The sequence below is a fragment of the Streptomyces sp. NPDC096311 genome (genome assembly GCF_044763085.1).
Lineage (GTDB): Bacteria > Actinomycetota > Actinomycetes > Streptomycetales > Streptomycetaceae > Streptomyces.
In genome coordinates, this window is sequence record NZ_JBIWFN010000011.1 from 250,330 (window position 1) to 308,000 (window position 57,671).

Sequence of the window (57,671 nt, forward strand, 5' to 3'; positions counted from 1 at the left end):
CCCCGGCGGCCCGCCGCCCCGGCGGGCCCCCCCCCCCCCCCCCCCCGGCGGCGGGCGCCCCCCCCCCCCCCCCCCCCCCCCCCCCCGGGCGCCACGTTTCTGCTGAACTCCCCGAAGGGGTCAGCCCTCGTCGTGGGAGACGGCGCGGCGCGCGTCCGCGTCCAGCACGCCCCAGCTGATCAGCTGCTCGGTGAGGACCGAGGGCGACTGGTCGTAGATGACGGCGAGGGTGCGCAGGTCGTCCTGGCGGATCGACAGCACCTTGCCGTTGTAGTCACCGCGCTGGGACTGGATCGTCGCGGCGTAGCGCTGCAGCGGACCCGCCTTCTCGGCCGGCACGTGGGCCAGCCGCTCCAGGTCGAGGACGAGCTTCGGCGGCGGCTCGGCGGCTCCGCCAGGAGTGGTGCCGGGCAGCAGCTCCTGCACGGGAACCCCGTAGAAATCCGCCAGTTCGGCGAGGCGCTGCACGGTGACGGCGCGGTCGCCGCGCTCGTACGACCCGACCACGACCGCCTTCCAGCGTCCCTGTGACTTCTCCTCGACTCCGTGGAGAGAAAGGCCCTGCTGGGTGCGGATGGCCCGGAGCTTGGCCCCGAGCTGTTTGGCGTATTCGCTGGACATATAGCTCCCCGGACGCTGTATCAACGTGCGGCTCCGCCGCGCGGCTGGTGACTCTGGTGACTCACTGTGAGGTTACGCAGCGTTACTCTCCCCCGTCAAGCCGAATGGTCCGGACCGACCCTCGCACGGGAGTCACCGGCGGTGGCCCACAGGGTGGTGATCAGGTGCGTTGCCGGGCTGGTACCGTGGATGGCGCAAATCCGACGTCCTTTAATGATCCGTCCCGTGAGGCGGAGAAGGAGGTCCGTTTCGTATGGACACCGAGCAGGACAAGCAGCAGTACGAAGCCGATGCGCGGCCCGTTCTGGAAGCCCCCGACATCGCGCGGGTGCTGACCCGCATCGCCCACGAGATCGTCGAACGCGCCAGGGGTGCCGACGACGTGGTGCTCCTCGGCATTCCGACCCGGGGTGTCTTCCTGGCCCGCAGACTGGCCGACAAGCTCGAAGAGATCACCGCTCGCAAGATCCCGGTCGGCTCGCTCGACATCACCATGTACCGCGACGACCTGCGCATGCACCCGCCGCGTGCGCTGGCCCGCACCGAGATCCCCGGTGACGGCATCGACGGCCGCCTGGTCGTCCTCGTCGACGACGTGCTCTTCTCCGGCCGCACCATCCGCGCCGCGCTCGACGCGCTGAACGACATCGGCCGGCCGCGCGCCGTGCAGCTCGCGGTCCTCGTCGACCGCGGCCACCGCGAACTGCCCATCCGCGCCGACTACGTCGGCAAGAACCTCCCCACGTCGTTGCGGGAGACGGTCAAGGTCCAGCTCGCCGAGGAGGACGGTCGCGACACCGTGCTGCTCGGTGCGAAGCGGACCTCCCCGGACGCACAGCAGTAGCACTCCGGAGTACGTCACCGCCGTACGCCCCCGAGTGCGCTCCGCGCGCGCCCGCCTGCCCGAATTCTCCTGAACTGCCTTACGGAGCCTGACAGATGCAGCGTCATCTCATCTCGGCCGCCGACCTCACCCGCGACGACGCCGTCCTGATCCTCGACACCGCCGAGGAGATGGCCCGGGTCGCCGACCGGCCGATCAAAAAGCTGCCGACCCTGCGCGGCCGCACCGTCGTCAACCTCTTCTTCGAGGACTCGACCCGGACCCGGATCTCCTTCGAGGCCGCCGAGAAGCGCCTCTCCGCGGACGTCATCAACTTCACCGCCAAGGGTTCCTCGGTGTCCAAGGGGGAGTCCCTGAAGGACACCGCCCAGACCCTCGAAGCCATGGGCGTCGACGCCGTCGTCATCCGGCACGGCGCCTCCGGAGCCCCGTACCGGCTCGCCACCTCCGGCTGGATCGACGCCGCCGTCATCAACGCGGGTGACGGCACCCACCAGCACCCCACGCAGGCCCTGCTCGACGCCTTCACCATGCGCCGCCGCCTGGTCGGCCGCGACGCCGGGATAGGGCAGGACCTGGCCGGCAAGCGCATCACGATCGTCGGCGACATCCTGCACAGCCGGGTCGCCCGCTCCAACGTCGACCTGCTGCACACCCTCGGCGCCGAGGTCACCCTCGTCGCCCCGCCCACCCTGGTGCCGGTCGGCGTGGGGTCCTGGCCCTGCGAGATCTCCTACGACCTCGACAGCACCCTCTCCAAGTCCGACGCGGTGATGATGCTGCGCGTCCAGCGCGAGCGGATGAACGCGGCGTTCTTCCCGACCGAGCGCGAGTACTCGCGGCGCTACGGCCTCGACGGCGACCGCATGGCGAAGATGCCCGAGCACGCCATCGTGATGCACCCCGGCCCGATGGTCCGCGGCATGGAGATCACCGCCGAGGTCGCCGACTCCGACCGTTGCACCGTCGTCGAGCAGGTCGCGAACGGCGTCTCGATCCGCATGGCCGTGCTCTACCTGCTGCTGGGCGGCAACGAGCCCGCCGTCACCCACACCCGTACCGAGGAGAAGTAAGAACATGAGCAAGATCCTGATCCGTGGTGCGAAGGTGCTCGGGGGCGAGCCGCAGGACGTACTGATCGACGGCGCCGTGATCGAGGCGGTCGGTACCGGTCTCCCGGACGAGGGCGCCGAGGTCGTCGAGGCCGACGGCAAGGTCCTCCTGCCGGGCCTCGTCGACCTGCACACCCATCTGCGGGAGCCCGGTCGTGAGGACTCCGAGACCGTCCTGACCGGTACGCGAGCGGCGGCGAGCGGCGGCTACACCGCCGTCTTCGCCATGGCCAACACCTTCCCCGTCGCCGACACCGCCGGTGTGGTCGAGCAGGTCTACCGGCTCGGCCAGGAGCACGGCTACTGCGATGTGCAGCCCATCGGCGCCGTCACGGTCGGCCTGGAGGGCAAGAAGCTCGCCGAGCTGGGCGCGATGCACGAGTCCGCGGCCGGCGTCACGGTCTTCTCGGACGACGGCAAGTGCGTGGACGACGCGGTGATCATGCGCCGGGCCCTGGAGTATGTGAAGGCCTTCGGAGGTGTGGTCGCACAGCACGCGCAGGAGCCCCGCCTCACCGAGGGCGCCCAGATGAACGAGGGCGTCGTCTCCGCCGAGCTGGGACTCGGGGGCTGGCCCGCGGTGGCCGAAGAATCGATCATCGCCCGGGATGTCCTGCTCGCCGAGCACGTCGGCTCGCGCGTCCACATCTGCCACCTGTCGACCGCCGGCAGCGTCGAGATCGTGCGCTGGGCCAAGTCCCGCGGCATCGACGTCACCGCCGAGGTCACCCCGCACCACCTCCTGCTCACCGACGAGCTGGTCCGCACGTACAACCCGGTCTACAAGGTCAACCCGCCGCTGCGCACCGAGCGCGACGTGACGGCGCTGCGCGAGGCGCTCGCCGACGGCACCATCGACATCGTCGCCACCGACCACGCGCCGCACCCGCACGAGGACAAGGACTGCGAGTGGGCCGCCGCCGCCATGGGCATGGTGGGCCTCGAGACCGCGCTCTCCGTCGTCCAGCAGACGATGGTGGAGACCGGGCTGCTCGACTGGGCCGGCGTCGCCGACCGCATGTCCTTCAAGCCCGCCCGGATCGGGCAGGCCGCGGGCCACGGCCGTCCCGTCTCGGCAGGTGAGCCCGCCAACCTCACGCTCGTCGACACGGCATACCGTGGGTCCGTGGACCCCGCGGGCTTCGCCTCGCGCAGCCGCAACACCCCCTACGAGGGCCGTGAGCTGCCGGGCCGGGTCACGCACACCTGGCTGCGGGGCAAGGCCACCCTCGTCGACGGGAAGCTCGCGTGACATCTCTCATCCCGATGGCCGCCTCCTTGGCTGCCGAACAGAAGTCGGCCGAAGTCACCGACTGGGCCGCCCGGATCGGCTGGCTCGTCGGCCTCGTCCTGTTCGTCGCCCTCGTCTACTGGCTGATGCGCGAGGGCTGGAGGTGGCGCGGCACCCTTCAGAGTGACCTGTCTGAGCTGCCCACCGCGCCGGAAGACCCCGGCCCGGTGAAACTGAGCATGAGCGGCCGCTACCACGGCTCCACCACCGCCGGGCAGTGGCTGGACCGCATCGTGGCACACGGCCTGGGCACCCGAAGCCGGGTCGAGCTCACGCTGACGGACGCGGGACTGGACGTCGTACGCCCCGGCGCCAGCGACTTCTTCATCCCGGCCGAGGCGCTGCGCGAGGCCCTGCTCGGCAAGGGCATCGCCGGGAAGGTCCTCAGTGAGGGCGGTCTGCTCGTCGTCACCTGGGCGCACGGCGACAAGCTGATCGACTCCGGTTTCCGCTCGGACCGCGCGGCCGAGCACACGGAGTGGGTCGACACCCTGAACAACATGATCAACAAGAGCACCAAGACGGAAGGCGCACGATGACGACCTCCAACCAGGGAGCCGCCTCGCAGAGGCACAAGGCAGCTCCCGCCGTACTCGTCCTGGAGGACGGCCGGACCTTCCGTGGCCGCGCCTACGGGGCCGCGGGGGTGACCTTCGGCGAGGCCGTGTTCTCCACCGGGATGACCGGCTATCAGGAGACCCTCACCGACCCGTCGTACCACCGTCAGGTCGTCGTCATGACCGCCCCGCACGTCGGCAACACCGGCGTCAACGACGAGGACCCCGAGTCGAAGCGGATCTGGGTCGCCGGCTACGTCGTCCGCGACCCCGCGCGCGTGCCCTCCAACTGGCGCGCCCGGCGCTCGCTGGACGAGGAACTGCGCAGCCAGGGTGTCGTCGGCATCAGCGGTATCGACACCCGCGCCCTCACCCGTCACCTGCGTGAGCGCGGCGCCATGCGCGTCGGCATCTTCTCCGGCAACGCGCTGCCCGACGAGGGCACGATGCTCGCCGAGGTGCGCCAGGCGCCCGAGATGAAGGGCGCGAACCTCGCCGCCGAGGTCGCGACCAAGGAGACGTACGTCGTCCCCGCCATCGGCGAGAAGAAGTTCACCGTCGCCGCCGTCGACCTGGGCATCAAGGGCATGACCCCGCACCGCATGGCCGAGCGCGGCATCGAGGTGCACGTGCTGCCCGCCGCGGCCACGGCCGAGGACGTGTACGCCGTGAACCCCGACGGGGTCTTCTTCTCCAACGGCCCCGGTGACCCGGCCACCGCCGACGGTCCCGTCGCCGTCATGCGGGAGGTCCTCGCCCGCAGGACCCCGCTCTTCGGCATCTGCTTCGGCAACCAGATCCTGGGCCGCGCCCTCGGCTTCGGGACGTACAAGCTGAAGTACGGCCACCGTGGCATCAACCAGCCGGTCCAGGACCGTACGACCGGCAAGGTCGAGGTCACCGCGCACAACCACGGCTTCGCCGTCGACGCGCCGCTCGACAAGGTCTCCGAGACCCCCTACGGCCGCGCCGAGGTCTCCCACGTCTGCCTGAACGACCAGGTCGTCGAGGGGCTCCACCTCCTCGACCAGCCGGCCTTCAGCGTCCAGTACCACCCCGAAGCGGCAGCCGGCCCGCACGACGCCGCCTACCTGTTCGACCGCTTCGTTTCCCTGATGGAGGGCCAGCGTGCCTAAGCGCACCGATATCCAGTCCGTCCTGGTCATCGGCTCCGGCCCGATCGTCATCGGTCAGGCCGCCGAGTTCGACTACTCCGGCACCCAGGCGTGCCGCATCCTGCGCGCCGAGGGCCTGAGGGTCATCCTGGTCAACTCCAACCCGGCGACGATCATGACGGACCCGGAGATCGCCGACGCCACCTACGTCGAGCCGATCACCCCCGAGTTCGTCGAGAAGATCATCGCCAAGGAGCGCCCCGACGTCCTGCTGCCGACCCTCGGCGGCCAGACGGCCCTCAACACCGCGATCTCCATGCACGAGCAGGGTGTGCTGGAGAAGTACGGTGTCGAGCTCATCGGCGCCAACGTCGAGGCGATCAACAAGGGTGAGGACCGCGACCTCTTCAAGGGCGTCGTCGAGGCCGTACGCGAGAAGATCGGCCACGGCGAGTCCGCCCGGTCGGTGATCTGCCACTCCATGGAGGACGTCCTCAAGGGCGTCGACACGCTCGGGGGCTACCCCGTCGTCGTGCGTCCCTCCTTCACCATGGGCGGCGCCGGCTCCGGCTTCGCGCACGACGAGGAGGAACTGCGCCGCATCGCCGGCCAGGGCCTCACGCTGTCCCCGACCACCGAGGTGCTCCTGGAGGAGTCCATCCTCGGCTGGAAGGAGTACGAGCTGGAGCTGATGCGCGACAAGAACGACAACGTCGTGGTCGTCTGCTCCATCGAGAACTTCGACCCCATGGGCGTCCATACCGGCGACTCCATCACCGTCGCCCCGGCCATGACGCTGACCGACCGCGAGTACCAGCGGCTGCGCGACGTCGGCATCGCGATCATCCGCGAGGTCGGCGTCGACACCGGCGGCTGCAACATCCAGTTCGCGGTCAACCCCGACGACGGCCGCATCATCGTCATCGAGATGAACCCGCGCGTGTCGCGCTCCTCGGCCCTCGCCTCCAAGGCGACCGGCTTCCCGATCGCCAAGATCGCGGCCAAGCTCGCCGTCGGCTACACGCTCGACGAGATCCCGAACGACATCACGGAGAAGACCCCGGCCTCCTTCGAGCCGACGCTCGACTACGTGGTCGTGAAGGCCCCGCGCTTCGCCTTCGAGAAGTTCCCGTCCGCCGACTCCACCCTGACGACCACCATGAAGTCGGTCGGCGAGGCCATGGCGATCGGCCGCAACTTCACCGAGGCGCTGCAGAAGGCGCTGCGGTCGCTGGAGAAGAAGGGCAGCCAGTTCACGTTCGTCGGCGAGCCCGGTGACAAGACGCTTCTCCTGGAAGAGGCCGTGCGGCCCACCGACGGCCGGATCAACTCCGTCATGCAGGCGATCCGCGCGGGCGCCACGCCCGAGGAGGTCTTCGAGTCGACGAAGATCGACCCGTGGTTCGTCGACCAGCTCTTCCTGATCAAGGAGATCGCGGACGAGCTGGCCGCCGCCGACAAGCTCGACCCCGAGCTGCTCGCCGAGGCCAAGCGGCACGGCTTCTCCGACGCCCAGATCGCCGAGATCCGCGGGCTGCGCGAGGACGTGGTGCGCGAGGTGCGGCACGCGCTGGGCGTGCGCCCGGTGTACAAGACGGTCGACACCTGCGCCGCCGAGTTCGCGGCGAAGACGCCGTACTTCTACTCCTCCTACGACGAGGAGACCGAGGTCGCGCCGCGCGAGAAGCCCGCGGTGATCATCCTGGGCTCCGGTCCGAACCGCATCGGCCAGGGCATCGAGTTCGACTACTCCTGCGTCCACGCCTCCTTCGCGCTCAGCGACGCGGGCTACGAGACCGTGATGGTCAACTGCAACCCCGAGACCGTCTCCACGGACTACGACACCTCCGACCGTCTCTACTTCGAGCCGCTGACGCTCGAGGACGTGCTGGAGATCGTCCACGCGGAGTCGCTGGCTGGTCCGATCGCCGGTGTGATCGTCCAGCTCGGCGGCCAGACCCCGCTGGGCCTGGCCCAGGCACTCAAGGACAACGGAGTGCCGGTCGTCGGCACGTCCCCCGAGGCGATCCACGCCGCCGAGGACCGCGGCGCCTTCGGACGCGTCCTCGCGGAGGCCGGTCTCCCGGCCCCCAAGCACGGCACCGCCACCACCTTCGCCGAGGCCAAGGCCATCGCGGACGAGATCGGCTATCCGGTCCTCGTACGGCCGTCGTACGTCCTCGGCGGGCGCGGTATGGAGATCGTGTACGACGAGACCCGGCTGTCGTCCTACATCGCCGAGTCGACCGAGATCAGCCCCTCCCGGCCGGTCCTCGTCGACCGCTTCCTCGACGACGCGATCGAGATCGACGTGGACGCGCTGTACGACGGCGAGGAGCTGTACCTCGGCGGCGTGATGGAGCACATCGAGGAGGCCGGCATCCACTCCGGCGACTCGGCGTGCGCGCTGCCCCCGATCACGCTGGGCGGCTTCGACATCAAGCGGCTGCGCGCCTCCACCGAGGCCATCGCGAAGGGTGTCGGCGTCCGTGGCCTGATCAACATCCAGTTCGCGATGGCGGGCGACATCCTCTACGTCCTCGAAGCCAACCCGCGAGCCTCCCGCACGGTCCCCTTCACCTCGAAGGCGACCGCGGTGCCGCTGGCGAAGGCCGCCGCCCGGATCTCGCTGGGCGCGACCGTCGCCGAGCTGCGGGCGGAGGGGCTGCTCCCCGGGCACGGTGACGGCGGCGAGCTGCCGTTCGACGCGCCGATCTCCGTCAAGGAGGCCGTCATGCCGTGGTCGCGCTTCCGCGACATCCACGGACGCGGCGTCGACACCGTCCTCGGCCCGGAGATGCGCTCCACCGGTGAGGTCATGGGCATCGACTCCGTCTTCGGCACGGCGTACGCCAAGTCGCAGGCGGGTGCCTACGGTCCGCTGCCGACCAAGGGGCGCGCCTTCATCTCGGTCGCCAACCGCGACAAGCGCTCGATGATCTTCCCGGCGCGCGAGCTGGTCGCGCACGGCTTCGAGCTGCTGGCCACCTCCGGCACGGCCGAGGTGCTCAAGCGCAACGGCATCAACGCGACGGTGGTGCGCAAGCAGTCCGAGGGCACGGGACCGAACGGCGAGCGGACCATCGTCCAGCTGATCCACGACGGCGAGGTCGACCTCATCGTCAACACGCCGTACGGCACCGGTGGCCGCCTCGACGGCTACGAGATCCGTACGGCCGCGGTGGCACGCTCCGTGCCGTGCCTGACGACCGTCCAGGCACTCGCCGCCGCCGTCCAGGGCATCGACGCGCTCAACCACGGCGACGTGGGCGTGCGCTCGCTCCAGGAACACGCCGAGCATCTGACAGCGGCCCGCGACTAGCAGCCCTGAGGGGGACACCGGAAACGGTGTCCCCCTCTTCATGAGGCTCATGAGGCTTCACGAAGACGCTTCACGAAGACACTGAGAGCTTCAAGAGGACACTGAGACATGTACAAGCTTTTCTTCCGGCTGGTCTTCAAGCGGATGGACCCCGAGCAGGCCCACCATCTCGCCTTCCGCTGGATCCGGCTCGCCGCTCGTATCCCCGTGCTGCGTACGTTCGTCGCCGCCGCGCTCGCGCCCCGCCACAAGGAGCTGCGGACCGAGGCGTTCGGCCTGCGGATGCACGGTCCCTTCGGGCTCGCGGCGGGCTTCGACAAGAACGCCGTCGCGATCGACGGGATGTCGATGCTCGGCTTCGACCACATCGAGATCGGCACGGTCACGGGGGAGCCGCAGCCGGGCAACCCCAAGAAGCGGCTGTTCCGCCTTGTGCCGGACCGGGCGCTGATCAACCGCATGGGGTTCAACAACGAGGGCTCCGCGGCCGTCAGCGAGCGCCTGGGGGCCCGTACGCCCGTCTTCAGTACCGTCGTGGGCGTCAACATCGGCAAGACCAAGGTCGTCCCCGAGGAGGAGGCCGTCGGCGACTACGTGAAGTCGACCGAGCGGCTCGCCCGGCACGCGGACTACCTCGTGGTGAACGTGAGTTCGCCGAACACGCCCGGCCTGCGCAACCTCCAGGCCACCGAGGCACTGCGACCGCTGCTGAGCGCCGTCCGCGAGGCCGCCGACCGCGCGGTCACCGACCGGCGCGTGCCGCTGCTCGTCAAGATCGCGCCCGACCTCGCGGACGAGGACGTCGACGCGGTCGCCGACCTCGCCGTCGAGCTCGGACTGGACGGGATCATCGCCACGAACACCACCATCGCGCGCGAAGGACTCGGTCTGAAGTCCGAATCCTCGCTCGTCAAGGAGACCGGCGGACTCTCGGGCGCGCCGCTGAAGGCACGATCCCTGGAGGTGCTGCGCCGCCTCTACGCGCGCGTGGGCGACCGGATCACCCTGGTGGGCGTCGGTGGCATCGAGAACGCCGAGGACGCCTGGCAGCGCATCCTGGCCGGCGCCACGCTGGTCCAGGGGTACAGCGCGTTCATCTACGAGGGCCCCTTCTGGGGCCGGGCGATCCACAAGGGGCTCGCCGCCCGCCTCCGTACCAGCCCGTACGCCACCCTCGCCGACGCGGTCGGCGCCGACGTGAGGAAGTCCGCATGAGCCTGGAACCCTTTGGCGCACGTCTTCGCCGTGCCATGGACGAGCGCGGCCCGCTGTGCGTCGGCATCGACCCGCACGCCTCGCTGCTCACCGGCTGGGGCCTGAACGACGACATCGCGGGCCTGGAGCGGTTCAGCCGCACCGTCGTCGAGGCGCTGGCCGAGCGGGTCGCGGTCCTCAAGCCGCAGAGCGCGTTCTTCGAGCGGTTCGGGTCGCGGGGCATCGCCGTCCTGGAGAAGTCGGTCGAGGAGGCGCGGGCGGCCGGGGCGCTGGTCGTGATGGACGCCAAGCGCGGCGACATCGGCTCCACCATGGCTGCGTACGCGGAGACCTTCCTGCGCAAGGACGCGCCGCTCTTCTCGGACGCGCTGACCGTGTCGCCGTACCTGGGCTACGGCTCGCTGAAGCCCGCGGTGGACCTGGCGCGCGAGAACGGGGCCGGGCTCTTCGTCCTCGCGCTCACCTCGAACCCGGAGGGTGGCGAGGTGCAGCACGCGGTCCGCGGGGACGGCCGTGACGTCGGAGCGACCATGCTGGCCCACCTCGCCGCCGAGAACGCGGGAGAGACACCCCTGGGGTCCTTCGGCGCGGTCGTCGGCGCCACGCTGGGCGATCTCTCCTCCTACGACCTGGCCATCAACGGACCGCTCCTGGCACCCGGCATCGGTGCCCAGGGAGCCACGGCGGCCGATCTGGCGGGCGTCTTCGGGGCGGCGGTGCGCAATGTCGTGCCGAACGTGAGCCGGGGTGTTCTTCGTCACGGTCCCGACGTGGTCGCGCTGCGTACGTCCGCCGAGCGCTTCGCGGAGGAGATCAGAGCCGCTGTGGCGGCCGCCTGAGTCCTCCGACAGCCGTTCGGGAGTCCTCCGATGAGTGCCTTCGGAGCGTCGCGAGTCTGAATACATCCTCAAATCCGGGGCAGTATGTCGTAAATGTCCGGCTCCAGGGAGGCTGACCAGGACTTTTCCGCTGTTCTCGCTGACTCCGGCGCACTTGCCCGCTAGTCTCCGTCGAGAGCGAATGGGCAAGCGTGTTGCTCGTAGCTCCCCAGGTGTGGGGTCGACTAGGTTCCTCACCGGTCCGTATCCGACAGTTCGACATCCGAGGTGACGTAGGCGTGGCTCTTCCGCCCCTTACCCCTGAACAGCGCGCAGCCGCGCTCGAAAAGGCCGCCGCGGCTCGCCGGGAGCGGGCCGAGGTCAAGAATCGACTCAAGCACTCCGGCGCCTCCCTTCACGAGGTCATCAAGCAGGGCCAGGAGAACGACGTCATCGGCAAGATGAAGGTCTCCGCTCTCCTGGAGTCCCTGCCGGGCGTGGGCAAGGTCCGCGCCAAGCAGATCATGGAGCGACTCGGTATCTCCGAGAGCCGCCGCGTACGCGGCCTCGGCTCGAACCAGATCGCTTCTCTGGAGCGTGAGTTCGGCGGCTCCGGCGCCTGAGTCCTGGGCATACCGGGATTGCTGGAATAATCGCTGCATGAGTGAACGTCCGCGGCTGACCGTGCTCTCCGGCCCCTCTGGGGTCGGTAAGAGCACGGTCGTCGCCCATATGCGCAAGGAACACCCCGAGGTCTGGCTCTCGGTGTCGGCGACGACCCGCAAGCCGCGCCCCGGTGAGAAGCATGGAGTCCACTACTTCTTCGTCTCCGACGAAGAGATGGACAAGCTGATCGCCAACGGCGAGCTGCTTGAGTGGGCCGAATTCGCCGGCAACCGCTACGGGACGCCGCGTGCCGCCGTCCTGGAGCACCTGGAGTCGGGTGTGCCCGTCCTCCTGGAGATCGACCTCCAGGGTGCGCGGCAGGTCCGCGAGTCCATGTCGGAGGCCCTGCTCGTGTTCCTGGCTCCGCCCTCCTGGGACGAGCTGGTGCGCAGGCTCACCGGACGGGGCACCGAACCGCCCGAGGTGATCGAGCGCCGCCTGGAGGCGGCCAAGATCGAACTGGCGGCCGAGCCGGAGTTCGATGTCACCCTGGTCAACACCTCCGTCGAGGACGTGGCGCGTGAGCTGCTAGCCTTGGTGGAAGTTGTTTGATCTTTCAGGTCACTTTTAGGTCATTTCCACCTTTCGGAAGGCAGAGCGTGTCCTCTTCCATTACCGCTCCCGAGGGCATCATCAACCCTCCGATCGACGAGCTCCTCGAGGCCACCGACTCGAAGTACAGCCTCGTGATCTACGCGGCCAAGCGCGCCCGTCAGATCAACGCGTACTACTCGCAGCTCGGCGAGGGCCTCCTTGAGTACGTCGGTCCGCTCGTCGACACCCACGTCCACGAGAAGCCGCTGTCGATCGCCCTGCGCGAGATCAACGCGGGTCTGCTGACGTCCGAGGCTGTCGAGGGCCCCGCGCAGTAGTCGTTCGATCGCTCATCCCAGGCCCGGCGGCGCGACCGCCGGGCCTGTGGTGTGTCATGGAGTCGTACGTTTCCGAGCTCGGGGAGAGACGGTGGACAAGCCCAAGGTCGTGCTGGGAGTCAGCGGTGGCATCGCCGCGTACAAGGCCTGTGAGCTGCTGCGCAGGCTGACGGAGTCGGGCCACGACGTGCGCGTCGTCCCCACCGCCTCCGCGCTGCACTTCGTCGGCGCCGCCACCTGGTCCGCGCTCTCCGGCCACCCCGTCTCCACCGAGGTCTGGTCGGACGTCCACGAGGTCCCGCACGTCCGCATCGGACAGCACGCGGACCTGGTGGTGGTGGCTCCGGCGACAGCCGACATGCTGGCCAAGGCCGCCCACGGCCTGGCCGACGACCTCCTCACCAACACCCTGCTCACGGCCCGCTGCCCGGTCGTCTTCGCGCCCGCCATGCACACCGAGATGTGGGAGCACCCCGCCACCCAGGAGAACGTGGCGACGCTGCGCCGCCGCGGCGCCGTCGTCATCGAGCCCGCGGTGGGGCGCCTGACCGGTGTCGACACCGGCAAGGGGCGGCTGCCCGACCCCACGGAGATCTTCGAGGTCTGCCGCCGGGTGCTCGCCCGCGGCGTGACCGAGCCCGATCTGGCCGGCCGCCACGTCGTCGTCAGCGCCGGCGGTACCCGAGAGCCCCTCGACCCCGTCCGCTTCCTCGGTAACCGCTCCTCCGGCAAGCAGGGGTACGCCCTGGCGCGCACGGCGGCCGCGCGGGGCGCCCGGGTCACGCTGATCGCCGCGAACACGGGACTGCCGGACCCGGCGGGTGTGGACGTGGTGCAGGTCGGGACGGCCGTGCAGCTGCGCGAGGCGGTCCTCAAGGCGACCTCGGACGCCGACGCCGTGGTGATGGCGGCCGCGGTGGCGGACTTCCGTCCCGCCGCCTACGCGGCCGGGAAGATCAAGAAGAAGGACGACCAGGAACCGGAGCCGATCGTTCTGGTCCGCAACCCGGACATCCTCGCGGAGATCTCGGCGGACCGTCCCCGCCCCGGCCAGGTGGTCGTCGGTTTCGCCGCCGAGACGGACGACGTCCTCGCCAACGGTCGTACGAAGCTGGCGCGCAAGGGGTGCGATCTTCTCGTCGTGAACGAGGTGGGGGAGCGCAAGACCTTCGGTGCCGAGGAGAACGAGGCCGTGGTGCTGGGGGCCGACGGCAGCGAGACCCCGGTGCCGTACGGACCCAAGGAGGCTCTGGCCGAGATGGTGTGGGACCTAGTGACACGCCGACTGGTGTGAATGTCTCATTAACCCCACCAGCCGCGTCCATCAGCGCGAAATCGCCCGTGGTGACCCTGGTGGAGACCGATCGTCATGGCGCAGAATGCCCGTGCCGCAGGTCACAGCGCTTCCGAGAAGCGAGACAGGGGGGCCTGCGGGCGAGTGCGACCGATAAACTGTTCTCGGACGACGCCGAGCGCAGCTCTCGTCCCGTCCACCAATGATCAGCCAGCAGCCGCTGCAACCACAGGGAGCGTTGTGTCCCGTCGCCTGTTCACCTCGGAGTCCGTGACCGAGGGTCACCCCGACAAGATCGCTGACCAGATCAGCGACACCATTCTCGATGCGCTTCTGCGCGAGGACCCGACGTCCCGGGTCGCCGTGGAGACGCTGATCACGACCGGCCTGGTGCACGTGGCCGGCGAGGTCACGACCAAGGCGTACGCGCCGATCGCCCAGCTGGTCCGCGACAAGATCCTGGAGATCGGTTACGACTCGTCGAAGAAGGGCTTCGACGGAGCTTCCTGTGGTGTCTCGGTGTCGATCGGCTCGCAGTCGCCCGACATCGCGCAGGGTGTCGACACGGCGTACGAGAACCGGGTCGAGGGCGACGAGGACGAGCTCGACAAGCAGGGCGCGGGCGACCAGGGTCTGATGTTCGGGTACGCGACGGACGAGACGCCGGAGCTGATGCCGCTCCCGATCCACCTCGCGCACCGCCTGTCGCGCCGCCTCTCCGAGGTCCGCAAGAACGGGACGATCCCCTACCTCCGTCCCGACGGCAAGACCCAGGTCACCATCGAGTACGACGGCGACAAGGCGGTCCGCCTGGACACGGTCGTCGTCTCCTCGCAGCACGCGTCGGACATCGATCTCGAGTCCCTCCTCGCCCCCGACATCCGCGAGTTCGTGGTCGAGCCCGAGCTCAAGGCCCTCCTCGACGACGGCATCAAGCTGGAGACCGAGGGCTACCGCCTCCTGGTGAACCCGACCGGCCGCTTCGAGATCGGCGGCCCGATGGGCGACGCAGGCCTCACCGGCCGCAAGATCATCATCGACACGTACGGCGGCATGGCCCGCCACGGCGGCGGCGCCTTCTCCGGCAAGGACCCGTCCAAGGTCGACCGCTCCGCCGCCTACGCCATGCGCTGGGTCGCCAAGAACGTCGTCGCCGCGGGCCTCGCCTCCCGCTGCGAGGTCCAGGTCGCCTACGCCATCGGCAAGGCCGAGCCGGTCGGCCTCTTCGTCGAGACCTTCGGCACCGCCAAGGTCGACGCCGAGAAGATCGAGACCGCCATCGCCGAGGTCTTCGACCTCCGCCCGGCGGCCATCATCCGCGACCTCGACCTGCTGCGCCCGATCTACTCCCAGACGGCCGCCTACGGCCACTTCGGCCGCGAGCTGCCCGACTTCACGTGGGAGCGCACGGACCGCGTGGAGGCCCTGCGCAAGGCCGTCGGCCTGTAAGCAACGTCTGCACGGTGAGGCCCGGTACCCCTTCGGGGGCGCCGGGCCTCACCGTTTCCCGGCGGGAGTCAGCGAGGGGCCGGGCGCGGCGGGCGGGTAAATCGGTGGTGCGGGTGGGGCGGGGGTTCGTAGGGTCGGGGTCTCCCGGTGCGATGGCCGCGGTTACTTCGGTGGAGTGCGCCCAGGGCGCGCGGTGATTCTGGATCATGGTCCGCTGCCGCTTGGAACTCGGGAGAACTGACGTCGTGGCGTCCGGTGCGATGGTCACGGGTACTTCCGGGGTGTGATCCCCTCGCAGGTTCGAATCCTGCTGCCGGTCCTGGGACCGGTATGGCCGAGTGGTCCATGGCAGAAGCGCCCTCGGGGCGTTCGTGATCCGTGGCCGGCCTGATCTCGGGCGCGCGGCGGTGTCAGTGGGGTCTGGTAGGAATGTTGCTGTGAGCAGCGCGAACGGGTGGGGTGAGGGCGGCGCGGAGGGTGCGCCGCCCGAGCAGCTTGCGCTGATTCGGGAAGGGGTGCGGCAGGCCAGGGCGCCCAAGGCGAAGCCGCGCACGTGGCGGGGGGCCAAGCTCGCCGAGGAGCTGCCTGTCGCACGGGTCCTCGTCGACAAGGGTGTGCTGCACCTCGACCGGTATTTCGACTACGCCGTGCCCGCGGAGCTGGACGCCGAGGCACAGCCGGGCGTGCGGGTCCGGGTGCGGTTCGGGGCCGGGCGGCACCGGGTGCGGGAGGGCCGCCGTGAGGGCGGCGGGCTGATCGACGGGTTCCTCGTCGAGCGGCTCGCCGAATCCGACTACTCCGGGCCGCTCGCCGCGCTCGCCCAGGTCGTGTCGCCCGAGCCCGTGCTCGGGCCCGAGCTGCTGGGACTCGCGCGCGCCGTCGCCGACCGGTACGCGGGGAGCCTCGCCGACGTGCTGCAGCTCGCGGTCCCGCCGCGCAACGCGCGGGCCGAGCAGAAGCCCTCCCCCGCGCCGCTTCCTCCGCCCGGCATACCCGAGACCGGTTCCTGGACGCGATACGGGCGGGGGGCCGCCTTTCTCGAGTCGCTCGCCGCGGGTGGGGCACCGCGGGCCGTGTGGAGCGCGTTGCCGGGGCCCGGCTGGGCCGAGGAGATCGCCAGAGCCGTGGGCGCGACGCTCGCCTCGGGGCGGGGCGCGCTCGTCGTCGTGCCGGACGGCCGGGCCGTCACACGCGTGGACGCCGCGCTGTCCGCCGTGCTGGGAGAGGGGCAGCACGCGGTGCTCACGGCCGAGGCCGGCCCCGAGAAGCGCTACCGCGAGTGGCTGGCCGTGCGGCGTGGGTCCGTACGAGCCGTCGTGGGGACCCGGGCCGCCATGTTCGCGCCCGTACGGGATCTGGGACTCGTCGTCATCTGGGACGACGGCGACGACAGCCACAGCGAGCAGCACGCGCCGCAGCCGCATGCCCGGGAAGTGCTGCTGCTGCGGGCCGCCCATGACAAGTGCGCCTTCCTGCTGGGGAGTTGGGGCTGCACGGTGGAGGCGGCACAGCTGGTCGAGAGCGGGTGGGCGCTGCCGCTGGTCGCCGAGCGGGAGCAGGTGCGGGCGAGCGCGCCGCTCGTGCGGACCGTGGGGGACGGGGACCTCGCGCGGGACGAGGCGGCGCGGGCCGCCCGGCTGCCGACCCTCGCCTGGCAGGTGGTGAGGGACGGCCTGCGGCACGGGCCCGTACTGGTGCAGGTCCCGCGGCGCGGGTACGTACCACGGATGGCCTGTGCGCAGTGCCGGGCTCCGGCTCGCTGCCGGCACTGCGCGGGACCGCTGGAGGCGCGGGACGCCGGGGCACTGCTGTGCACCTGGTGCGGGCGGGACGAGGCGGCCTGGCACTGTCCCGAGTGCGGTGGGTTCCGGCTGCGGGCCCAGGTCGTGGGCGCGCGGCGGACCGCGGAGGAGCTGGGGCGGGCGTTTCCGGCCGTGCCCGTGCGGACGTCGGGACGCGAGCAGGTGCTCGACACGGTCCCGGGTGCGCCCGCGCTCGTCGTGAGCACGCCGGGGGCCGAGCCCGTCGCCGAGGGCGGGTACGCGGCCGCGTTGCTGCTCGACGGCTGGACGATGCTGTCGCGGCCCGATCTGCGGGCCGGCGAGGACGCGCTGCGACGGTGGATCGGTGCGGCGGCGCTGGTCCGCGGGCAGGGGGCGGGGGGCACGGTCGTGGTCGTCGCGGAGCCGACCCTGCGGCCCGTGCAGGCACTCGTACGGTGGGATCCCGTCGGGCACGCGGTGCGGGAGCTCGCCGAGCGGGCCGAGCTCGGGTTCCCGCCGGTGTCCCGGATGGCGGCGGTGTCGGGTACGGCGGAGGCGCTCACCGGGTTCCTGGCCGTGGTCGGGCTTCCGGGCGATGCGGAGGTGCTGGGGCCGGTGCCGCTGCCCGTCACACAGGCCGGGGGACCGCGGCGGGTGGGGGCGCCGCCGCCGGGGGAGCAGTGGGAGCGGGCGCTCGTTCGGGTGCCGCCGGGGAGCGGGGCGGCGCTGGCGGCCGCGCTGAAGGCCGCCCAGGCGGCGCGGATGGCGCGGGGCGGGAGTGAGCCCGTACGGATTCGGATCGATCCGCCGGACATCGGATGACGAGCGTCGGTCCGCCCCCCGTCCGGGCTGCCCCGACCTGGGCCGCCTCCCGGCTTCGATGGTGCCGGGAGGCAGGCGAGAGGTGGGGTCAGCCGTTGCGGGGGCCCGGGAACGCCGTGGACCTGACCTCGTCGCGGAGGGTGGGGCTGCCCGCGGTCGGCTGGGTCGGCATGGAGCGGGCGGCGGGGACCGTCGGCACCGTGGGGATACCCGTGTTGACGGCGACCGTGCGGGTGCCCGAGGTCTCCGTGGAGCGCTCGGCCTCGGCGGCGGCCTGCGCGGCGGCGCGGCGGGCGCCGTAACGGCGGTGCACCGCCTGCTTGGTGACCCCGAGGGCGGAGCCCACCGCGTCCCAGGAGAAGCCCAGGGAGCGGTCGAAGTCCACGGCGGCCGTGACCAGGGTCTCGACGCTGTCCCGCAGCTCCTGGGCGAGGCGGACGGTCGGGGCGGGGGCGCGTCCGTAGACGACGAAGCCCGCGGAGGGGCCGGAGCGGCGCGGGCGGTAGACATTGCCCAGTTGTGCGGTGAGCGTGCGCAGTGCGTCCACCTGCCGGCGGACCCGCTCGATGTCCCGCACCAGCAAGTGCAGGCTTGCCCGAGCCTGGGCGTCGTGGGTTGCGTGGTCGGCCATGAACAAGCCTCTCGAACCGGCGTTGAAAAGGATCGGGCCGCGATCGCGGCCCGTTGTGGTCAACTCTCTCTTGACCAACGCGTTTGCGGGTGAGTGGTCACGCTGCGGGGGCGTAAGGGCATATGCACAGGGCGCGTCCGGGGGCGTACGCCCCCGGTGCGCCGTTGTCTCGCCTCGGCCTTAGGCGCCTGTTCGTATGTTCGACGTGCCGCCCGTCGAACCCCCGGGCCGCCGGGCCGTCGCGCCGCATAGACTGGTGCGCTGCCCCGTACCCCGTCCGGACCGGCGGGTGTGCAGGGCCCTGAAGCGTTCCCGCCCGAGAGGCCAGCCGCCACCCATGAAGCTCGTCTTCGCAGGTACCCCCGAGGTCGCCGTTCCCGCACTCGACGCCTTGATCTCCTCCGGGCGGCACGAGGTCGCCGCCGTGGTCACGCGGCCCGACGCGCCCGCCGGCCGGGGACGGCGGCTTGTCGCGAGTCCGGTCGCCGAGCGGGCGGAGGAGGCCGGCATCGAGGTGCTGAAGCCGGTCAAGCCGCGGGACGAGGACTTTCTGGCCCGGCTGAGGGAGATCGGGCCCGACGCCTGCCCCGTGGTGGCGTACGGGGCGCTGCTGCCCCGGGTCGCCCTCGACGTGCCGGCCCACGGATGGGTCAATCTGCACTTCTCCCTGCTGCCCGCCTGGCGCGGCGCCGCCCCCGTGCAGCACGCGGTCATGGCGGGGGACGAGATCACCGGTGCCTCCACCTTCCTCATCGAGGAGGGGCTCGACTCGGGGCCGGTGTACGGGACCGTCACCGAGGAGATCCGGCGCACCGACACCAGCGGGGACCTGCTCACCCGGCTCGCCTTCGCCGGCGCCGGCCTGCTCGTCGCGACCATGGACGGCATCGAGGACGGCACCTTGAAGGCCGTACCGCAGCCTGCCGACGGCATCACCCTGGCGCCGAAGATCACCGTCGAGAACGCCCACGTCGACTGGTCGGCACCGGCGCTGCGCGTCGACCGGATGGTGCGCGGGTGCACGCCCGCGCCCGGCGCCTGGACCGCCTTCCGTGGCGAGCGGCTCAAGCTCATCCACGCCACACCCGTGCCCGAGCGCACCGACCTCGCCCCGGGCGAACTGTCCGTGGGCAAGAACAACGTGTACGTCGGGACCGGCTCGTACGCCGTGGAACTGCTCTGGGTCCAGGCCCAGGGCAAGAAGCCGATGCGCGCGGCCGACTGGGCCCGTGGGGTGCGCATCGCCTCCGGGGAGCGGCTCGGGGCCTGACGCGCGGTCGTACGTCCACCGTGAGGGTGACCCCGTAGTACTTGTCGGCCAGCCGCTGGAAGTCCGCGGCCGCCGCCTGGGACGTGGTCCCCGGGTCATGCGGGCCCCTTCAGGTCCTGGGCCGGGTCTTCGGCCGGGAACCGCGAACCGCTCACGGGCCGTGTGGCTCCGCTCGATCGGCGGTGCCGCTGTGCCTGACGGTAGGAGCGGTGCCACGGCCGCCGCGTCCCGCGGCGGGTGGAACTCCCGCTGAGGTTGTACAACTCCCGTGGTGACTCATGAAGTTGACGCACCATCCGAGGTCCGGAGCCAGGCTGCGGCGATGCGCCTGAGGACGCCCCGGCCGTGCGTCGTCGGCACACTGATCGCGCTCGCCATGACCGGGGTGGCCTGTGCGGTCGCCGTCCGGGGCTACGGCGGAGTGGTCGGCCACAGCCCGTCGATGGCGGTCGTTGTGGGGCAGGCGCTGCTGTACTGCTCGGTGCTGGTCCGGTTCGGCACCCTGACCCGGCACTCCGCCGAACTCATCCGCACACTGCGCGAGGAGCAGACCGAGCGGGCCCGGCGCGCGGTCGACGGCGGCGACGCCCTGTTCGCGCCCAGCATCACCCGTCGCCTGATCGAGGCCTTCGCCCGGCAGCACGGGCCCGCGCGGGACGCCGCGCCACCTGACCTGGGCGTGCTGACCTCGCGCGACGCGAGGTCGAGGTGCTGAAGCTGACCGCCCGGGGCCTGTCCCACCTGGAGATCGCCCACCGCCTCGGCATCAGCGAGGCCACCGTCAAGACCCACCTCAACCGCACCATGACCCAGCTCGGCCTGGACAGCCGGGCCCAGGCGGTCAGGATCGTGTACGAGACGGGACTGATGATCCCGGGCGGCTGAGGGGTGGGCCCGGCGACCAGCAGACGTGGGCCGTCCGGCCGACGACGTCCGTCCGGAAGTAGGCTGGAGGGGTCGAACCATCCAGGATCCGGAGCACCTTTTTCGTGACTGAGCAGTCCCGCGGGCCGCGCAAGCCCGGCAAGCCCTACCGCCGCCCCCAGAAGGACCCGGTCCGCATGCTCGCCTTCGAGGCGCTGCGGGCCGTGGACGAGCGCGACGCGTACGCGAACCTCGTGCTGCCGCCGCTGCTGCGGAAGGCGCGCGAGAAGGAGGGACCGGAAAAGTTCGACGCGCGGGACGCGGCCCTGGCCACCGAGCTGGTGTACGGGACGCTGCGCCGGCAGGGGACGTACGACGCCGTCATCGCGGCCTGTGTGGACCGGCCCCTGCGAGAAGTCGATCCGCCCGTGCTCGATGTGCTCAGCCTCGGCGTGCACCAACTGCTCGGGACGCGCATCCCGACGCACGCCGCCGTGTCCGCCTCCGTCGAACTCGCCCGCGTCGTACTCGGCGACGGGCGCGCCAAGTTCGTCAACGCCGTGCTGCGCAAGGTCGCCCGGCAGGACCTCGACGCCTGGCTGGAGCAGGTCGCGCCGCCCTACGACGAGGACCCCGAGGACCACCTCGCCGTCGTGCACTCGCACCCGCGCTGGGTCGTCTCGGCGCTGTGGGACGCGCTGGGCGGCGGCCGTGCCGGGATCGAGGACCTGCTGGAGGCCGACAACGAGCGGCCCGAGGTGACGCTCGTGGCGCGGCCCGGACGTTCCACCGCCGACGAACTCCTCGGCGTACTCGGGGAGGAGTCCGCGCTGCCGGGACGCTGGTCGCCGTACGCCGTGCGGCTCAGCGAGGGCGGCGAGCCCGGTGCCATCGACGCCGTACGGGAGGGGCGTGCGGGCGTCCAGGACGAGGGCAGCCAGCTGGTGGCGCTCGCTCTCGCGAACGCGCCGCTCGACGGTCCCGACAAGGCGTGGCTGGACGGCTGCGCGGGCCCCGGCGGCAAGGCCGCCATGCTCGCCGGACTGGCCGCCGAGCGCGGCGCCGCGCTGCTCGCCGCGGAGAAGCAGCCGCACCGGGCGGGTCTGGTGGCGAAGGCGCTCGCGGGCAATCCCGGCCCGTACCAGGTCATCGCCGCCGACGGCACCCGTCCGCCGTGGCTGCCCGGCACCTTCGACCGGGTGCTCATGGACGTGCCCTGTACGGGTCTTGGCGCCCTGCGCCGCCGTCCCGAGGCCCGCTGGCGGCGCCGTCCCGAGGACCTGGACGGCTTCGCGCCCCTCCAGCGCGGGCTGTTGCGGACGGCGCTGGACTCCGTACGGATCGGTGGCGTCGTCGGGTACGCGACCTGCTCGCCGCACCTCGCCGAGACCCGCGCGGTCGTGGACGACGTCCTCAAGCACTACGACACGGGCTCAGCCGAACTCCTCGACGCCCGCCCGCTCCTGCCCGGCGTACCGGCGCTGGGCGACGGCCCCGACGTACAGCTGTGGCCGCATCTGCACGGTACGGACGCCATGTATCTGGCGCTGATCCGCCGGACGGCGTGACCTCTTCCAGCGCCGATAACAGCCCGAAGGCGTACCCTTTCTCGTATTCGGAGAAAAGGCCGAAGCGGAGTAGGGCGAGGCGTGGTAAACCCCGTCCGAGCGCAATATGAGAGCCATCGCCTGATCCTCCGAGTTCACCATTCTCGTATTCGAGGGCGTGAATGATGGCAGCGCGTGTGGATCCCGATCGTTCCGAGTGGGACGTCATCGTCCTGGGCGGCGCGGCGGCCGGGGAGAACGCGGCCCAGTACGCCACGCAGTTCTCCGGTCTGGACGCGGTGCTGGTCGAGGCGGAGTTGCTGGGCGGCGAGTGCTCGTACTGGGCCTGCATGCCCAGCAAGGCCCTGTTGCGCCCGGCCGAGGTGCTGGACGGCGGACGGCATGTGCCGGGTGTGTCCTCGCTGTTGACCGGGCGCGAGCTGGACGTGCGGGCGGTACTGGCCCGCCGGGACACCGTCGTGCACGGCCTCGACGACTCCTCGCAGATCGGCTGGGCGCTCGGCGTCGGCATCGATGTCGTGCGCGGGTACGGGCGGCTCGCCGGGGAGCGCGCGGTGGCGGTGGAAACGGCGGCCGACGGCACCCGGGTGCTGACCGCACGGCACGCGGTGGTGATCGACACGGGCTCCTGCACCACCGTGCCGACGATCCCCGGCATGAGCGAGGCACGCCCCTGGACGTCCCGCGACGTCACCAATCTGCACGAGGTGCCACACCGGGTCGTGGTGCTGGGGGGTGGGGTGGTCGCGTGCGAGGCGGCGACCTGGCTGAAGCCGCTGGGCGTAGAGGAGTTGAGCGTCGTGTACCGGCGCCCCGGCCTGCTGGCCCGGGCGGAGCCCTTCGCCGGGAACATGGTGGGTGACCGGTTGACGGCCGCGGGGGTGCGGCTGCTTCCCGGCAGGTCGATCACCGAGGTGCGGCGCGACGATCCCCGCGACACGGGAGTCGGGCTGGCGCACGGCGGCGAGGTCACCGTCCTGCTGGACGACGGGAGCACGCTCGTCGCCGACGAACTGGTGCTCGCCACCGGCCGTACGCCGAACACCCAGGACATCGGCCTGTCGTCGGTGGGATGCCCCGACGGCGGCTTTCTGGAGGTCGACGACGAGCAGGCCGTACGGGCGGTGGACGGGCACTGGCTGTACGCGGTCGGTGATGTCTGCGGACGCGCGCTGCTGACCCACATGGGCAAGTACCAGGCGCGGATCGCCGGTGAGGTGATCGCCACCCGTGCCACGCAAGGGCGGTTGGACGGAGCGGGGAGCGGCGTGCCGGGCTCCGCCGACGGACATCGGGGCAACCCGCAGGTGACCTTCACCGACCCGGAGGTGGGATCGGCCGGCATGACCGAGCGGGAGGCGCGCGCGGCAGGACTCGACGTGGCGACGGTCGAGTACGACATGGCCGCGCTGGCCGGCACCTATGTGCGGCGCGAGGACTACCTCGGGCGCGCCAAACTGGTCGTCGACCGGGGTACCGACACGGTGGTGGGCGCGACGTTCGTCGGCACGGGCGTCGCCGAACTCGTCCACTCCGCCACGACGGCCATCGTCGCGAGAGTGCCGCTTCGCGTGCTGTGGCATGTCGTGCCCAGCTACCCCACCGCGAGTGAGGTGTGGCTCCGCCTGCTGGAGGCGTACCGCGCGGACGAGCGGCGTGTCGGGTAGCGTGAATTTCCCGTCATGCATTTCAGCCGATCAGGGATCACGCACGTAACTCGATCGAAAGAAATATGCCATGCCTTTCATTTCCACGAAGGATGACACGGAAATCTATTACAAGGACTGGGGTACGGGGCAGCCGGTCGTGTTCAGCCATGGCTGGCCGCTGAACGCCGACGCCTGGGACCCCCAGGTCCGCATGATGGCCGAAAACGGCTTCCGTGCGATCGCGCACGACCGCCGCGGCCACGGACGCTCGGGTCAACCGTGGGACGGAAACGACCTGGACACGTACGCGGACGACCTCGCGCAGTTGATCGAGGCCCTCGATCTGCGCGAGGTGATCCTGGTCGGCCACTCCACCGGTGGCGGCGAGGTGACGCGCTACATCGGCCGCCACGGCACGGGACGGGTCGCCAAGGCCGTCCTCCTCGGTGCGATCCCGCCGCTGATGCTCAAGACGGAAGCGAACCCCGAGGGGCTGCCGTTGGAGGTCTTCGACGAGATCCGCAAGGGCGTCGCGACCGACCGCTCGCAGTTCTACGAGGACCTGAGCGCGCCCTTCTACGGCGCCAACCGGCCCGGTTCGCAGGTGTCCCAGGGCACGCGGGACGCGTTCTGGCTGTGGTCCCTGCAGGTGGGGATCAAGGGCTCGTACGACTGCGTCAAGGCGTTCTCCGAGACCGACCTCACCGAGGACCTGAAGCGGTTCGACGTCCCCACCCTGATCGCGCACGGCGACGACGACCAGATCGTGCCCATCGTCGCGGCCGCGGAGAAGTCCTCGAAAATCGTCAAGGACGCCACGCTGAAGGTGTACCCGGGTGCCCCGCACGGCCTGTCGATGGTCGCCCCGTTCAAGGACGTCTTCGACGCCGACCTGCTGGCCTTCGCCCGCGGCTGAAGAACCCGGCGGCACCCGGACCGTGCGGGGCGCGACACCCGCGCAACGGTCCTGGTGCCGCTCTGGTGCCGCCCGGCTGCGGCTCGGGCACGGCGCGTGTAGGGCGCAGGTAGCGCGCCGGTATGTCTCAGGTACGGTCCAGGAGCCGGACCGAGGAGAGCAACCGGCCTGGGGCATGGCAGGCTTGGGGCATGGCCGTGCAGATCAACCCCAGCATTCTGTCCGCGGACTTCGCCCGTCTTGCCCAGGAGGCACAGGCGGTGGAGGGCGCGGACTGGCTCCATGTCGACGTCATGGACAACCATTTCGTCCCGAACCTCACGCTCGGTGTGCCGGTCGTAGAGTCCCTGGCCCGTGCGACGGACACGCCGCTGGACTGCCATCTGATGATCGCGGACCCCGATCGGTGGGCACCCCAGTACGTCGAAGCGGGTGCCGGTTCCGTCACCTTCCACGTCGAGGCGGCCGCCGCGCCGGTGCGGCTCGCCCGCGAGATCCGGGCCAAGGGCGCCCGCGCCTCCATGGCGCTCAAGCCCGCGACCCCCATCGAGCCGTACGAGGACCTGCTTCCCGAGCTCGACATGCTGCTGATCATGACGGTCGAGCCCGGTTTCGGCGGCCAGGCGTTCCTGGACATCATGCTGCCGAAGATCCGCCGCACCCGAGAGTTGATCAGCAAGCACGGCCTCGAGCTCTGGCTTCAGGTCGACGGCGGTGTGTCGGCGTCCACCATCGAGCGGTGCGCGGAGGCGGGCGCGGACGTCTTCGTCGCCGGTTCGGCCGTGTACGGGGCCGCGGATCCGGCCCAGGCGGTACATGCATTGCGCACCCAGGCTCAGGGCGCGACGGCCCATGCGGCGTGGGCGTGCGACCACTGACCAAAGGGAACGTGAACGCCGCCCATCAGGGCTGATCAAGTACGCCGGATCTGCAAGGATGAACGGCGAATCCAGAGTGTGAACAGCAGTGAGGAGATCGCCGTGTCGGGTATGTCGGCGGGCCGGTCAGCCATGCGGATGGGACCCGCTGAGCTGGTGCAGGCGGCGGCCATGGCCCGCCGCTTCTACCTCGAGGGCAAATCCAAGATCCAGATCGCCGAGGAGTTCGGCGTCAGCCGCTTCAAGGTGGCCCGGGTCCTGGAGACCGCGCTCGAACGGGATCTCGTGCGGATCGAGATCCGGGTGCCCGCCGAGCTGGACGCGGAGCGCTCCGACGCGCTGCGCGCCCGCTACGGCCTGCGGCACGCCGTCGTGGTCGAGTCCCCGGCGGATGCCGAGGAGTCGCCCGACCCCGAGAACCTCGGTGAAGTCGCCGCCGACCTGCTCGGTGAGCTGGTCAACGAGGGCGATGTGCTGGGCCTGGCCTGGGGCCGCTCCACCATCCACATGGCGGCGGCGCTCGACCGGCTCCCGCCGTGCACGGTGGTGCAGCTGACGGGCGTGTACGACGCCGGGACCGCGGAGCGCGGGTCGGTGGAGGCGGTACGCCGCGCCGCGCAGGTGTCGGGCGGCGACGCCCACCCCATCTACGCGCCGATGCTGCTGCCCGACGCGGCCACCGCGGCCGCGCTGCGCAGCCAGACCGGGATCGCCCGTGCCTTCGAGTACTTCGACAAGGTCACGGTCGCCTGCGTGTCGATCGGCTCCTGGGAGCCCGGCATCTCGACGGTGCACGACATGCTCACCGAGGAGGAGCGCGCCCACTACGCCACTCTCGGTGTCGCCGCCGAGATGTCCGCGCACCTCTTCGACGCCGAGGGGCGGCGGGTCGGCCGTGACCTGGGCGAGCGGTGCATCACCGTCGAGGCCGACCGGCTGCGGCGCATCCCCGAGGTCGTGGCGATCGCGGGCGGACAGCGCAAGGCCGCCGCCATCGACGCGGTGCTGCGGTCCGGGCTCGTCACCAGCCTGGTCACGGACACGTCCGCAGCGGACTACCTCATGACAGCGGGCACGACTCCCCGCCCCGCCCTGAACCGGGCGGACCCGGACGGTCCGTGACCCGATAGGAGGCGAGGCGCTTCGGGGTATCGGCGCGCCGCGCGGAGGGGGGCGTGGCAGCATCGGCGGCATGGTGGTGGTGCGGTGGGTGCCCCGGGCGCTCGTGGGCCTGTTTCTGTGTTTCGGCGTGCTCCTGACGGGCTGCTCGTCGACGGAGTCGCCCGGTACGGGTGCGGTGACGGGAGCCCCGTCGGCGGCCCGTTCGACGGTTCCGTCCTGGGCCCACGGGATGGGGACGGCCGACGCGGCCAGGCTTCCCGCCGAGGCCCGCACGACGCTCGCCCTCATCGACAAGGGCGGCCCCTTCCCGTACACCAGGGACGGCATCGTCTTCGGGAACTTCGAGGGCATGCTGCCCAAGCACCAGCGCGGCTATTACCACGAGTACACGGTCAAAACCCCCGGCGCACAGGATCGGGGAGCCCGTCGCATTGTCACCGGGCAGGGCGGTGAGATCTACTACACCGATGATCACTACAAGTCGTTCAGGGCGGTGCTGAGATGACGGACGGCCCGTTGGCGGAGGTGTTCCGCGCGGCGCGTGCGGTCGGATGGCAGGTCAGCGTCCTCGACCTCACCGGAGTCTCGGACAAGGCGGCCTTCATGGAACGCTGCGTCCGCGCCCTGGACCTGCCCGAATGGTTCGGCCGGAACTGGGACGCCCTCGCGGACTGCCTGGGCGACCCCGACTGGGGGCCCGCCAGCCCGGGCCGCGTCATCCTGGTGAGCGGCTGGCGGTACTACGCCAAGGCCCGCCCCGACGAGTGGGAGATCGCCCAGGAGGTGCTGGAATCGGCCACCGGGCACTACCAGGAGCACCACGCCACGCTGTCGGTCGTCCTCTCCCTTGGAGGATCCGACCAACTGCCCCCTGACCAGCCTGGATGATCTGTCCGGGCATCACATACAGGTCTCCATGGGACAATGAAGTACGTGCTCTTCCCCCTGGCTGACCTGTCCGGGGGCCACCTCTGATCGACTGGGATGTGCAGCACGTGCGTTTCCTCAACGACATCCAGCCTCCGTACGACCTGACGTACGACGACGTCTTCATGGTCCCCAGCCGCTCCGCGGTGGGTTCCCGGCAGGGCGTGGACCTCAGTGCCCCGGACGGCACGGGCACCACGATCCCCCTGGTCGTCGCCAACATGACCGCGATCGCGGGCCGCCGCATGGCCGAGACCGTCGCCCGCCGGGGTGGTCTCGTGGTCATCCCGCAGGACATTCCGATCGAGGTCGTCACCGAGGTCGTCTCCTGGGTCAAGGGACGCCACCTGGTGCTCGACACCCCCATCGTCCTGGCCCCCCACCAGACCGTCGCCGACGCGCTGGCGCTGCTGCCCAAGCGCGCCCACAACGCGGGCGTCGTCGTCGACGAGGACGGCCGTCCGATCGGTGTGGTCACCGACGCCGACCTCACCGGCGTGGACCGGTTCACACAGCTGGCCGAGGTCATGTCCCGGGACCTGCTGCTCCTCGACGCCGGCATCGAGCCGCGCGAGGCGTTCAACAAGCTGGACGGCGCCAACCGCCGCTACGCCCCGGCCGTGGACGCCGAGGGCAAGCTCGCCGGCATCCTCACCCGCAAGGGCGCCCTGCGCGCCACGCTCTACACCCCGGCCACCGACGCCGACGGCAAGCTGCGCATCGCGGCCGCCGTGGGCATCAACGGCGATGTCGCGGGCAAGGCCAAGCAGCTCCTCGACGCGGGCGTCGACACGCTCGTCATCGACACCGCGCACGGCCACCAGGAGTCGATGATCAGCGCGATCAGGACCGTGCGCGCGCTCGACCCGCAGGTCCCGATCGTCGCGGGCAACATCGTCGCCGCCGAGGGCGTCAAGGACCTCATCGACGCGGGCGCGGACATCATCAAGGTCGGCGTCGGCCCCGGCGCCATGTGCACCACCCGCATGATGACCGGCGTCGGCCGACCGCAGTTCTCGGCCGTCCTCGAGTGCGCCGCCGAGGCGAAGAAGTACGGCAAGCACGTGTGGGCCGACGGCGGCGTCCGTCACCCGCGCGACGTGGCCATGGCGCTGGCCGCGGGCGCGTCCAACGTGATGGTCGGTTCCTGGTTCGCGGGGACGTACGAGTCCCCGGGTGACCTCCAGCAGGACGCCGACGGGCGCCTGTACAAGGAGTCGTTCGGCATGGCGTCCGCGCGCGCGGTCCGCAACCGCACGAGCGAGGAGTCGGCGTACGACCGCGCCCGCAAGGCCCTCTTCGAGGAGGGCATCTCCACCTCGCGGATGTTCCTCGACCCGGGCCGCCCGGGCGTCGAGGACCTGATCGACTCGATCATCGCGGGCGTCCGCTCCTCCTGCACCTACGCGGGCGCCAATTCCCTGGAGGAGTTCGCCGAGAACGCGATCGTCGGCATCCAGAGCGCGGCCGGCTACGCGGAGGGCAAGCCCCTGCACGCCAGCTGGAGCTGACCCCTTCCACCGTCGTACGGCCCCCGTGGCGCGCCCACGGGGGCCGTCGGCGTACCTGCCGCGGATCGCCGTGCGAGGGCGTGCGCAACCATCGAAAGGCCCCGCGCAACGAACACGCGCCGAGGTGCGATGAACGCAACGATCTTGCGGAGATGCGCAAGGTTGCCGCATTACGCCCGTGAAGCCCGGGCTCATAGGGTCAAGCGCTGTACACGGCGTGGCGGGGACCCCGCTCGGTGGGTCCCCGCTGCCAGGGGTGCCGCCGGTTCCCGCCGTATCGACCGGCAGCGATGAAGGAGCCACCGCGTGCTCGATCAAGGCGCACCCCCGCAGTCCCGCACAGAGTCCGCCGCACCGTCCCCGGGTGTCGGCGCGCGCCTCATGCGCCGCAAGCCCGTGGAACGCCTGGTGGCCGAGGGCGGCCAGGGCGAGGGAGGCTCGCTCAGGCGCTCCCTCGGGCTGTGGCAGCTCACCATGATCAGCATCGGCGCCACCCTCGGTACCGGCATCTTCGTGGTCCTCGGCGAGGCCGTCCCCAAGGCCGGACCCGCGGTCACCCTCTCCTTCGTGATCGCCGGCCTCACGGCGCTCTTCTCGGCCCTCTCGTACGCCGAGCTGGCCGGCACCATCCCGGTCGCCGGCTCCTCGTACTCGTATGCGTACGCAACGATGGGTGAGCTGATCGCCTGGATCTGCGGCTGGTGTCTGGTCCTGGAGTACGGCGTGTCGGTGGCCGCCGTCGCGGTCGGCTGGGGCGAGTACCTCAACGAACTGCTCGACGGCACGATCGGCGTCACCATCCCGAACGCGCTCTCCGCACCCCCCGGCGACGGCGGCGTCTTCAACCTGCCCGCCCTGATCGTCGTGATGCTCGCCATGGCCTTCCTGCTCGGTGGCGCCAGGGAGTCCGCACGCGCCAACACGATCATGGTGGCCGTGAAGATCGTCGCGCTGCTGCTGTTCTGTGCGATCGGCATCCAGGGCTTCAAGTCCGGCAACTACGAGCACTTCATGCCGCTCGGCATGGCGGGCGTCAGCGCCGCCGGTGCCACGCTGTTCTTCTCGTACATCGGCTTCGACGCCGCCTCCACCGCGGGTGAGGAGGCCAAGAACCCGCAGCGCGACCTGCCGCGCGCGATCATGCTCTCGCTGGTCATCGTGACGGCGCTGTACGTCGTCGTCGCGGCCGTCGCCGTCGGCGCCAAGCCCTGGCGGAAGTTCAACGACTCGGAGGCCGCGCTCGCCGAGATCATGAAGAACGTCACCGGGCAGACCTTCTGGGGCACGCTGCTCGCCGCCGGTGCCGTCATCGCCATCGCCAGCGTCGTCCTGACCGTGCTCTACGGCCAGACCCGCATCCTGTTCGCCATGTCCCGCGACGGGCTCGTGCCCAAGGTGTTCTCGCGCGTCCACCCGAAGACCGGCGCGCCCCGCGCCAATACCGTGATCGTCTCGCTGTTCTGCGGTGTCCTCGCCGCCGCGATCCCGCTCGGCCAGCTCGCCGACGCCACCAGCATCGGCACCCTCTTCGCCTTCGCGCTGGTCAATGTGGCCGTCGTGGTGCTGCGCCGGACGCGCCCGGAGATGCGGCGCACCTTCCGGGTGCCGTTGTCGCCGGTGCTGCCCGCGATCGGCTTCGCCCTGTGCGTGTGGATGATGGGCAGCCTCTCGGCCGTCACCTGGGTGGTCTTCGGAGTCTGGATGGCCGCCGGGCTCGTGTTCTACTTCAGTTACGGCTACCGCCGCTCCCGTCTCGCGCCATCAGAAAAGTGACACACCCGCAGTGCTGAACGATCTCGACGAACGCATCGTGCACGCCCTCGCCGAGGACGCCCGCCGCTCCTACGCCGACATCGGGCAACTGGTCGGCCTGTCCGCGCCCGCCGTGAAGCGCCGGGTGGACCGGCTGCGGGCCACGGGGGCCATCACCGGGTTCACCGTGCGGGTGGATCCGGCGGCGCTGGGGTGGGAGACGGAGGGGTTCGTCGAGATCTACTGCCGCCGGAACACCTCGCCGGAGACCATTCAGCGGGGGCTGGAGCGGTATCAGGAGGTGGTGGCCGCTTCCACCGTCACCGGTGAGGCGGATGCGGTGGTGCAGGTGTTCGCCTCTGACATGCGGCATTTCGAGCGGGTGCTGGAGCGCATCGCCGGGGAGCCGTTCGTTGAACGGACCAAGTCGGTGCTGGTGTTGTCTCCGTTGCTGCGGCGGTTTTCGTCCGGGTCGCCCACGTAGGCGCCCCGCTGGGGTGCGGTGTGCGGGTTGGCTGTGGCTGGTCGCGCAGTTCCCCGCGCCCCTTTCGGGGCGCTCCAGCTCACTCCGCTGTTTTGCGGGCCAGCGCGTTGTTGCCGATGGAGTTGTGGACGCTGAAGCTCACCGCGTCCGAGCGGTAGCGGTCGTCGGACCATTCCACCGGGCGGCCTTCGCGGGTGGTGGTGACGCGGCGGACCCTCAGGAGGGGACTGGTGCGGCGGACGCCGAGGAGGTCGGCGTCCTGGGCGCCCGCCGCCACCGCGTCGATGACGTGCTCGCCGTAGGCGAAGACCAGGCCGGTGTCCTCGTAGAGCCGCTGGGTGACCGAGGGGCAGTCGGGCTCGATGGCCTCGACGGCGGGGGAGATCCAGTCCGCGTACACGGTCCGCTCCAGGAGGACCGGCTCGCCGTCCAGTCCGCGGACCCGCAGGACGTGCAACACCGGTGTCTGCTCGGGGAGTTGGAGGCGTACGGCGTCCTCCGTGGTCGCCGGGCGGTGCTCCTGCTCGACGACGTGTCCCGTCGCCTCCCGGCCCATCGCGCGGGCCCACTGGGCGAAACTGCGCAGTTCGGCGAAGCTCTGGCTGCGGCGGCTGGCGAGGACCACCCGGCGGGCGCCCTGGCGGGAGCCGATGAGGCCCTCGGCGGTCAGGGCCGCGACGGCCTGGCGGACCGTGCCGCGTGCCACGCCGTACTGGGCCGCGAGGTCCGTCTCCGCGGGCAGCAGACTGCCCACCGTGTACTCCTCGCGGTCGATGGCGCGCCGCAGCTCGTCGGCGATCTCCTCGTGTCGCGCCGGCATGCTTCCCCTCTGATTCGACTGCTGTGCACAGCGTGACCAGCCTAATCGAGATCGGACGGTGATCTGCGCGCCCCGGGATTGTGCAGGGAATCAGGGTCCAGCGTTTCGCCAGTGTTTACGAACAGGACACCAGCGACGGGCCTACTGAGGCCAACTTGTTCAGACAAGTTCGCCGCACTACTCAAACCCTCGTGCGTACTCCTGGAGAGACCGTGACCGTGTTCCTGCCGAGGACCGCCGTCCTCACCGGCGGCCTCGCCGTCGCCGCCGCCCTCGCCCTCAGCGCCTGTGGCGCGGCCCCTGACGACAAGTCGACCACCGCCGACGGCAAGAGCGCGGCCACCGCGACCTCCGCCGCGGACTTCGGCGGCCTCGACGCCCTGGTCAAGGCCGCCAAGAAGGAGGGCACGCTGCACGCGATCGCGCTGCCCCGTGACTGGGCCAACTACGGCGCCCTGATCGACGGCTTCAAGAAGAAGTACGGCATCAAGATCGAGGTGGAGAACCCGGACGGCTCCAGCCAGGACGAGATCAACGCCGTGACGTCGAGGAAGGGGCAGGACCGCGCCCCGGACGTCCTCGACCTGGGCAGCTCGTTCGCGCTCAGCGCCGCCCAGCAGGGGCTGCTCGCGCCGTACAAGGTGACCGCGTTCGCCGACATCCCCGAGGGGCAGAAGGACGCGCAGGGCCGCTGGTTCAACGACTACGGCGGCTACATCTCCATCGGCTGCGACGCCAAGAAGGTCAAGGAGTGCCCGAAGACCTTCAAGGACCTGCTCAAGCCGGAGTACAAGGGCCAGGTCGCCCTCAACGGCAACCCGACCAAGTCCGGTTCGGCCTTCGGCGGCGTGTACGCGGCCTCGCTCGCGGCCGGCGGTTCGTTCGACGACATCCAGCCCGGCCTGGACTTCTTCGCCAAGCTGAAGAAGAACGGCAACTACACGCCCGTCGAGTCGACCCCGGCCACCGTCGAGAAGGGCGAGACCCCGATCAGCATCGACTGGGACTACCTGAACGCCGGTTACGCCGACGAGTTCAGGTCGAAGGGCGTCGACTGGACGGTCACGGTCCCCTCGGACGGCACGTTCTCCCAGTACTACTCCCAGGCCGTCAACAAGACCGCCCCGCACCCGGCGGCCGCCCGCCTGTGGCAGGAGTACCTCTACAGCGCCGAGGGCCAGAACCTCTGGCTCAAGGGCTACGCCCGCCCGGCCCTGATGACCGCCATGCAGACCGCCGGCACCCTCGACAAGACCGCCGCCGCCAAGCTCCCCGCGGTCTCCGGCACGCCGAGCTTCCCGACCGAGGCCCAGCAGGCCAAGGCCAAGACGGTCCTCGCGCAGGGCTGGGGCAAGGCCGTCTCCGGATGACCACCGTCCTCACCGAGGCCGAGGCCGACGTGACGCCCGCCGCCGCCGCTTCCCAGCGGCGGCGGCGCCGCGCCCCCGGCTGGCTCGCCGTGCTCCCGCTGCTCGTCTTCGTCGCGATCGCCTTCGGCATCCCCGCCCTGGCCATGCTGAACGGCGCCTTCACCGTCAAGGACCAGACGACCGGCGCCACCTCGTACACCACGGCCAACCTGACCGACTCGCTCCAGGGCGCCTACCTCACCGCCCTGATCGGCAGCGTCAAGCTGTCCGCGGTCTCCGCGGGCATCGCGACCCTCCTCGGACTGCCGCTCGCCCAGGCCGTGGTGACCTCCCGCTTCCGCGCCCTGCGCGAGGCGGTCCTCACCGCGTCCGGCGTCCTCGCCAACTTCGGCGGCGTCCCCCTGGCCTTCGCGTTCGTCGCCACCCTCGGCAACGCGGGTGTCCTGACCGAGCACCTGGGCCTGAAGGACAAGGGCTGGAACCTCTACAGCTTCTGGGGCCTGGTCATCGTCTACCTGTACTTCCTGATCCCGCTGATGGTCCTCACCATCACGCCCGCCCTGGACGGCCTGCGCTCCCAGTGGCGCGAGGCCGCACAGAACAACGGTGCCACCGGAATCCAGTACTGGCGGCACATCGCCCTTCCCGTCCTCACGCCCTCCCTGCTCGGCGGCCTCGTGCTGCTCTTCGGCAGCGCCTTCGCCGCGTACGCCACCGCGGCGGCCATGGTGGGCAGTGCGGTCCCGCTGGTCACCCTGCAGATCGCCGACGCCATCTCCGGCAACGTCCTGGTCGGCCAGGAGAACGTGGCGCTCGCCCTCAGCCTCGACATGGTCCTCATCGCGGGCCTGGTCATGGCCGTGTACCTGCCCCTGCAACGACGGAGCGCGCGATGGCTGGAAGCCTGAACAATCCCGCTCGGGTCCCTGAGCCCGCCCGTGGGGCGAACAAGTCCGTACGCGTACGACCCTGGCGCGGAGTCGTCCTCGTCTGCGCCGGGCTCTACTTCCTGGTCCCGCTCGCCGCGTCCGTGATCTTCACGGTCGACGTGCCGAACCAGGGGATCACCTTCGACGCGTACCGCCAGATCGTCTCCGCCGACGGCTTCGGCTCCAGCCTGCTGCTCTCGCTGGAACTGGCCGCCGCCACCATCGCCGTGGTCCTGCTGCTGATGGTGCCCGCGATGGTCGCGCTGCGGCTCGGCGCGCCCAGGCTGCGCCCGGTGGTGGAGGTGATCTGCTCGCTGCCGCTGGTCGTCCCGCCGATCGCCTTCGTCGCCGGGATCGCCACGGTCCTCAAGTGGGGACCCGAGCACCTCTCCCGCACCCCGCTGTTCGAGACGTTCGTGGCCCTCCAGAACCCCGACTTCCCGTTCGTGCTGGTCCTCGCGTACGTCGTGATGGCGCTGCCGTTCGTGTACCGGGCCCTGGACGCCGGGCTGCGCGCCGTCGACGTGCGCACCCTCGTCGAGGCCGCGCGCAGCTGCGGGGCGAACTGGCCGCAGGCGCTGGTACGGGTCGTGCTGCCCAATCTGCGCGGGGCGCTGCTCAACGCCTCCTTCCTCACGCTGGCCCTGGTGCTCGGCGAGTTCACCGTCGCCCAGCTGCTCGGCTTCCAGCCCTTCGCCGTGTGGATCTACAGCGTCGGCGGCTCGCAGGCCCAGCTCTCCGTCGCCGTCTCCGTGCTCAGCCTGCTCGTCACCTGGGCCCTGCTCCTCTCGCTCGCCGGGCTCGGCGGGCGCTCCCGTTCCGCTTCCGCCTCCCGGGGATGAACCATGACCGTCACCACGCTTGAGAAGGCCGCCGACGCCAAGGCCGCCACCGTTGAATTCCGGGGCCTGCGACGGGAGTTCGGCCCGACCGTCGCCCTCGATGGCCTCGACCTGACCGTCCGTCCCGGCGAACTCCTCGCCCTGCTCGGCCCCTCCGGCTGCGGCAAGACCACCGCGCTGCGCATGCTTGCCGGGTTCGAACACCCCGACTCCGGCGAGGTGCTGGTCGACGGCGAGGACGTCACCCGGGTCCCGGCCCACCGGCGTGACGCGGGGATGGTCTTCCAGTCCTACAGCCTCTTCCCGCACCTCAGCGCCCTCGACAACGTGGCCTTCGGGCTGCGGATGCGCAAGGTGCGTACCGCCGAACGGCGTTCCCGCGCGGCCGAGTTGCTCGACCTCGTGGGTCTCGCCGACAAGGGCGAGCGGTTCCCGCACCAGCTCTCCGGCGGCCAGCAGCAGCGCATCGCGCTGGCCCGCGCGCTCGCCCTGCGTCCGCGCGTGCTGCTGCTCGACGAGCCGCTCTCCGCCCTGGACGCCAAGGTGCGACTCACCCTGCGCGAGGAGATCCGCCGCCTTCAGCAGGAACTCGGCATCACCACGCTGTTCGTGACGCACGATCAGGAAGAGGCGCTGTCCATGGCGGACCGCGTCGCCGTGATGCGGGCCGGGCGGCTCGAACAGTGCGCCGCGCCCGTCGAGCTGTACGGGCGGCCCGCGACCGCCTTCGTCGCCGAGTTCGTCGGCACGATGAGCCGGATTCCGGGGCGGCTGGACTCCGGCGTGGCCGAGGTGCTCGGACAGCGGCTGCCGGTCGACGGGGACGCGCCCGCCGCGACCGAGATCGACGTGCTCGTACGGCCCGAGGCGGTGCGGGTACGGGCCGACGAGGCCGGGACCGCCCGCGTCGTCGCCACCGCCTTCCTCGGCGCCGCCACCCGCGTCACCGTCCGGCTCCCGGACGCCACCGAGGTCAAGGCCGACCTGCCCACCCACGAGGCCGCCGGGCTCGGCTCGGGCGCCGCCGTGACGGTGAGCCTGCCGGAGCGCCCGGTGCTGGTCGCCGAGCGCACGCAGTAACCGACGCATCCCCCCACTGAGTTACGCCGAGTGAAAGAGAGCACCGTGACCCTCCGCACCACCTCCCCCCGACTTCCCCTCCAGGCCGTCCTGTTCGACATGGACGGCACGCTCGTGGACACCGAGCGGCTGTGGTGGGAGGCGGTGGAGCAGGTGGCCGAGGGGCTCGGGCGCCGGCTGACCGGGGCCGACCAGCCGGAGGTGCTCGGCCGGCCCGTCGAGTACACCGCCGCCTGGCTGGGCGCGATCACGGGCGCCGAGGTGGGGGAGATCGCCGCCGAGCTGCACCGGGAGTTCGCGCACCGGGTCCGCACCGGCATCGTGCCCCGCCCGGGTGCCCTGCGGCTCCTTGGCGAACTGGTCCGCGAGGGTGTCCCCACCGCCCTCGTGACCGCGTCGCCGCGCGCGGTCGCCGACACCGTCCTCGCGGCCCTCGGCGCCGAACACTTCGCGGTCTCCGTCACGGCCGACGACACCGAACGCACCAAGCCCGCCCCCGACCCCTACCTGGCTGCCTGCCACGCCCTCGGCGTCGATCCCGCCGCGTGTGTGGCCGTGGAGGACACCGAGACGGGTGTGGCGTCCGCCGAGGCCGCGGGCTGTGCCGTGCTCGCCGTGCCCTCGCTCGCGCCGATCGACTCCGTACCCGGACGCACCGTCCTGACCAGCCTGGAGGAGGTGACCCCGGCCCGGCTGCGCGCCATGGTCGCGCCCCGCGAGCTGCGGGTCATGAGCTGGAACCTCTGGTACGGCGGGACGAAGGTCGACGACCACCGCGAGAAGCAGCTCAAGGTCATCGCCGAGACGGGCGCGGACGTGGTCGGCCTCCAGGAGACGTACGGCACCTCGGCACAGGAACTCGCCGAGGCCCTCGGCTGGCACCACCACCGGGCCGGCGAGAACCTCGGCGTCATCAGCCGCTACCCGATCACCGCCCGCCACGGCGACCCGGACGTCGGCTTCTACGGCGGCACCGGAGTGCGCGTCCGGCTGGACGGCGGCCAGGAGGTGGACGTCTGGAGCGCCCACCTCGACTACACGCCGTACGGCCCCTACGAGGCCCGCTTCGACGGGCTCCCGGCGGCCGAGCTGATCGCCCACGAGGGCGTCCGGCTGGAGCAGATGCGGGAGATCCTGCGGCGGATCACCGAGTCCGCGACCGAGGCGGTCCCCGTGGTCCTGGTCGGTGACTTCAACGCGCCCTCGCACCTGGACTGGCCGGACGTCGAGTGGCCCGTGACCAGGGCCGCCGAGGAGGCGGGCCTGCGCGACTCCTACCGCGAGGCCCACCCCGACCCCGTGCGGGAGCCCGGCCACACCTGGTCGCCGGTCCACGTGGAGCACGAGGACGGCAGCGGGCGGCCCGAGCCGCAGGACCGGATCGACTTCGTGCTGCACCGGGGACTGACGGTGCTCGACTCCCGGGCGCTCGTCACCGGCACGCCGCGCCCCTGGCCCGAGGTCGCCGGCAACGACTGGCCCTCGGACCATGCCGCGGTCGTCACCACCTTCGCCGTCTGAACCGAGCGGCGGTCCAGGAAACCATTGCGGTGCGGGCGCGCCATCACGTAGGTTGATCCGCGCCCGCTACCAGCGAGTAACACCGATGGGTAACCAACCGTCGCCCGGCCACCCGACCGTCCTGTCGTCCTGGGGAGTCCATGCGCTGGTCCTTCGGCCGTCCCACCACGGTCCGTACGCGCATCGTGGCGCTCGCGCTCGCACCGGTGGTCGCCCTCATGGTGCTGTGGAGCTTCGCCATGGTGTCCGTCACCGGCGAACTGCGCGCGCTCGTCCGGGTCCAGGGGGTGTACGACGACTTCGGGACGCCCGTCGACACGGCGGTCGGCCAGATCCAGATCGAACGGCGGCTCGCGGCCGCCTATCTGGGCGCCGACCACGGCACGGCGGCGGCCCTCGACCTGATGGAGCAGCAGCGCCGCACCGACCGCGCCGTGACCGCGATGCGGACGGCGCTCCGGGACGGCGACCGCGGGCGGCTCTCCAGCAGGCAGCGGCAGGTGCTCGACGCCGTGCTGCGCTCCTTCGACGGGCTGGAGGGGCTGCGGGAGCGGGTGCTCTCCCGCGCCATCGGCTGGGACCGGGCGGTCACCGAGTACGGCGCCCTCGTGGAGCCGGGCTTCGACGTCCAGTCCGCCCTCACCGCGCTGCAGGCCGGACAGTTGGCTCGCGAGGCCCAGGTCGTCATCGAGCTGGTGCGGGTCAGGGAGTTCGTCTCGCGGGAGGACGCGCTCGTCGCCGGGGCGCGAGCCGCCGGATCGCTCACCGACCGCCAGTACGACACGCTCACCGCGACGATCGAGGACCGCCGGGTCTTCGAGCGGACGTATGTGCCCGACCTCCCCGCCGACTCGCGCGCCCTCTTCGAGGAGTTCCAGCGCGGCTCCCTGTACCGGGAGCTGACCCGGGGTGAGGACGCGCTGCTGCGGGCGGGCGCACGGGGTGCGGGGGAGGCCGTCGCGGCCGGCTCCTGGCGCACCACCACCGACCGGGCCGTCAAGCGGTACATGCAGCTGTGTACGCGGTCGGCCGTCAACTCCGCCGAACGCGGACGGGCCTTCGCCTACCGGGAGCTGGCCAAGGCGGCGATCGTCGGTGCACTCGGACTCGCCGCCGTGGGACTGTCCCTGTGGTTCGCCGTGCGCGGCGCCCGGCGCATCTCGCGCCGCCTGGAGACCCTCCGGGACGCCGCCGACCTCCTCACCACCCGCCAACTGCCCGACGTGATGCGGCGGCTCGGCGCGGGCGAGGACGTGGACGCCGCCACCGAGGCACCGCCCCTGGCCGACGGGGAGGCGGGAGCCGACGAGATCGGCCAGGTCGGCCGGTCCTTCAACACCGCCCGCCTCGCGGCCGTCGAGGCGGCCGTCAAGCAGGCCACCCTGCGCCGCGGGCTGTTCGCGGTGCTCCTCAACATCGCCCGCCGCAACCAGGCGCTCGTCCACCGCCAGCTCAAACTGGTCGACACGCTGGAGCGGCGCACCGAGGACCCGGACGTCCTGGACGACCTGTTCCGGATCGACCACCTCACCACCCGGATGCGGCGCCACGCGGAGAGTCTGATCATCCTCTCCGGCGCGGCGCCCGGCCGCAGATGGCGCAGGCCCGTACCGGTCGCCCGTGTGGTGGCCTCCGCGGTGAGCGAGATCGAAGAGTACGCGCGCGTCGTGGTCCCGCCGATGCCGGAGGTGGGCGTGGCGGCGGACGCCGTCGCCGACGTCGTCCATCTGATCGCCGAACTCGTCGAGAACGCCACCGTGTTCTCACCGCCCCAGACCCAGGTCACCCTGCGCACCGGCCGGGCCGGGGGCGGGTTCGTCCTGGAGATCGACGACCGGGGCCTCGGTCTCGAACCCGAACAGATCGAGGAGGCCCACCGCACCCTCACCACGCCGGACGACTTCGACCCGACCCGGCACGACCGGCTCGGGCTGTACGTGGTGGGGCGGCTCGCCGCACGGCACGGCATCGGGGTCACGCTGTGCCGGTCGCCGTACGGCGGTACGACGGCGGTGGTGCTGCTGCCGGAGACGGTCCTCGCGCCGGTCGACCCCGAGCGGCCGGGACCGGCGGCGGACACGGCCCCGCGGGCACTGCCGTCGCGCACCTCCCGGACCGTGGAGACTTCCCGGACCTCCGAGACCTCCCGGAAGGGCGCCGCGGTCCTTGAGAAACAGCGGGAGGCACCTGAGCGGCACGCGGACCGTGTGTCCGAGAACGCTCCCGCCACGAGCCCGCCCGCGCTGCCCACCCGCGTCCGGCAGACCTCCCTCGCCCCCGAACTGCGCACCGAGGGCCCCGCCGCCGAGCCGTCGCAGCGCGAGGTCACCCCCGAGGAGGTCCGCGCGGTCTTCGGCGCCTTCCAGCGCGGCCTCGACCGTGGCCGCAAGGGCCTGCCCACCGGGTCCGGATCCGAGCGGCGAACCGACACCGAGGAAGGGACGGACGCCGACGATGCTCCGTGACCAGAGCCCCGAGCACTCCGAGCGGACCTCGGAGCCCCAGGGCAGCACCCCCGAACCGCCCGGCACGGACCTCGGCTGGCTGCTCGACGACCTCGTGGCCAGGACCGACCACGTCCGCCAGGCCGTGCTCCTCACCGCCGACGGCCTCCCGCTGAGCTGCTCGGACGGCATGCGCCGACGGGACATCGAGCACCTCGCCGCCGTCTGCTCCGGCTTCCACAGCCTGGCCCGCTCGGCCGGTGAACGCTTCGCCGCGGGGGAGGTGCGCCAGACCATGGTGATGCTCGACGACGCCTACCTCTTCATCACCCCGGCGGGTGACGGCAGCCGGCTGGCCGTCCTGAGCGAGGTGCAGACGGACGTCGGACAGCTCGCCCACGAGATGGCGTTGCTGGTGCGCCGCGTCGGTCGCCACATGGCCGCCGCCGTACGGTCGGCCGCCGACCCCGCGGGCCCCTGACCCGGCCGTGACCGACGACCACTGGTACGAGGACGAGACCGGGTCGATGGTGCGGCCCTACACCGTGACCCGGGGCCGGACCCGGCCCTCGGACCGGCACACGATCGATCTGATGTCGCGGGTCACCGCCCTGAGGACGGAAGAGGGCCGGCCGGGTGTCGACCACGCGGGCGCCGCCCTGCTGGCCCTGGTGCGCCACGGACCCCGGCCGGTCGTCGAGCTCGCCGCCGACGCCGACCTGCCCCTGACCGTCGTACGCGTGCTGCTCGGCGATCTGGCCGAGGCCGGTCTCGTACGCATCGACGCGCCGCGGCGGCCGGAACAGGGCGGCCCGGCGGCCGACCCCGAGCTGCTGCGCGAGATCGTGGAGCGACTGCGCGCGCTGTGAGAACGGGACGCGGGCCGTGCGGCCGGGACGGCTCGGCACGGCGAGGTCGCGCCGGCTCGTCACGGCGTCTGTGACCTGCGCCTCAAGGGTTCTGGGCCCCGCCCGAGGGCGCGCAACGAATCGCCGCCGGAGGCGGGGCGCACGCAACGATTCGTCCACCGGCGCGCAACGGCTCCTCCTTGTCCCCCCGAGCCCCCCGCCCGTACCGTCTAAGCAGCCCCCGACACCCCTCCGTACCCGTGAGGACCACGCATGCGCACAGCCCTGCTCCAGAGCTCCGGCCGCCCCGGCTCGGTCGTCGAGAACCTGAAGGTCCTCGACGAGGCCGCGGGCCGTGCCGCCGCTGCCGGCGCCGGGCTCGTGGCCGCGCCGGAGATGTTCCTCACCGGGTACGCGATCGGCGACGACATCGCCCGCCTCGCCGAGCCCGCCGACGGGGACTCCGCCGCCGCGATCGCCGCGATCGCCACCCGCCACGGCGTCGCCGTCGTCTACGGCTACCCCGAGCGCGAGGGCGAGACGGTCCACAACTCCGCGCAGCTCATCTCCGCCGACGGCACCCGCCTCGCGAACTACCGCAAGACCCACCTCTTCGGCTGCTTCGAGCGCGACCACTTCACGCCCGGCGAGCAGCCCGTCGTCCAGGCGGAGCTGAACGGCCTCCGTGTCGGCCTCATGATCTGCTACGACGTCGAGTTCCCGGAGAACGTCCGGGCGCACGCCCTCGCCGGCACCGACCTCCTCGTCGTGCCGACCGCGCAGATGCACCCCTTCCAGTTCGTCGCCGAGGCCGTCGTCCCGGTGCGCGCCTTCGAGAACCAGATGTACGTCGCGTACGTCAACCGGGTCGGCCCGGAGGGCGAGTTCGAGTTCGTCGGACTGTCCACGCTGGCCGGCCCCGACGGGATCGCCCGTACCCGGGCCGGACGCGGTGAGGAACTCGTCCTCGCCGACGCCGACCCCGACTTCCTCGCGGCCTCGCGCGAGGCGAACCCGTATCTGAAGGACCGCCGCCCCGGCCTCTACGGGTCGCTCGTCTGACACCCGGCCGCCCCCGGCGCCTCGCCTCCCCTCACCGGCTTTCCCGCAAGGAGTCCGTACCCCATGACGTCCACGGTGCCCACCGCCGTCCAGCACGCCGACGCGCAGCAGCCGCCGATCACCATGTTCGGCCCGGACTTCCCGTACGCGTACGACGACTTCCTCGCCCACCCGGCGGGCCTCGGCCAGATACCCGCGACCGAGCACGGCACCGAGGTCGCGGTCATCGGCGGCGGCCTGTCCGGCATCGTGGCCGCCTACGAGCTGATGAAGATGGGCCTCAAGCCCGTCGTCTACGAGGCCGACGAGATCGGTGGTCGCCTGCGCACCGTGGGCTTCGAAGGGTGCGACCCGTCGCTCACCGCCGAGATGGGCGCCATGCGCTTCCCGCCCTCCTCCACCGCCCTCCAGCACTACATCGACCTGGTGGGTCTGGAGACCCGGCCGTTCCCCAACCCGCTCGCGGAGTGCACTCCCTCGACGGTCGTCGACCTCAAGGGCGAGTCGCACTACGCGACCACCGTCGACGACCTGCCGCAGGTCTACCGCGACGTGATGAACGCCTGGAACGCCTGCCTCGAAGAGGGCGCCGACTTCTCCGACATGAACCAGGCCATGCGTGAGCGCGATGTGCCGCGCATCCGCGAGATCTGGGCGAAGCTCGTCGAGAAGCTCGACAACCAGACCTTCTACGGCTTCCTCTGCGACTCGGACTCCTTCAAGTCCTTCCGGCACCGCGAGATCTTCGGCCAGGTCGGCTTCGGCACCGGAGGCTGGGACACCGACTTCCCGAACTCGATCCTCGAGATCCTGCGCGTCGTCTACACCGAGGCCGACGACCACCACCGCGGCATCGTCGGCGGCTCCCAGCAGCTGCCGCTGCGCCTGTGGGAGCGCGAGCCGCAGAAGATCGTGCACTGGGCCTACGGCACCTCGCTCGCGAAGCTGCAGGACGGCGCCCCGCGCCCGGCCGTGACCCGGCTGCACCGCACCGCGGGCAACCAGATCACCGTCACCGACGCGAACGGCGACATCCGCACCTTCAAGGCGGCGATCTTCACCGCCCAGTCCTGGCTGCTGCTCTCCAAGATCGCCTGCGACGACTCGCTCTTCCCGATCGACCACTGGACGGCGATGGAGCGCACCCACTACATGGAGTCGAGCAAGCTCTTCGTGCCCGTGGACCGGCCGTTCTGGCTGGACGAGGCCGTCGACGACAGGGGAAATCCGACGGGGCGTGACGTCATGTCGATGACGCTCACCGACCGCATGACCCGCGGGACCTACCTCCTCGACGAGGGCCCGGACAAGCCCGCCGTCATCTGCCTCTCGTACACGTGGTGCGACGACAGCCTGAAGTGGCTGCCGCTGTCCGCGAACGAGCGGATGGAGGTCATGCTGAAGTCGCTCGGCGAGATCTACCCGCAGGTCGACATCAGGAAGCACATCATCGGCAACCCGGTGACCGTGTCCTGGGAGAACGAGCCCTACTTCATGGGCGCGTTCAAGGCCAACCTGCCCGGCCACTACCGCTACCAGCGCCGCCTGTTCACGCACTTCATGCAGGACGCACTGCCCGCGGACAAGCGGGGCATCTACCTCGCAGGCGACGACATCTCCTGGACGGCCGGCTGGGCCGAGGGTGCCGTGCAGACCGCGCTGAACGCGGTCTGGGGCGTCATGCACCAGCTGGGCGGGGCGACCGACCCGACCAACCCCGGGCCCGGCGACGTCTACGACGAGATCGCGCCGGTGGAACTGCCCGAGGACTAGGGCCTGGCCGGGCCGGCCTTCGCGGGGCGGCCGGTCAGATTCCGGCCGCGCGCGCCGCCGCGTAGACCTCGGCGGCCAGGTCCTTGAGCTCCTCGGCGTCCCGCGGCCCGTCCTGGAGGTCGACGAAGTACTCGTCGAGGCCGATCTCGGCGTACGGCACCAGGTCCGACACGATCTGGTCGACGTTGCCCTGGAAGGGCTGGCGGTCCGCGCCGTCGTAGGCCTTGGCGGAGTAGCGCGTGTTGATCCGCGCCACCGACTGGATCGGCTCGGTGCGCCCGCGCTCGGCCGCGAAGTCCTGCACCTGCCGCCACTGGGCGGCGAGTTGGTCGGCGCCTCCCTGGGCCACGGGCTGCCAGCCGTCGCCGCGGTCCACGAGCCGGGTCAGCGCCTTCTTGCTGAAGGCGGGCAGCAGGATCGGGATCGGCCGGGCCGGCTTCGGGGCGACCACGGCCGACTCGATCTTGGTCAGGCGGCCCTCGTACGACACCGGGTCCGGGCCCCACACCGCGCGGCACACGTCGAGGACCTCGTCCAGGACCCGGCCCCGCTCCTCGAACGGTGCCACGCCCGCCGCGGCGTACTCGTCGAGCGACCAGCCGGTACCGAGACCCGCCACGACCCGGCCGCCGCTCGCCGCGTCCAGTGTGCCCAGGGCCCTGGCCAGCTGGAACGGGCCGTGCAACGGGGCGACCAGGACGCTGGTGCCCAGCCGCGCCCGCTGCGTGGCCGCCGCGGCCAGCGTCAGGGTCACCAGCGGCTCGGCGACGCCGCGGTAGGAGTCGGGCCAGGGCAGGTTCGGGACGCCGTAGAGCCCCTGCGTGGCGGGGTCCGGGAACAGGGCGCGCTCGAACACCCACAGGCTCTCGTAGCCGATCTCCTCAGCCGTGCGCGCCACGTCCGGGACGTCTCGCCCGATGTCGTACTGGCGTGTTTGAGGAAGACTCAGACCCAGCCGAGCAGCCATGCTTGTGCTCCTTCGCGTCAGGCACTTGAACCGTGAACGTATCGCGTACGAACGTGAGTTACATGCTGTACGCGGGGATATGGCCGGATCCGTCCCCCAGGGGTGTGAGCAGCATTCGGCCCGCCAGACCGACCGCGGCGCCGAGACGGTCGGCGAACTCCTCGGCGAGGTCGGGGAGTCCGCGTAGCGCCCACAGGGCCCGCGCCGCCGACCAGGCCGCGTCGCGGGCCCTCTCCAGGCTCCACGAGCCGAGCAGGTGGGTGAGCGGATCGGCGATCTGGAGGAGGTCGGGGCCCGGCATCAGATCTTCGCGGACGCGCTCCTCCAGCGAGACGAGGAGGTCACCCACGCGCTCGAACTCGTCCTCCAGGTCGGCTGGTTCGCAGCGGAGCGTACGGCAGGTGTCCACGACGGCGAGCGCCAGATCGTGTCCGATGTGCGCATTGATGCCCGCGAGCGCGAACTGCAGCGGGCGTACTCCCGGATGGCGCCGGAACTGGAACAGCGGACGCCAGCAGGCGGGCGGGGACCCCTCCTCGGCCACGCGCAGATAGCGCTCGGCGAAACGTACATCCAGCGTGACCGCGGCCTTGCCGTCCGGGAATTCCCCCGCGCCCAGGCGCCGTTCGACCTCCTCCGTGACGGTGAGGTAGACGCGGTTGAAGACCGCGACTCCGTCCCGCTCCGGCAGGGTCGCCGCCAGGGTGCGCATCCGGGAGGCGATGGCGTCCACGGGGGTGGTGAACTGTTCCAACTGCGTCATGGGGGCAGGTTCCCAGTCCTAGGCTGACCGGAGTCGCCGCCTGGCCGGGCGCATCCCCAGAACGGGGGAACTCGCCCGTGTCGTCAGGCGCGGATGTGGCCGGGAGTGGTGGGAACCGGGGGGAGCGGTACGTGTCAGGCTTACGTGCGCAGCGCCTGGCCGCACGCAGGGCCGAGCGCAGGCGGGCGGCCCGGCGCGCCGCCGTGGTCGCGGCGGCCTCGGTGGTCGTGGCGGTCGGCGCGGTGACGGGGATGATGTCCGCCCTCGACCGCGAGCGGCCCTCCGACGACGCCCGGCCGCTGGTGACCCGCTCGCCCGGCCTCCGCCCGCCGCCCGCCGTACCGACGCCCTCCCCGCCCGGGACCTCCGCCGCGCCGTCCCCGTCCTCGTACCACCCGTCCCCGAAGCCGAGCCCGACGCCCTCCCCGAGCAGGAAGGCCCCGGCGACCGTGGCCGCCCCCGCCCTGCTCTACAGCCACCCCGACTCCCAGGTCCTGGACTGGGTCGCGTCCCACCCCGGCGACCACCGGCGCGCGGTCATCGAGTCCCGGATCGCCGACCGCCCGGCCGCCGTCTGGTTCGCCGACTTCACCCCCGCCACCATCACCGCGCGGGTCAGGGCGGTGACCGCGGGCGCCGCGGCCGAGGGCCGGGTCCCGGTCGTGGTGCCGTACGCCATCCCGCAGCGCGACTGCGGCGGGGCCTCACAGGGCGGCGCACCCGACCTCGCCGCGTACGACGGCTGGATCGACGACTTCGCGGCGGGCCTGGGCGATGACGAGGTCATCGTCATCCTGGAGCCCGACTCGGTCGCCCAGGCCGACTGCCTCCCCGCGGCCGACCGGGCCGCCCGTTTCGCCTCGCTGGCCCGCGCCGGCCGTGTCCTCAAGGCCGCCGACCCCCGGGCCCGCGTCTACTACGACGCCGGCCACTCCGCCTGGAACCCGGCCGCCGAGCAGGCCGCGCTCCTCGCACGGGCGGGCGCCGCCTCGGCCGCATCCTCCGACGGCGTCTTCACCAACGTGTCCAACTTCCACCGTACGAGCGACGAGATCGCGTACGCCCGGCAGGTGCTGTCCGCGCTGGGTGGCCCCGCGAGTCTCGGCGCCGTCATCGACACCAGTCGCAACGGCAACGGTGCCCCGGCCGACGGGGAGTGGTGCGATCCGGCGGGCCGGAAGATCGGCCGGGCGCCGACCCTGAACACCGGGGAGGCCAGGATCGACGGCTATCTGTGGGTGAAGCTGCCGGGGGAGTCGGACGGGTGCAAGGGCACGCCGGGGACCTTCTCGGCGGAGTACGCCTATGAGCTGGCGCGCTGATCGTCGTACGAGGATGGGCCGAAGTCCAGCCTTCAGGCAGAGGGCGCCGACGCCGATGACGATGATGCCCGCGGCGGCCGGCACCAGGTTCAGCGGATTGCGCAGGTCGACCCGGCGTTGAGCCAGATCCGGGCGCCGAGCGGGCCGATCATGCCGTACGGGATGACGATGATGCCGCCGAGCACTCCGCCCCGGATCGCGGCCACGACCACGCCGAACGGACCAGGCCCAGGAAGTTCGCGGTCCCTGACCAGAAGCCGCGCAGGCAGACGACGGACAGACCGGTGAGCAGCATGGTGAGCAGGGCCGTCCACCGGTCCTGCGGCCAGCGCGTGGACGCCGTCACCGGCGCCAGGTTGAAGCCGATCAGCATGACGACCGTGCCCGTGCCGATCGGTGGCATCGCGGCATGGATGATCCGCGCACCGAACCGCTGCACGGCCAGGCCCACCAGGAACAGCACGACGCCGGCGACGAACACCGGTCGGCAGACGCAAGTACGTCCGGCGTTCGGGTCGCGTAGTGAATTTCGGGTCTCGTAGTGAATAAGGTGGACCTGCGGCTCAGGCGTTCGTTGGCCGGTCGGGGCTGGTGGTCAGACTCCAGGTGCCCTGACAGTGCACCGCGAGCCACGCCGGTTTGGCGGGCATGATCAGCTCGGCGTCTTTGACCGACCGGTAGCCGCGGAAGAGCTGGTCCACAGCTTGGAGCCGGGAATTCAGTCGCTCGATGACGACTTCTCCTCTGCGGCTGTCGCGGGTGAGGCGGGCGGTGGCCCTGCTGCCGGTGTAACGGACGACGTCCCAGCCGTCGCCGCTGATCGAAGTGGTGAACTCCCGGCAACCGTCCGCAGACTCCAGCCACGCCTTCCAGTGGGGAATCCTGTCCACGTCGAAATCCAGCGGATCGGCCGGTGCTCCCGCAACAGCGTCGTTCGAGATGCGGAACCGAGCTGATTCGTCGCCACCGTCGGTCATCGGGACAGGCAGCCGTGCGGTGAAGTCGCCGCCGGCCTTGAGGAGCACGTCGCGGGGGCGGGTGGATCCGGCTGCGCGGCGCAGTCGCTGCAGAGTGCTTGACAGGCGTTCGCCGTAGGACACGGCCCGAACGACGAGCACTGCGGGAGCGGCGGGGTTCCAGTCGATGCTGAACTCCGTCGGTCCGGGACTCTCGAGATGTACGACCCTGCTCCGAGCCAGCCGGTCGGCCGGCTCGGCACGCCTGGTCCGGTCCCGAATGTGCCTACCGCCTTGTTCATCGCGTTCGGCCCCCTTCTTCGGCCTGATGAGTCGGGCTCGTCCGGACTGCTGCCGTTGCCTGGCCTTCTCAACAGCGGTCGGCGCGTCGCCGTCCTGCAGCCGTACCGCGTCTGCTGCGCACACCCGGATCGTCCGGGCCGTGCCACCCGGTGGGGCCCACAGAATTTCGGTGACGGACGGACCGTGTCTCGTATCGAAGAAGCAGGACGGGGCAGACCGCCGTCGCACCGGCCGGCCCTCCCTGCGGGCGTCAAGATCTGCCAGCGCCTGATGCCCCTCGGCCAGAGCCTGTCGCACGGCAACGTCCGCCTCGGCTGCGGTGCGGGCGGCAGCCAAAACACGCTTTGCCGTCTCGTATGCGTCGAGCGCCGAGGCGTAGGCGACCAGCAAAGCCTCGTCATGCTCTGGCTTCGGCACGAAGTCATACGCGGCCAGCGCCTCGCCGAAGCGCGTTATTTCCGCGTCCAGTTCGGCCTCACGCCGAGCAGGCATGGATGTCACACTCGCAGAATATTACTGGGACCAGGAAGGTCCGGCCATTGCGGCGGTCAGGCAGTTGCCCGTTGCGCTCTGCCGCCCCATCGGACGCCTTTCTCGCTGCGGATGCGGGCGCGTTCCTTGCGCCGGGCGGCCCAGCAACGCAGCGAACTCCCGCCGACACGCGGTAACTTCAGCGTCTTCAGGCGCAAACTCCGGCGAGGGCTTCTGACGGGCTCCTGCTGAGTCGGTCCTCGACGCTCCTGCGAAGACGCCACCGGCAGCGGCGCGCCAGGCCGGTCCACCATCTCCGCGTAGTCCGTACGGCGTGACCTGGGAAGGTTGTTCTGCGGTGGCATGTCCGCCCCGCCTCCGTGTTCAGACATTCGACAGCTCGCCGGCGGCGCCTGCGCTCACGATCCGTCCGGTACGCCTCGGTCGTACCCCGGATTGCCCGGTTCGAGGAGCGGAGGCTCGTCCGTCAGGTGGGCGGGAGCCATGACGCGCAGGGCGTGGTATCCGATGACGACGATCAGCGTTCCCAACGCGATGCCGCTGAGTTGGAAGTTGTCCGTGAGTGTCAGGCTCACGTTGCCGATTCCGATGATGAGCCCCGCAGCCACCGGAACCAGGTGCAGGGGGTTGGAGAGGTCGACCAGGGAGCGAACCCAGATCTGGGCACCCAGCAGGCCGATCATGCCGTAGAGGATGACCGTGATTCCGCCGAGGACGCCGCCGGGAATGGCGGCCACCACGGCACCGAACTTGGGGCAGAGCCCGAACAGGATCGCGAAAGCGGCGGCGCACCAGTAGGCAGCGGTCGAGTAGACACGCGTGGCGGCCATGACACCGATGTTCTCGGCGTACGTGGTCGTGGCAGGGCCGCCCACAGACGTCGACAGCACAGTCGCTGCACCGTCGGCCATGATCGCCGTACCGAGCCTGTCGTCCAGTGGTTCACCGGTCATCTCGCCGACAGCCTTGACGTGTCCCGCGTTCTCGGCGACGAGGGCGATGACGACGGGCAGGGCGACCAGAACCGCCGAGAGGGAGAAGCTCGGGGCATGGAAGGTCGGAAGGCCGATCCAGTCCGCCTTGGGCACGCCCGAGAGGTCGAGACGCCAATGGTCGACCGACTTGGCACCGCCCGCGGGGGAGTGGATCTTACCGAACGCGCGGTCGAAGACCCATGAGATGGCATACCCGAAGGCCAGCCCGAGAAAGATCGCGACACGGGACCAGAAGCCGCGCAGCACGACAAGGGCGAAACCCGTGAACAGCATGGTCAGAAGAGCCGTCCACTGATCCTGGGGCCAATAGGTACCCGCGGTGACCGGAGCCAGGTTGAACCCGATCAGCATGACCACCGCACCCGTGACCACCGGAGGCAGTACGGCATGGATGATGCGGGCCCCGAGAGCGCGTACGACCGCCCCGCACAGGAAGAGGACCACGCCGACGACCAACAGCGCGCCAGTGAGAGTCGCCGCGTCACCCCCCTGTGTCTTAATGACGGCGGCGACACCGATGAACGAAAGACTGCTGCCCAGGTAGCTCGGAATATGGCCCCGGGTGATGAGCAGGAACAGAATGGTGGCCACGCCGGAGGCCATCACGGCAAGGTTGGGATCGAGGCCCATCAAGATGGGGGCGACGAAGCAGGCTCCGATCATGGAGACCACATGCTGCGCGCCGAGACCGACAGTGCGCCCCCAGGTGAGTCGCTCGTCCGGTCTCACGACCTCACCCGGGGCGAGGCTCTTGCCGTCGCCGTGCAGCTTCCAGCCGAAGGCCGCCATGGTCATGCTCCTTGATGTGTTGCTGGGGTGGTTCTGAGACCGCCGGCTGCACCGGGGGCTCGACGACTAGCGGAACATGCAGTTCAGGTGCATGCCGACACGACGGGCCGTGAGAGTGGGGATTGGACCTGCGTCGTCAACATCGCCACCACGTGCTGGGCGCCGAGCCCGATCGTGCGCGGCCACGAGAGGCGTTCATCGGGTCGGACAACCGCTCCGGGCGCGAGCGCCCGCCCGTCGCCGTGCGGTTTCCGGCGCACGCCCAGGCGGTTTCGTTTGGATCACCTGGCTGACCAGAGGAAGATGCTCGCAACGTGGAGTCCGGCCAGGTAGATGGCTGCTGTCTTCTCGTAGCGGGTGGCGATGCCAGCCCCACCCATGCCATGGCCCAGCGCACGACGGCCACCCCCTTCGGCACCCAGCGCGGCAAAGCCTGGTGGAGAGCACCTGTCCGAAGGCGCCGCATTCCCCACTAAGTGCTGCTCAGCACCGTTGTCGACTGGGCATGCGGGCGTGATCGCGCACTATGCGGTCGCAACGCCCAGGAAGCGCAGCACCGCCAGGACGCGGCGGTGGTCGGCGTCGGCCTTGGGCAGGTCGAGCTTGGTGAAGATGCTGTTGATGTGCTTGGCGACCGCGCTCTCGCTCACGACCAGCTCGGCGGCGATGCCGGAGTTGGACCGGCCGCCCGCCATCAGCTCCAGCACCTCCCGCTCGCGCGGTGTCAGCCGGTCGAGCGGATCGCTGTGCCGGCGCACCAGCAGCTGCGCGACGACCTGCGGGTCGAGCGCGGTGCCGCCGGCCGCCACCCGGCGTACCGCCTCGGCGAACTCCTCGACGTCGGCGACCCGCTGCTTGAGCAGATAGCCGACGCCCGAGGTGTTGGCGGCGAGCAGATCGGCGGCGTACCGCTCCTCCACGTACTGCGACAGCAGGAGCACGGCGGTACGCGGGTACTGGCGGCGGATCACCAGCGCGGCGCGTACTCCCTCGTCGGTGAAGCCGGGCGGCATGCGCACGTCGACCACGGCGATGTCGGGCCGGTGCTCCTCGACGGCTGCCAGCAGCCCTTCTGCGTCGGCGACTTGCGCGCACATCTCGAAGCCGGCCGCCTCCAGCACCTTGACCACGCCGATGCGCAGCAAGAGGGAATCCTCGGCGATCACGGCGCGCACGGCAGCTCCACGGTGATGACGGTCGGGCCCCCGGCGGGGCTGCGGCAGGAGAACGTGCCGTCGACGGACGCGACGCGCTTGGCGAGCCCGGCGAGCCCGGTGCCACCGCCGGCCGCCGCGAGATCCGCGCCGCCCGCGCCGTCGTCCGCGACGACCACCAGCAGTGTCTCCCCGATCCGCTCCACGGTCACGTCCGCCCGGGTCGCCTGGGCGTGTTTGACCACGTTCGTCAGGGCTTCGGAGACCACGAAGTACGCGACGGCCTCGACCGTGGGTGAGGGGCGCTGCGGCAGGTCCACCGCCACGCGCACCGGGATCGGGAGGCGGGCGGCGACCCCGGACAGCGCGGCGTCGAGGCCGCGGTCCTCAAGGACGGCCGGATGCAGGCCGCGCACCAGGTTGTTCAGCTCGGCGATCGCCTCCTTCGCCTCGCGGTGCGCCTCGTCGATCACCTTGCGGGCGTCCTCCGGCAGGTCGCCGAGGGTGGACCTGGCCAGGCCCAGGTTGACGGCGAGTGAGACGAGGCGCTGCTGTGCGCCGTCGTGCAGGTCGCGCTCGATCCGCCGCCGCTCGGCGTCGGCGGCGTCGAGCACACCGGCCCGGCTCTCGGCGAGGTCGGCTACCCGGCGGGCCAGATTCTCCGTGCGGCTGGGGCCGAGCAGGACCTCGGCCGCCCGGGTCTCCAGCCGCACCAGAGCGCCGGTCAGCCGGGGCCCGAGGAACAGCAGGGCGAGGCCGCCGGCGGTGATGTACGCGGCCTGCGTGGTGTACCCGAGGTCGGTGACCCGCCACTGCGGGGGCAGCACCCAGATCCACACGTAGATGGAGGCGGCCACGAGAGCGGCGGCCCAGACGGCGAGGACGGCGAGGTCCAGGACGGCGAGCAGCGGACCCGCCACGGCGTGGTAGCAGACCTGCCGCCACAAGGCCCGCGTGGTCAGCCGACGCACCGCCGACTTCCAGTTGCGTCCGGGCCCGGGTACGGCGGGGCGCGGGAGGTCCTTGCCGACGAGCGCCCGGTAGCGCCGCCGCTGCCCGACGGTCAGCAGGGGTGTCACCACGAGCGTGAGCAGCACGGGCAGCGCCACGAGCGTGAGCAGCACGGGCAGCGGAGTCGAGGCCGGCACCAACGCCGCCATCGTGCCGAGCAGCCAGAGCCACAGTGGCACCACGGCGAGGTGGAGCGGCAGGCCGGCGGCGACGAGCGCGGTCCGGTGTCCCGCCCTGCGGAACGGCCGGCCCAGCACCAGCTGCAGCCACGTCGTGAGTTGCATGCGTCAAACGGTAAAGCCGCAGGCCATCCCCGTGCCATGACGCTTCCGCCCGGTTCGGGGGTGCACTTATCTCCACCCCGGGTCGGAACCCTGCGTGACTGACGGCGCCCCCGTGTGCGGCGGAGGGTGGAGCACGTGAAGGGGAGAGCCGGCGGGGAGCGGGGGAAGACGATGCGTCAACTGGTGTTGTGCAATGACGAATTGGCCGGTGCCGAGGGCTTCGACCGCGCCGAGGTCATCCCGCTCCACGAAGAGGCGGAGGAGCCGCGCCCGGCGCGGGGCATGCGGCGGGCCGGGTGGCTGCTGGTCGCCTGCGGGCTCGCCCTGCTGCCGTGGCTGTACGTGCTGGCCACCGGCCTGCCGGCCACCGCGACCGCGGCGCACTGGCCGGTCGCCTGGGTCGGGCTCGACGCGCTGGAGGCGCTCGGCCTGATCGCCACCGGCCTCCTCGCCGCCCGCGGCGACCGGCGGCACGCCCTGACAGCCGCCGCGACCGCGACGCTGCTTGTGGTGGACGCCTGGTTCGACACCACGACCGCGGCCCCGGGCGGCGACTTCGCCACCGCGGTCGCCATGGCGCTCGGCGCCGAGCTGCCGCTCGCCGCGCTGTGCGGCCGGCTGGCGCTGCGGGCGCTGAGCCGGCCCGCGTGACGCCGACCGCCCAGCCACATGCCACGGACCAACAATCCACCGGAGAACACCATGCACCGCATCACCGCCGCCCCCGTCGCCCCGATCCCGGCCCGGACCCGCTGGGCGGTCGCCGTCGGCGTCGGCGCCGCGTTGGCCGCCGCCTGGTGGCTGGGCGACAAGGCGCCCTATCCGTACGCCCAACGCGGCCTGCTCGACGTGCCGTTGCCGTTCCTGACAGCCGACCGGATGGACGCCGTACTGCAACCGCGGCCGGGGGAGCGGATCCTGGAGATCGGCCCGGGGACGGGCCTGCAGTCGCTGCACGTCGCCCCGCAGCTCGGGCCGGAGGGACGGCTCGATGTGCTCGACATCCAGCAGGAGATGCTCGACCACCTGATGTGCCGCGCCGAGCGCGACGGCCTGGCGACGATCAGGCCCACCCGCTCGGACGCACGTGAACTGCCCTACGCCGACGGGACATTCGACGCCGTATACGCCGTGACCGCGCTCGGCGAGATCCCCGAGCCGGATCGGGTACTGCGCGAGGCGGCACGGGTGCTGGCACCAGGCGGGCGGCTGGTGATCGGCGAGTTCTTCGACCGGCACTGGATCCCCTTCGGCCGGCTGCACCGGCTCGCCGACGCCGCCGGCCTCCACCTGACCGAGCGCCGCGGCCCAAGCCCGGCATACCTCGCCCGCTTCCGACCCTGCAGAGCCGACGCGCCAGGCCACCAGAGCGAGCGCCTCGCCCACAGCGACCGGGACACCAACGACGGGGAAGCGTGAGCACCGCACGCAGGGACCGCGATCACCGAGCTGAACAACCTGGCGCGCGGTAGCCGCTCCAGGAGGCGAGGGGGCTCCGCCCCAACCGCCGCGGCCAGCCACGAAAACTGCGGCGCCCCCGCAAGGTGAGAGGGGAGTCCTGCGGCTTCTGCTGCGTGATTCCGGTCTCCGATCGGGCTGGGTCCTCTCCGGCAGCAAGCCCGGGCGGCGGCGATAAGGCGGGTGCGTCCAGCAGCCCCGCGGAGTTCTGCGAGCGGGCCTGTGGTGGTGCAGTGCCGACTGGCCCATTCCGCGCGGTTTTCGGCGGTGCTACCCAGCCACAGGTGAGCGGGGCTGGTGTAGGCGGTTTCTTCTGGATCAAGGTGCAGGTGAGTGATGACGGCGGTTCTGGGGTGGCACCCTGGAGCGATGCGACCTGGGACCGACGTCACCGAGAACCGCCTGCGGCATCTGCTCAATGAGTGGGATCCGATCGGCGTCGCTGACGCGGTGCAGGACGAGTACGACTGCATGCTCGTCCCTCTCCTTCAGCGGCTCCGGGGGGCGCCGACCAGGCGGAGATCGGTGAGTTCCTGCGGCATGAGCTGGAAGACCACTTCGGTCTCACCCCTCTTCCGTCAGAGCCGGAAGCGATGGCTGCCCGGGTGATGTCCTGGTGGACAGTTGCCGGGAAAACCGATGGCACCGGCTGCGTGTAGTCGCTCCCTTCGGATCGTCTGCTCGTTTGTCCTGGTGTGCCGTTGACTGACGCGCAGTGGGCGCGGATCGAGCCGTTGCTTCCGGACCGGACACCGAAGCGGGGTGGCCGGTGGCGGGACCACCGAGAGGTGATCGACGCCATCGCCTGGAAGTTTCAGACCGGGGCACAGTGGGTGCAGCTGCCGGAGAAGTACGGCAACTGGCGGGGGGTCTACAACCGGCTGCGGATGTGGTCCGCCGATGGCACATGGGAGCGGGTGTTCACCGCGCTTGTGGCACAGGCCGACGCCGACGAGGAGCTGAACTGGGTCGTCTCGGTGGACTCCACGATCGTGCGAGCCCATCAGCACGCGGCCGGAGCCCGCAAAAAGGGGCCCCGGCCGACGAGCCGTACGACCACGCCATCGGCCGGTCCCGTGGCGGACTGACCACGAAGATCCATCTCGCGGCCGATGGCAACTGCCGGCCCCTGGCCTTCCATCTCACCGCCGGACAGGCCGGTGACGCGCCTGCCTTCGCTGACGTGATGGCGCGGCTGCGTGTTCCCCGACGGCGTGGACGGCCCCGGACCCGGCCAGCGGCAGTCCTCGCAGACAAGGCGTATTCGTCGCGGGCCATCCGTGAACACCTCAGGCGGCGCGGCATCCGGGCGGTCATCCCCGTGCCGGCCGTTCAACGCGGCCACCGTCTGCGACGCGGCAGCCGGGGTGGCAGGCCACCCGCCTTCGACCGCGAGACCTACAAGCAACGCAACACGGTCGAAACGCTGCATCAACCGCTTGAAACAGTGGCGAGGCATCGCCACCCGCTACGAGAAGACAGCAGCCATCTACCTGGCCGGACTCCACGTTGCGAGCATCTTCCTCTGGTCAGCCAGGTGATCCAAACGAAACCGTCTAGGTCCAGGGTGAGTTTCGGCTTCTTCGTACGTGAAACTTCGTCCGGACCATTGTCACGGGTACCTGGCGGTTCTACGCTCGCACGGTCTTACTCATGAACTGCGTTCATATTTCTGATCGGAGGCTTGATGAGTGCACGACCCCGTCTGGCTGTCCTCCTCGCTGCCGTGGCCACCTTCGCGGCGGTCGTCGTCCCCTCCGCCTCGGCCCACGCGGCGCCCAAGGCCCCCCGAACCGTCGTCCTCGACGGCACCCGGCTCCAGCAGACCCGACTCCGCCTCGACCGCGGGGATCCCCACCTGAAGCGCACGCTCAAGGACTTGACGGCCCGCGCCGACAACTGGCTGCCCCAGGGCCCCTGGACGGTCGTCGACAAGCCCAAGCCCGCCCCCGGCGGCGATGTCCACGACTACCTGAGCCAGGCCCCGTACTGGTGGCCCTCCCAGCCCAAGACCGCCGACAACCCCTGGGGCTGCCCGTACGTCCAGCGCGACGGCCAGCGCAACCCCGAGGTCGACACCGGCACCGACCGTCAGGACGTCGAGAAGGTCTTCGACTCGACGTACGACCTCGCCCTCGCCTGGTACTACACCGGCAGGAAGCAGTACGCCCAGAAGGCCGCCACCGTGCTGCGCACCTGGTTCCTCGCCCCGGCCACCCGGATGAACCCGAACCTCGACCACGGGCAGTTCATCCCCTGCAAGTACGACGGCCGGGCCATCGGCATCATCGACTTCTCGCAGTCCTACACCAGTGTCCTGGACGCGATCGCGATCCTGGAGACGGGTGCCCCCGGCTGGTCGAAGAGTGACCGCACCGCCATGCGCGCCTGGAACACCGACTTCCGCGACTGGCTGGAGAACAGCGCCTTCGGCGGCGAGGAAGGCGCCGCCAAGAACAACCACGGCACCTTCTACGACATGCAGCTCGCCGCCCTGGCGTACGCGACCGGTGACGAGGACCTCGCCCGCCGGACCGTCCTCGGCGCCGAGCCCAAGCGGATCGACCCGCAGGTCGCCGCGGACGGCAGCCAGCCCCAGGAGCTCACCCGCACCCGCAGCTGGCACTACTCGACCTTCGACCTCGTCGCCTACACCCGCCTCGCGGCCATCGGCCGGCACGTCGGCGTGAACCTGTGGGGGTACACGGGGCCGGACGGCCAGACCCTGGCCAAGGCGGTCGACTATCTGCTGCCCGCCGCGACGGGCGCCGCGCCGTGGCCCTACCCGGAGCTGGAGTTCCACCGCTACGCGGCGAGCGACATCGTGCACGCGGCGGCCGACGCGGGGGACCGGGCGGCCCAGGCCGCGGTGCCGAGACTGGAGACACCGCCCGGCGGCGACCTGTGGACACTGCGGCCCGCCGCCGAGCAGCTGGACTCGATCGCCGGCTGACCGGAGGGGCTACGAACACCCTGATCAGGGGCTCCTGAGCGGCCGCTTAGGATGGGGGTGTCCCCACCATCCCCACCGGCACCCTCAGGAGCCCCGCCCGTGACCGCCGAAGCCCCCGCAGCCCCCGCCCTCTCCTACGGGCGGCTCCTCCCCGTCACCGTCCACTTCGACGACCTGGACGCACTCGGCCTGCTCCACAACG

52 protein-coding genes and 2 pseudogenes (1 of these 54 running past the window's edge) are annotated in these 57,671 nt (G+C 71.2%); 44 read left to right on the forward strand and 10 right to left on the reverse strand.

The window, feature by feature from the left end:
- Positions 1-120: 120 nt before the first annotated feature.
- Positions 121-621 (reverse strand): transcriptional regulator BldD, encoded by a 501-nt coding sequence (gene bldD, locus ACIRA5_RS28015; RefSeq protein WP_067366005.1) that lies wholly within the window; start codon positions 619-621, stop codon positions 121-123.
- Between the two features lie 253 nt (positions 622-874).
- Between bldD and pyrR the strand changes: the two genes are divergently transcribed.
- From pyrR to ACIRA5_RS28085, 14 genes are all read left to right on the forward strand, one after another.
- Entirely contained in the window at positions 875-1,465 is a 591-nt protein-coding gene (gene pyrR, locus ACIRA5_RS28020) for a bifunctional pyr operon transcriptional regulator/uracil phosphoribosyltransferase PyrR (RefSeq protein ID WP_403694907.1), read from the forward strand.
- Between the two features lie 95 nt (positions 1,466-1,560).
- Positions 1,561-2,538 (forward strand): aspartate carbamoyltransferase catalytic subunit, encoded by a 978-nt coding sequence (locus ACIRA5_RS28025; RefSeq protein ID WP_352049287.1) that lies wholly within the window; start codon positions 1,561-1,563, stop codon positions 2,536-2,538.
- A 4-nt stretch (positions 2,539-2,542) separates the two neighbouring features.
- On the forward strand, positions 2,543-3,829 hold the full coding sequence (locus ACIRA5_RS28030; RefSeq protein ID WP_352049286.1) for a dihydroorotase: 1,287 nt from the start codon (positions 2,543-2,545) through the stop codon (positions 3,827-3,829).
- Between the two features lie 14 nt (positions 3,830-3,843).
- Positions 3,844-4,407, forward strand: a complete 564-nt coding sequence (locus ACIRA5_RS28035) for a hypothetical protein (RefSeq protein WP_403695166.1) — start codon at positions 3,844-3,846, stop codon at positions 4,405-4,407.
- Complete coding sequence (gene carA / locus ACIRA5_RS28040; RefSeq protein ID WP_403694911.1) at positions 4,404-5,561, forward strand: glutamine-hydrolyzing carbamoyl-phosphate synthase small subunit; 1,158 nt, start codon at positions 4,404-4,406, stop codon at positions 5,559-5,561. Before ACIRA5_RS28035 ends, carA begins: the two co-directional genes overlap by 4 nt.
- A complete protein-coding gene (gene carB / locus ACIRA5_RS28045; protein WP_403694913.1) occupies positions 5,554-8,862 on the forward strand; it encodes a carbamoyl-phosphate synthase large subunit in 3,309 nt (1,102 codons plus the stop codon). Before carA ends, carB begins: the two co-directional genes overlap by 8 nt.
- 108 nt (positions 8,863-8,970) lie before the next feature.
- Positions 8,971-10,077: a quinone-dependent dihydroorotate dehydrogenase gene (locus ACIRA5_RS28050; protein WP_403694917.1), complete on the forward strand. Its 1,107-nt coding sequence runs from the start codon at positions 8,971-8,973 to the stop codon at positions 10,075-10,077.
- Positions 10,074-10,916, forward strand: a complete 843-nt coding sequence (gene pyrF / locus ACIRA5_RS28055; RefSeq protein ID WP_352049281.1) for an orotidine-5'-phosphate decarboxylase — start codon at positions 10,074-10,076, stop codon at positions 10,914-10,916. Before ACIRA5_RS28050 ends, pyrF begins: the two co-directional genes overlap by 4 nt.
- A gap of 278 nt (positions 10,917-11,194) precedes the next feature.
- Positions 11,195-11,518 carry an integration host factor gene (locus ACIRA5_RS28060; RefSeq protein WP_016638838.1) on the forward strand — a complete coding sequence of 108 codons (324 nt, stop codon included), beginning with the start codon at positions 11,195-11,197 and terminating at the stop codon, positions 11,516-11,518.
- Between the two features lie 37 nt (positions 11,519-11,555).
- Positions 11,556-12,113, forward strand: coding sequence for a guanylate kinase (gene gmk, locus ACIRA5_RS28065; RefSeq protein WP_054233983.1), 558 nt, complete (start codon positions 11,556-11,558; stop codon positions 12,111-12,113).
- 47 nt (positions 12,114-12,160) lie between these two features.
- Complete coding sequence (gene rpoZ / locus ACIRA5_RS28070; protein WP_003982715.1) at positions 12,161-12,433, forward strand: DNA-directed RNA polymerase subunit omega; 273 nt, start codon at positions 12,161-12,163, stop codon at positions 12,431-12,433.
- 91 nt (positions 12,434-12,524) lie between these two features.
- Positions 12,525-13,727, forward strand: a complete 1,203-nt coding sequence (gene coaBC / locus ACIRA5_RS28075; RefSeq protein ID WP_403694919.1) for a bifunctional phosphopantothenoylcysteine decarboxylase/phosphopantothenate--cysteine ligase CoaBC — start codon at positions 12,525-12,527, stop codon at positions 13,725-13,727.
- A 240-nt stretch (positions 13,728-13,967) separates the two neighbouring features.
- Positions 13,968-15,176 carry a methionine adenosyltransferase gene (gene metK, locus ACIRA5_RS28080; protein WP_168490018.1) on the forward strand — a complete coding sequence of 403 codons (1,209 nt, stop codon included), beginning with the start codon at positions 13,968-13,970 and terminating at the stop codon, positions 15,174-15,176.
- 437 nt (positions 15,177-15,613) lie between these two features.
- Positions 15,614-17,761, forward strand: a complete 2,148-nt coding sequence (locus ACIRA5_RS28085) for a primosomal protein N' (RefSeq protein ID WP_403694922.1) — start codon at positions 15,614-15,616, stop codon at positions 17,759-17,761.
- Between the two features lie 88 nt (positions 17,762-17,849).
- On the opposite strand, the gene ACIRA5_RS28090 is transcribed toward ACIRA5_RS28085, so the two are convergent.
- Positions 17,850-18,392, reverse strand: a complete 543-nt coding sequence (locus ACIRA5_RS28090) for a hypothetical protein (RefSeq protein WP_352049278.1) — start codon at positions 18,390-18,392, stop codon at positions 17,850-17,852.
- Between the two features lie 337 nt (positions 18,393-18,729).
- Here ACIRA5_RS28090 and fmt point away from each other — a divergent pair, with 337 nt between their 5' ends.
- The 13 genes from fmt (at position 18,730) to ACIRA5_RS28155 (ending at position 31,333) form a co-directional block, all read left to right on the forward strand.
- Entirely contained in the window at positions 18,730-19,662 is a 933-nt protein-coding gene (gene fmt / locus ACIRA5_RS28095) for a methionyl-tRNA formyltransferase (protein ID WP_352049277.1), read from the forward strand.
- Between the two features lie 322 nt (positions 19,663-19,984).
- Positions 19,985-20,377, forward strand: a complete 393-nt coding sequence (locus ACIRA5_RS28100; protein WP_403694925.1) for a hypothetical protein — start codon at positions 19,985-19,987, stop codon at positions 20,375-20,377.
- Positions 20,371-20,547 carry a response regulator transcription factor gene (locus ACIRA5_RS28105; protein WP_403694927.1) on the forward strand — a complete coding sequence of 59 codons (177 nt, stop codon included), beginning with the start codon at positions 20,371-20,373 and terminating at the stop codon, positions 20,545-20,547. The genes ACIRA5_RS28100 and ACIRA5_RS28105 overlap by 7 nt, the downstream gene beginning before the upstream one ends.
- A 104-nt stretch (positions 20,548-20,651) precedes the next feature.
- Positions 20,652-22,094 (forward strand): RsmB/NOP family class I SAM-dependent RNA methyltransferase, encoded by a 1,443-nt coding sequence (locus ACIRA5_RS28110; RefSeq protein ID WP_403694929.1) that lies wholly within the window; start codon positions 20,652-20,654, stop codon positions 22,092-22,094.
- A 161-nt stretch (positions 22,095-22,255) separates the two neighbouring features.
- Entirely contained in the window at positions 22,256-23,761 is a 1,506-nt protein-coding gene (locus ACIRA5_RS28115; RefSeq protein WP_403694931.1) for a dihydrolipoyl dehydrogenase family protein, read from the forward strand.
- Positions 23,762-23,831: 70 nt separating this feature from the next.
- Complete coding sequence (locus ACIRA5_RS28120) at positions 23,832-24,659, forward strand: alpha/beta fold hydrolase (protein WP_403694934.1); 828 nt, start codon at positions 23,832-23,834, stop codon at positions 24,657-24,659.
- Between the two features lie 191 nt (positions 24,660-24,850).
- Positions 24,851-25,537: a ribulose-phosphate 3-epimerase gene (gene rpe / locus ACIRA5_RS28125; RefSeq protein ID WP_403694937.1), complete on the forward strand. Its 687-nt coding sequence runs from the start codon at positions 24,851-24,853 to the stop codon at positions 25,535-25,537.
- A 78-nt stretch (positions 25,538-25,615) separates the two neighbouring features.
- A complete protein-coding gene (locus tag ACIRA5_RS28130; RefSeq protein WP_054236820.1) occupies positions 25,616-26,659 on the forward strand; it encodes a sugar-binding transcriptional regulator in 1,044 nt (347 codons plus the stop codon).
- 73 nt (positions 26,660-26,732) lie between these two features.
- The gene (locus tag ACIRA5_RS28135; RefSeq protein WP_403695169.1) at positions 26,733-27,164 is read left to right on the forward strand and encodes a ribonuclease domain-containing protein; all 432 of its coding nucleotides are present in this window, start codon (positions 26,733-26,735) and stop codon (positions 27,162-27,164) included.
- Positions 27,161-27,547, forward strand: coding sequence for a barstar family protein (locus tag ACIRA5_RS28140; protein WP_403694940.1), 387 nt, complete (start codon positions 27,161-27,163; stop codon positions 27,545-27,547). Before ACIRA5_RS28135 ends, ACIRA5_RS28140 begins: the two co-directional genes overlap by 4 nt.
- A gap of 107 nt (positions 27,548-27,654) precedes the next feature.
- On the forward strand, positions 27,655-29,097 hold the full coding sequence (locus ACIRA5_RS28145; protein ID WP_403695171.1) for a GuaB1 family IMP dehydrogenase-related protein: 1,443 nt from the start codon (positions 27,655-27,657) through the stop codon (positions 29,095-29,097).
- Positions 29,098-29,403: 306 nt separating this feature from the next.
- On the forward strand, positions 29,404-30,870 hold the full coding sequence (locus ACIRA5_RS28150) for an amino acid permease (RefSeq protein ID WP_403694943.1): 1,467 nt from the start codon (positions 29,404-29,406) through the stop codon (positions 30,868-30,870).
- A 10-nt stretch (positions 30,871-30,880) separates the two neighbouring features.
- Entirely contained in the window at positions 30,881-31,333 is a 453-nt protein-coding gene (locus tag ACIRA5_RS28155) for an Lrp/AsnC family transcriptional regulator (RefSeq protein WP_015661832.1), read from the forward strand.
- Between the two features lie 79 nt (positions 31,334-31,412).
- Here ACIRA5_RS28155 and ACIRA5_RS28160 read toward each other — a convergent pair whose 3' ends face one another.
- Positions 31,413-32,153 (reverse strand): GntR family transcriptional regulator, encoded by a 741-nt coding sequence (locus tag ACIRA5_RS28160; protein ID WP_352049258.1) that lies wholly within the window; start codon positions 32,151-32,153, stop codon positions 31,413-31,415.
- Positions 32,154-32,365: 212 nt separating this feature from the next.
- Here ACIRA5_RS28160 and ACIRA5_RS28165 point away from each other — a divergent pair, with 212 nt between their 5' ends.
- From ACIRA5_RS28165 to ACIRA5_RS28210, 10 genes are all read left to right on the forward strand, one after another.
- On the forward strand, positions 32,366-33,523 hold the full coding sequence (locus ACIRA5_RS28165) for an ABC transporter substrate-binding protein (protein WP_403695173.1): 1,158 nt from the start codon (positions 32,366-32,368) through the stop codon (positions 33,521-33,523).
- Positions 33,520-34,431 carry an ABC transporter permease gene (locus ACIRA5_RS28170; RefSeq protein WP_403694945.1) on the forward strand — a complete coding sequence of 304 codons (912 nt, stop codon included), beginning with the start codon at positions 33,520-33,522 and terminating at the stop codon, positions 34,429-34,431. Before ACIRA5_RS28165 ends, ACIRA5_RS28170 begins: the two co-directional genes overlap by 4 nt.
- Complete coding sequence (locus ACIRA5_RS28175; protein ID WP_403694947.1) at positions 34,416-35,294, forward strand: ABC transporter permease; 879 nt, start codon at positions 34,416-34,418, stop codon at positions 35,292-35,294. Before ACIRA5_RS28170 ends, ACIRA5_RS28175 begins: the two co-directional genes overlap by 16 nt.
- Positions 35,295-35,297: 3 nt before the next feature.
- Entirely contained in the window at positions 35,298-36,374 is a 1,077-nt protein-coding gene (locus tag ACIRA5_RS28180; protein ID WP_403694950.1) for an ABC transporter ATP-binding protein, read from the forward strand.
- A 45-nt stretch (positions 36,375-36,419) separates the two neighbouring features.
- Entirely contained in the window at positions 36,420-37,895 is a 1,476-nt protein-coding gene (locus ACIRA5_RS28185; protein ID WP_403694953.1) for an HAD-IA family hydrolase, read from the forward strand.
- A 140-nt stretch (positions 37,896-38,035) separates the two neighbouring features.
- Positions 38,036-40,360: a nitrate- and nitrite sensing domain-containing protein gene (locus ACIRA5_RS28190; RefSeq protein ID WP_403694955.1), complete on the forward strand. Its 2,325-nt coding sequence runs from the start codon at positions 38,036-38,038 to the stop codon at positions 40,358-40,360.
- Positions 40,350-40,820, forward strand: a complete 471-nt coding sequence (locus tag ACIRA5_RS28195; RefSeq protein WP_403694958.1) for a roadblock/LC7 domain-containing protein — start codon at positions 40,350-40,352, stop codon at positions 40,818-40,820. Before ACIRA5_RS28190 ends, ACIRA5_RS28195 begins: the two co-directional genes overlap by 11 nt.
- Positions 40,821-40,827: 7 nt before the next feature.
- Complete coding sequence (locus ACIRA5_RS28200) at positions 40,828-41,208, forward strand: DUF742 domain-containing protein (RefSeq protein WP_403694961.1); 381 nt, start codon at positions 40,828-40,830, stop codon at positions 41,206-41,208.
- 252 nt (positions 41,209-41,460) lie between these two features.
- Positions 41,461-42,249, forward strand: coding sequence for a carbon-nitrogen hydrolase family protein (locus tag ACIRA5_RS28205; protein WP_403694963.1), 789 nt, complete (start codon positions 41,461-41,463; stop codon positions 42,247-42,249).
- Between the two features lie 63 nt (positions 42,250-42,312).
- Entirely contained in the window at positions 42,313-44,022 is a 1,710-nt protein-coding gene (locus ACIRA5_RS28210) for a flavin monoamine oxidase family protein (RefSeq protein WP_403694967.1), read from the forward strand.
- Positions 44,023-44,056: 34 nt separating this feature from the next.
- On the opposite strand, the gene ACIRA5_RS28215 is transcribed toward ACIRA5_RS28210, so the two are convergent.
- Together ACIRA5_RS28215 and ACIRA5_RS28220 are read right to left on the reverse strand one after the other, a co-directional pair.
- Positions 44,057-44,989, reverse strand: coding sequence for an LLM class F420-dependent oxidoreductase (locus ACIRA5_RS28215; protein ID WP_261686348.1), 933 nt, complete (start codon positions 44,987-44,989; stop codon positions 44,057-44,059).
- A 58-nt stretch (positions 44,990-45,047) separates the two neighbouring features.
- Complete coding sequence (locus tag ACIRA5_RS28220) at positions 45,048-45,752, reverse strand: DUF5995 family protein (RefSeq protein ID WP_403694970.1); 705 nt, start codon at positions 45,750-45,752, stop codon at positions 45,048-45,050.
- A 131-nt stretch (positions 45,753-45,883) separates the two neighbouring features.
- Between ACIRA5_RS28220 and ACIRA5_RS28225 the strand changes: the two genes are divergently transcribed.
- Entirely contained in the window at positions 45,884-47,074 is a 1,191-nt protein-coding gene (locus tag ACIRA5_RS28225; RefSeq protein WP_403694973.1) for a glycoside hydrolase family 6 protein, read from the forward strand.
- 30 nt (positions 47,075-47,104) lie between these two features.
- Here the strand turns inward: ACIRA5_RS28225 and ACIRA5_RS28230 are convergent.
- The 5 genes and pseudogenes from ACIRA5_RS28230 to ACIRA5_RS28250 form a co-directional block, all read right to left on the reverse strand.
- Positions 47,105-47,597, reverse strand: a pseudogene (locus ACIRA5_RS28230) (hypothetical protein); the annotation flags it as partial.
- A 40-nt stretch (positions 47,598-47,637) separates the two neighbouring features.
- The gene (locus ACIRA5_RS28235; RefSeq protein WP_403694976.1) at positions 47,638-48,834 is read right to left on the reverse strand and encodes a hypothetical protein; all 1,197 of its coding nucleotides are present in this window, start codon (positions 48,832-48,834) and stop codon (positions 47,638-47,640) included.
- A gap of 389 nt (positions 48,835-49,223) precedes the next feature.
- Entirely contained in the window at positions 49,224-50,609 is a 1,386-nt protein-coding gene (locus ACIRA5_RS28240; RefSeq protein WP_403694979.1) for a uracil-xanthine permease family protein, read from the reverse strand.
- A 524-nt stretch (positions 50,610-51,133) separates the two neighbouring features.
- Entirely contained in the window at positions 51,134-51,784 is a 651-nt protein-coding gene (locus tag ACIRA5_RS28245; RefSeq protein ID WP_089100675.1) for a response regulator transcription factor, read from the reverse strand.
- The gene (locus tag ACIRA5_RS28250) at positions 51,772-53,058 is read right to left on the reverse strand and encodes a histidine kinase (RefSeq protein WP_403694982.1); all 1,287 of its coding nucleotides are present in this window, start codon (positions 53,056-53,058) and stop codon (positions 51,772-51,774) included. Before ACIRA5_RS28250 ends, ACIRA5_RS28245 begins: the two co-directional genes overlap by 13 nt.
- A gap of 135 nt (positions 53,059-53,193) precedes the next feature.
- On the opposite strand from ACIRA5_RS28250, the gene ACIRA5_RS28255 reads away from it, so the two are divergent.
- The 6 genes and pseudogenes from ACIRA5_RS28255 to ACIRA5_RS28280 form a co-directional block, all read left to right on the forward strand.
- Complete coding sequence (locus ACIRA5_RS28255; protein WP_403694984.1) at positions 53,194-53,709, forward strand: hypothetical protein; 516 nt, start codon at positions 53,194-53,196, stop codon at positions 53,707-53,709.
- A 51-nt stretch (positions 53,710-53,760) separates the two neighbouring features.
- Positions 53,761-54,477 (forward strand): class I SAM-dependent methyltransferase, encoded by a 717-nt coding sequence (locus ACIRA5_RS28260; RefSeq protein WP_403694986.1) that lies wholly within the window; start codon positions 53,761-53,763, stop codon positions 54,475-54,477.
- A gap of 408 nt (positions 54,478-54,885) precedes the next feature.
- Positions 54,886-55,125 (forward strand): hypothetical protein, encoded by a 240-nt coding sequence (locus ACIRA5_RS28265; RefSeq protein ID WP_403694989.1) that lies wholly within the window; start codon positions 54,886-54,888, stop codon positions 55,123-55,125.
- Between the two features lie 86 nt (positions 55,126-55,211).
- Positions 55,212-56,057: pseudogene (locus ACIRA5_RS28270) on the forward strand (IS5 family transposase).
- Between the two features lie 146 nt (positions 56,058-56,203).
- Entirely contained in the window at positions 56,204-57,469 is a 1,266-nt protein-coding gene (locus ACIRA5_RS28275; RefSeq protein WP_403694991.1) for an alginate lyase family protein, read from the forward strand.
- 99 nt (positions 57,470-57,568) lie between these two features.
- A protein-coding gene (locus ACIRA5_RS28280; protein WP_403694994.1) for an acyl-CoA thioesterase crosses the window boundary here: on the forward strand, positions 57,569-57,671 show its 5' end (the start). The gene runs 359 nt beyond the window's last position; the window shows 103 of its 462 coding nt (coding positions 1-103); its start codon is at positions 57,569-57,571; its stop codon lies beyond the right edge, outside the window.

Excerpts from the sequence above, each read along its gene's own strand:
- ACIRA5_RS28215 (WP_261686348.1), bottom strand. The coding sequence starts at position 44,989 with ATGGCTGCTCGGCTGGGTCTGAGTCTTCCTCAAACACGCCAGTACGAC.
- ACIRA5_RS28140 (WP_403694940.1), top strand. The coding sequence starts at position 27,161 with ATGACGGACGGCCCGTTGGCGGAGGTGTTCCGCGCGGCGCGTGCGGTC.
- ACIRA5_RS28205 (WP_403694963.1), top strand. The coding sequence starts at position 41,461 with ATGCGCACAGCCCTGCTCCAGAGCTCCGGCCGCCCCGGCTCGGTCGTC.
- ACIRA5_RS28220 (WP_403694970.1), bottom strand. The coding sequence starts at position 45,752 with ATGACGCAGTTGGAACAGTTCACCACCCCCGTGGACGCCATCGCCTCC.
- ACIRA5_RS28275 (WP_403694991.1), top strand. The coding sequence starts at position 56,204 with ATGAGTGCACGACCCCGTCTGGCTGTCCTCCTCGCTGCCGTGGCCACC.
- ACIRA5_RS28190 (WP_403694955.1), top strand. The coding sequence starts at position 38,036 with ATGCGCTGGTCCTTCGGCCGTCCCACCACGGTCCGTACGCGCATCGTG.
- ACIRA5_RS28265 (WP_403694989.1), top strand. The coding sequence starts at position 54,886 with ATGCGACCTGGGACCGACGTCACCGAGAACCGCCTGCGGCATCTGCTC.
- ACIRA5_RS28115 (WP_403694931.1), top strand. The coding sequence starts at position 22,256 with ATGATGGCAGCGCGTGTGGATCCCGATCGTTCCGAGTGGGACGTCATC.
- pyrR (WP_403694907.1), top strand. The coding sequence starts at position 875 with ATGGACACCGAGCAGGACAAGCAGCAGTACGAAGCCGATGCGCGGCCC.
- ACIRA5_RS28260 (WP_403694986.1), top strand. The coding sequence starts at position 53,761 with ATGCACCGCATCACCGCCGCCCCCGTCGCCCCGATCCCGGCCCGGACC.
- ACIRA5_RS28030 (WP_352049286.1), top strand. The coding sequence starts at position 2,543 with ATGAGCAAGATCCTGATCCGTGGTGCGAAGGTGCTCGGGGGCGAGCCG.
- bldD (WP_067366005.1), bottom strand. The coding sequence starts at position 621 with ATGTCCAGCGAATACGCCAAACAGCTCGGGGCCAAGCTCCGGGCCATC.
- ACIRA5_RS28175 (WP_403694947.1), top strand. The coding sequence starts at position 34,416 with ATGGCTGGAAGCCTGAACAATCCCGCTCGGGTCCCTGAGCCCGCCCGT.
- ACIRA5_RS28250 (WP_403694982.1), bottom strand. The coding sequence starts at position 53,058 with ATGCAACTCACGACGTGGCTGCAGCTGGTGCTGGGCCGGCCGTTCCGC.
- pyrF (WP_352049281.1), top strand. The coding sequence starts at position 10,074 with ATGAGCCTGGAACCCTTTGGCGCACGTCTTCGCCGTGCCATGGACGAG.
- fmt (WP_352049277.1), top strand. The coding sequence starts at position 18,730 with ATGAAGCTCGTCTTCGCAGGTACCCCCGAGGTCGCCGTTCCCGCACTC.
- ACIRA5_RS28050 (WP_403694917.1), top strand. The coding sequence starts at position 8,971 with ATGTACAAGCTTTTCTTCCGGCTGGTCTTCAAGCGGATGGACCCCGAG.
- ACIRA5_RS28210 (WP_403694967.1), top strand. The coding sequence starts at position 42,313 with ATGACGTCCACGGTGCCCACCGCCGTCCAGCACGCCGACGCGCAGCAG.
- ACIRA5_RS28100 (WP_403694925.1), top strand. The coding sequence starts at position 19,985 with ATGCGCCTGAGGACGCCCCGGCCGTGCGTCGTCGGCACACTGATCGCG.
- ACIRA5_RS28160 (WP_352049258.1), bottom strand. The coding sequence starts at position 32,153 with ATGCCGGCGCGACACGAGGAGATCGCCGACGAGCTGCGGCGCGCCATC.
- ACIRA5_RS28035 (WP_403695166.1), top strand. The coding sequence starts at position 3,844 with ATGGCCGCCTCCTTGGCTGCCGAACAGAAGTCGGCCGAAGTCACCGAC.
- ACIRA5_RS28180 (WP_403694950.1), top strand. The coding sequence starts at position 35,298 with ATGACCGTCACCACGCTTGAGAAGGCCGCCGACGCCAAGGCCGCCACC.
- carA (WP_403694911.1), top strand. The coding sequence starts at position 4,404 with ATGACGACCTCCAACCAGGGAGCCGCCTCGCAGAGGCACAAGGCAGCT.
- rpe (WP_403694937.1), top strand. The coding sequence starts at position 24,851 with ATGGCCGTGCAGATCAACCCCAGCATTCTGTCCGCGGACTTCGCCCGT.
- gmk (WP_054233983.1), top strand. The coding sequence starts at position 11,556 with ATGAGTGAACGTCCGCGGCTGACCGTGCTCTCCGGCCCCTCTGGGGTC.
- ACIRA5_RS28170 (WP_403694945.1), top strand. The coding sequence starts at position 33,520 with ATGACCACCGTCCTCACCGAGGCCGAGGCCGACGTGACGCCCGCCGCC.
- ACIRA5_RS28240 (WP_403694979.1), bottom strand. The coding sequence starts at position 50,609 with ATGGCGGCCTTCGGCTGGAAGCTGCACGGCGACGGCAAGAGCCTCGCC.
- ACIRA5_RS28025 (WP_352049287.1), top strand. The coding sequence starts at position 1,561 with ATGCAGCGTCATCTCATCTCGGCCGCCGACCTCACCCGCGACGACGCC.
- ACIRA5_RS28090 (WP_352049278.1), bottom strand. The coding sequence starts at position 18,392 with ATGGCCGACCACGCAACCCACGACGCCCAGGCTCGGGCAAGCCTGCAC.
- ACIRA5_RS28120 (WP_403694934.1), top strand. The coding sequence starts at position 23,832 with ATGCCTTTCATTTCCACGAAGGATGACACGGAAATCTATTACAAGGAC.
- ACIRA5_RS28195 (WP_403694958.1), top strand. The coding sequence starts at position 40,350 with ATGCTCCGTGACCAGAGCCCCGAGCACTCCGAGCGGACCTCGGAGCCC.